The organism is Patescibacteria group bacterium (genome assembly GCA_041667185.1).
Lineage (GTDB): Bacteria > Patescibacteriota > Patescibacteriia > SG8-24 > SG8-24 > JBAYFM01.
In genome coordinates this window covers 1-55,355 of sequence record JBAYFM010000005.1, presented here as the reverse complement: position 1 = coordinate 55,355, position 55,355 = coordinate 1, and the positions used below count along the sequence as shown (strand labels likewise).

Genomic DNA, 55,355 nt, shown 5'->3' with positions numbered 1-55,355 from the left:
TCGTCGACCCCGACATCAATGAGCGTAATTTTTCGCTCTCCGATCCGGTTGCGGACATATCGGACATCGTAGTCTTGAACATTCGCGACCACGATGACCTTCGATATACGTCCACCGCCGATCTGCGTCGCATCATCGACCAGAATGGTTATCGCAGTGCGACCCTTGTCGAGTTGCTCGCTTATGCCAGGATAAAATGGAATGGTGAAGGTCACATCTTCGCCCTCGGCTCCTCGTGGGTGGATCCGTGCGGTCATTGTCATGTCCCGTATCTGTGGTCGAACCACTGCTGTCGCCAGCTGAAACTCAGTTCCGAGCAACGTTGGAAATGTTTTGATGACAGTTTCGGTCGGTTTCTCGTCGTTCGCAAGTCCGGCGTTTAATCGCCTGGACCCTCGGGCCGTGTGAGATCTAATCTCATGCGGCCCATTTATTTTTGGGTGATATCCGTTTGGAAATGGTCATCGTGACGTCCCTTCGGACGTCGGCAGCGCGCCTTGAGTTTAAAAATAACGGCCCTAGCCGTCCGTTCGTATCATTGGCCGCAAGAAAAACCCCGGCCGCATGGACCGAGGTCTTGAGATGTCGTTGCGTCAGGGGTCGAAAGTGCGGTCTTGGGTCGCCGCCATCTTGATGTCCGGATCGATCCAGAGCTGGCGATAGACCAGGCGGAAAAAGTTGACGTAGCCGATCGTTTCGCGGAACAGCCCGCGACCCGATTTTTCCCAGGACTCCGGGTAGCGGCGGTGGGCCCGCGCGGCCCGATGTTCACCGCCGTTGTAGGCCGCGGCGATGTAGGCGCCGAGATCTTCCTCGAAGAGCGGGATCCGCAGCTTGGCGAGACTTTCTGACGAAAGCTCCGTGAGCGTCCAGTCCGCCAGGCAGAATTGCGCCTTGACCGCGTTCAGGTGATCATCCGTTCCGGAGCGGAAGTCGGCGATCAGCTGGGCGTTCTTGTAGCGCGTCCGGGTGAGCTGGTAGCTGCTGCTGATGAATTGGGCGATGCCGCGGGCGTTGGCTCGCGAGATCGTGCCGGCGAAAGCGTTTTCGCCGTTCGCGGCCAGGAACACCAGAAATTCCTCGACCACGTGCCTGATGCCGAGTTCCTCGACCTGGTCGGAACGTCCGTGCTCGACGATCGGGATCGCGGCCAGGATACGCTCAAGCGCCAGGTCCGTGACGCGGGAGCCGGGCACGGCCAGCGAAGGCGTTTCCAGCTTGTCGAGTTCGGCCTTGGCGCTGAGGACGAGGCTGTCCAGATATCTCCGGCCGACCGCGACCATCCCGGGCGTATGGATCATCGCGGCGTAGGGCGTCTGGGTCGCGGTCTGGGTCCGGCGGCAGCGATGATCGATGCAGGTGCGCGTCTTGGCGGCGAGCACTAGCGTGTTCGCGGGCGCGGTGACGACGTACTCGACGCTCGATCTGGTGTAGCGTCGGCATTCGACGGCGAGATCGGACGCGCTGGTCCGGCAAGAGCGGAGTTCGACGACCCTGATTGGGTCTTCGGACGCGCCGCTCCAGACGGCGATGACGGCATTGGTCCCGTCATGGCTGATGCGGACGTTGTGCACGGCGACCAGAGCCCTGGCCGCGGCCATCTTTTCGATCAGGGCGGCGGTCGACGGCATTGATTCCGTCGCGCTCGGCGCCTCGGTGGCGGTTGCCGCCACAGCGATACCAAAGATCAGTGGCATGAAAAGAACTGAGCGTGCGTTCATGATCGTCTCCTATGGATTCGACCGGTACGCGGTCAAAATATTCATGAGATGCGTGCGCAGCGCCATCTTTTCATCTTTTGCGTCTGGAGGCAAGCGGGTTCTTGATTGGGCCAGGCCGTGATAAACTTAAGGAGGAGCAGAACGACTGCCGCAGCCTATGGATCAAGCTTTTAACGGGAAAAAACTCAGGATCGTCATGATCGGCCTTAAAGGGCTGCCGGTTCGGGCTGATTCCGGCGGCATCGAGCGCCACGTGGAAGAGTTGGGCGTCCGCCTGGCCGCCATGGGCCATGACGTGAGCGCTTATGTCCGGCCGCGGTTCGTTGGCACCAAGGAAGCGTCCTGGAACGGCATTCGGCTGCTGCGCCTGCCGTCCATCCCCACCAAAAGCCTGGATACGCTGACCCACACTTTTCTTGCCTCGATCGCGGTCTTGTTCCGGCCGGCCGACATCGTCCATTATCATGGCGTCGGTCCGGCGACCCTGGCCTGGATACCGAAATTGTTCAAGCCGCGAGCCCGGGTCGTGATCACGTTTCACAGCATCGACCGGCTGCATCCGAAGTGGGGGAGCCTGGCTCAGGCGTACCTGTATTTCGGCGAATGGTGCGCGGTCCGGTTCGCGCACGCCACCATCGCGGTCTCGAAGACCATCCAGCGCTATTGCCGCGAGCAGTTCCGCGCGGAAACGGTCTACATCCCCAACGGTTCGCGTTTCGAAGGATATCCCGGTTCCGACCGTCTGAAGACCTGGGGCCTGGAACCCGATGGTTATATCCTGACCGTCGCCCGGCTGGTCCGGCAGAAGGGCATCCATCATCTGATCGAGGCTTTCGGCGATCTCGCGACCGGCAAGAAACTGGTCATCGCCGGCGCGCCGGGTTTCGGCGGCGAGTACGCCGACTACATCCGCAACCTCAGCGCCGGGAATTCTGCCATCGTGTTCACCGGTTTCCAGAGCGGCGACGCGCTGCGGCAGCTGTTCGCGAACGCCTACCTTTACGTCCACCCGTCGGAAGCCGAGGGGCTGTCGGTCTCGATCATCGAAGCCATGTCGGCCGGGCGCTGCGTGCTGGTCTCCGACATTCCAGAGAATCTCGAACCCGTCGGCGACACCGGCATCACTTTCGTCAAAGCCGACGTCGCCGATCTGCGCGAGAAGCTGGAAGCGCTTTTCAATCATCCCGAGGTCGTGGCCGAACGCGGCGCGCGCTCGCGCGCCTGGGCGGCCAGGGAATACGACTGGGACCGGATCGCCGCCGCCACGGCGGAACTGTACGCGAAACTGAGCCGTTGAGTTCCCCGGTTCCTGGCAACCCCGTCACGTCGTTCGCGAGCGACGTGACTCCGTCTCTCCAGCATCTCAGTACTCCAGTACTCCGTATCTCCGCATCTCTCTGATCCACTGAACGGGAGAGTGCGGGAGTGGAGGAGTGGGGGAGTTTTGATACTCCGTCTCTCCAGAACTCCAGTACTCCAGCACTCCGCCACGTCGTTCGCGAGCGACGTGACTCCGTCTCTCCAGCACTTCAGTACTCCAGCACTCCGTATCTCCGTCTCTCCGCATCTCTCTGATCCAATGAATGGGAGAGTGCGGGAGTGGAGGAGTGGGGGAGTTTTGATAACTCCATTTCTCCCGCACTCCAGCACTCCCTGACTCCGTCTCTTCCCAACTCCGTCTCTCCCGCACTCCCCTCATTGACAAACGGCCTATTTTGTGCTTAAATAGTATGTTGCGGTAAGGGGTAAATCGGCCCTTTTCCGCCTAAAAGTTCCTTAAAAATCCAAAAACAAGGAGGCTTTCATGGAGACATCGGAAGTAGTGGTTGCCAACAACCAGCCTTCCGGTGACACCGGAAAGGCCGCAGTCGATGAGGTGATTTATGTGGTCAGCGACCTGCACATGTCCGAGGGTCTGGCGGCGCGCGTGCGCTCCCGACCGTCGCTCCTGCGCCGGGTCTGGCGCTGGTGCGCAAGTCTGTTCGAGTACGACGTCCCGACCAAGATCAGTCCGCTGAATCCGCTCGAGGATTTCCCGGATGATCGCGTGTTCGTGCGGTTCCTGGACAAGGCGGTCTCGCTTCATGGTTCCGCCCCGCTGCTGCGCTTGCGGCTTCTGGGCGACATGTTCGATCCGCTCGCGGTCTCGATCAACGGACATTTCTCCGTTCCGCCGTACGAAGAGACCGGCGTCCTGCAGATGAGCAAGATCATCGATGGTCACGCGGATTTCTTCGACGCGCTGTTCCGGTTCGTGCGCCGGCCCAATTGTCGCCTGGACATTTTCGCCGGCAACCACGACCTGATCCTGGTCTGGAAAAAGGTCCAGGAACTGGTCCGGGCGCGCATCGCCGGAACCGACGCCGAAGCCGCGAGCCGCATCCGCTTCATCGATCACAGTTCAGAGTTCATGGATCTGCATCGCGGCGTGCTTTATTACCACGGCATGAACGCCGAGGCTCAGAATCGGGTCGATCCGGAAGCGGTGATCCTGACGAAGCGTTTCGGCGTGCCGATCGAGCGTCCGATCCTGAACCAGCCTTACGGTTCTTATCTGGCGTGCGGTCCCATGATCAGCCTGAAGCAGAAGAATCCGCTGATCGGTCGGCTCCTGAACTATCGCGGCTTGTGGAAGAACGCGGCTCTGCATCGCTGGGGTTGGACGTTCTACGCGGGCGCGGTGCTCATGTGGAGCTTCGTGTTCAACGCATTGTTCGCCTTTTGGGACATCCGGCGCAAGTCCAGCATCCGCAATACTTTGCGCATCGTGCTGGAGACCTTCACGGCTTGTCGCATCGACGAGTACGCGAAACGTCTGCGTCAGGAGCGGGGAGCGAAAGCCATCATCATGGGTCATACTCATGAGTGGCGCCGCACCTCCGATCCGGACGGCACTTACGTGAACACTGGCTCCTGGACGCTCATGTACCGATTGGTCGAGCCGCTGATCGAACTCAAGTGGCGGCGGTTGCGCTGTTTCGAATTGCCGGTGCGTGTGCTCCTGCATTTCGTCCAGACCGGCGAATTGCGGCTCGCCCGACAGATCACCAAGATGTCCGGTTGGGCGGCGCTCGTCGGAGCCATGACCGTTTTCCTGTTCACTAGCTTTCCGAAAGAGGGCTGGCGCATCTGGGAGTACGGTTTGGCCGATCTGAAGACGCCGATCGCCATCATGCTGGTCTTCGCCCTGATCTCCGGATTCATCCGGATCTTCGCGGTGAGGCTCAGCGTCGAGTCCATCCAGCGGCTGACCTACGGACTCGTCAAACATCGTGGTGAAGAGTTCTCTATAGATCTGATGGAATATCTGCCCGAAGAAGACGCGTTCCGTGAATGCGTCTGACCTACCTTGAGCTCGCTCCGTCCGGAGCGAGCTTTTTCAATTCCGCAGAATTCCATGACTCCGTCACGTCGTTCGCGAACGACGTGACTCCGTCTCTCCCGCACTCCAGCACTCTCCCAAATTATGTTAAGCTGAAACCAGGATCTTTTATGTTCAAGCTCAAACCAATTGACGTCCTGCTTGCGCTCCTGGTCGCGGTCTTGTTTGCCGCAGCCGCCGGGTTGTTCGTTTTTTCGTCGCGGCCGACGGTCATCGCTCCGGCCGCACCCCAGAAAGAGGTCGCCGGACCGCCGCCTGCTGCCGAACCCGCCACTGCACCGGCGGCCGAAACCGCCGCTCCCGAAACGCCGCCGATCACGATCGAGGAGGCCGTGCCGCCGACGCCGGAACCGCCGCCCTTGCCGCGCGCCACGATCGGGCAGATCAATTCCCAGGGCCTCCGGCCGATTACCGTCGCGCCAGCGATCGGCGACGTGGGCCGCATTTATTTTCACGCCCCGAGCCGCTCGCTGCTCATGGCCGTCGTCGAATTCGACGGTTGGCGTTCCATCTATAAGATGTCCGTCGATGACGGGACGGTCCGGCGCGTCCTGAACGAGAATCAGCGCCCCGGCGACATCTTCCTCGATGGCGACAGTCGCGGCAATCTCTACGCGCATTTCGACCTGCCGGGCGATCTCTACCGCTCGGCCGACGTCGGCGAGAATTGGGATCTGGTCTCGAAAGAGATCGGCGGCACTTTCTGGACGATCGCCGACGACCGGAACGGTACGATCTACGGAACGCAGCACGCCTACAATCAGGCGGTCCTGTACCGCAGCACCGACGACGGCCTGACTTGGTCGCCCTGGATCGATTTTCAGCAGCTCTATCCCAAGGACGCGGTCACTTACGCCGCGGGCGACGACCGGTTCCGGCTGCGCCACCTGCACGCTGTGTTTTGGCATGACGGCGATCTCTACGTCGGCACGGGCGACGTGGCCCGCTACACGCTCGTCTCGAAAGACGCCGGCAAGACCTGGCGCCAGATCTGGGACGAGGGCTTCACGGCGGCGACCATCATGAAAGATAATGCCGGGATCCTGTTCGGACCTGATCGCTTGCAGGCTCACGGGATCGCGATGTATGACGTGGCTGCCGACAAGCTGCGGGAGGTCTGGAGTCCAGTCACGTACGGTTATGCCGGCTACACTTACAGCCTGTTGACCTGGAACGGCGTCTATTACGCCGCGTTCCACACCGAAGCCAACGAGGTCGCGTCTTTCGCCGGCAAGTTCGGGATCATCGTTTCGCTGAACGGCCGCGACTGGTACAAGTTCCTCGAGTTCGGGCCGCTGACGCACTGGGCGCGGTCGGATATCTTCCTGACGCCGGGCCGCGACGGCGTCTACATCAGTTTGAACGGCTCGCTTTATCTCACCGACGCGCTCGACAAACAATGGTTCGAATTCCGCAAACCGTTCGGCCAGTGAGCCGCGACGGCATCGCGCGGCTTGATTAATAGCTCCCGGAGCCATATTCTTTAGTTCAGGTTCAGTCACGGTTTTATCGTCACATTTATGTTGGATCGGGAATATCTTTCCGAAGTGCGCTCGCAGGTCGCTGTTTACGAAGCGTCCCGGCGCGAGGTCATCAAATCGTCCGGCGACGCCCTGTCGGCGTCGAAGCGCGCCATCTTCGCGTTGCATCGCGACGATGCGGCGGCCGCGGCCAAACTGCTCGAAGAGGCCGGTTCCGGCCTGGCTGCGATCGTGAAAGCGGTCGGTTCGCAACTCGACGTCTCGGCCGAGGGATCGTTCCGGGCGGCGCTCGAAGAGTTCGTCGAGGCCGAATTGTATCGCCGCTATCTCGCCACGGGCGATGTCGGCCGCGTCGAGATCGAGAACGTCGATTACGAGATCTATCTTTCCGGATTGTCGGATCTCACCGGCGAACTGCAGCGCCGCCAGGTGCGGCTCGCGACCGAGGGCAAGCTCGACGAGGTCAAACGCATCAAAGAACTCATGGAGGCGATCGTGGCGGAACTTTTGGACATGGACCTCGGCGGTTATCTCCGCAACAAGTTCGATCAGGCCAAGAATAACCTGCGCCGCGCCGAAGAGGTGCTTTACGAATTGTCGCTGCGTTCGAAATAGCTATGACCGGAGGACCGAAGACCGCGGCCGTGGTGCCGGCGTTCAATGAAGCGGGCCGGATCGGCCAGGTCGTCCGGACCGCGGCCGCTTCCGGCCGGTTCGACGAGATCATCGTCGTCTCCGACGGCTCTACCGACGCGACGGCCGAAGAAGCGCGCGCCGCCGGCGCCACGCTGGTCCATGAATTGCCGTTCAAGTATGGCAAGGGCTCAGCCCTCGCTCACGGCGTCATGCACACCGACGCCGCGATCGTCTGTTTTTTCGACGCCGATCTCCAGGGACTCACGACGGAACACGTCCGGCTGCTTCTCGAGCCCGTGGTCGCGGGCGTCCGCCAGATGAATGTCGGCCTGCGGGATCGCGGCCCGGTCTGGACCGCGATCGCGAAATTATTGCCGCTCGTGAGCGGCGAACGGGCGTTGCGGCGCGAGATCTTCGACCTGTTGCCTGAAAGTTATCTGCGCGGTTTCAAGACCGAGACGGCGCTCAATTATTTTTGCCGCGCCAATCGTTTGGCTTATGGCTTCGTGGTCTTGTCTGGACTCAGTATCACGCGCAAGATGGCCAAGGTCGGTTTTTGGCGCGGACTCGCCGGTTATCTTTCCATGTGGTTCGAGGTCGCGGCCGCGATGGCTGCCGTGCGGCTCGCGCGGGCGCAATTCCGGGAAAAGGGCGCGCACATGAACCACAAGCATCGGCCCGGTCATCCGCCCGCAGAGGTCGTCCCGCGCACTTGAGAACGCCATCATTTATGTACGGTCTGGAGTGGTTCCGAAATAAAAAGATCACCGTCATGGGGCTGGGCCTCCATGGCGGCGGCGTCGGCATCGCCAAGTGGCTGATGCGCCACGGCGCGGTCGTCACGGTGACCGATCTCAAGGATCCCGCCCAGCTCGCCGCTTCCGTGGCGGAATTGGAAAAAACTTATCAGGAAGCCGTGTTCTGTTTCGGCGAGTCCGACGTCCATCGCTTCATCTACGTCCTGGGTCGTCACGAGGAAAAAGACTTCACGGAGGCCAACATGGTCATCCAGAATCCGGCCGTGCCCCGCGACAACCCGTTCCTGTCCCGGGCGCGCAGTCGCCAGGTGCCGGTGGAATCCGATATCAGCCTGTTTTTTTTGCTCTGTCCGTATCCCATCACGGCCGTCACTGGCACCAAGGGCAAGACGACCACGACGACGCTGCTCGCGGACATCTGCGAGGCTCACGACCGCCGCACGGTGGTCGGCGGCAACATCCGCATTTCGCCCATGGACGCTCTCGACGGGCTCCTGGAGATGAAGGCGCGGAAGAAACCGGTCGCCCCGCCGCCGATCGTGCTGGAACTTTCGTCCTGGCAGCTCGAAGGCCTGGAGAAACATCGGCTGAGTCCGCGCGTCGCCGTGATCACGAACATCATGGAGGATCACTTGAACCGTTATAATAACAGCATGGATGATTACGCCCGCGCCAAGGAACTGAACGTGATGTTCCAGGGAGCGGGGGACACGGCTATTCTGAACGCCGGCGACGGACGGCTAGCAGCTATCGGCCATAAGCTATTGGCTAGCGGCCAGCCGCGAGTGTGGTGGTTCGCGGAGAAGCCGGTCAAGAAAGCCGAGGGTTGTTTCGTGCGAACCGGCAAGATCGTGCTGGCCGCGGGCGGCAAAGAAACGACACTGCTGCCGCTCCGCTCGCTCAAGATCCTCGGCAGCCACAACGTCGGCAACGTGCTCGCGGCTTGCGCGGCCGCCGCGGTCATGGGTATTCCGGTTCAGACCATCGCCAAGGTCGTCCGCGAGTTTCACGGCGTGCCCGGTCGGCTCGAAGAGATCGCGGCCAAGCGCGGGATCAGGTTCGTGAACGACACGACGGCGACCACGCCGGACGCCGCGATCGCAGCTTTGCGCGCTTTGTCCGCTGGTCAGACCAAGAAGATCATTCTGCTTGCCGGTGGCGCGGACAAAGCTTTGCGGTTCGAGGACTGGGCCAAACAGGTCCGCCGCCACGTGAAATATCTCGTCCTGTTCGAGGGCGCGGCGACCGTGAAGATGGAAGCGGCGCTCGCCGCGGCCGGCAACAAGGTCCTGCGGGGAATGGCCAAGACCATGCCCGAGGCCGTGAAGCTGGCTCTGATGCAAGCCGAGCGTGGCGACGTTATCTTGTTATCGCCCGGCTGCGCCAGCTTCGGCCTCTTCATCAACGAATTCGACCGCGGCGACCAGTTCGTCGCGGAGGTGAAGAAATTGCGCTGACTATGGCTGGCAAGACGTACAGACTGCGGTTCCGGGAGATCGACAGGGATATTTTTGATTCCGTCAGGTCTGGTGAAAAGACCGTCGAGACGCGGGCGGCCACCGAGAGATACCGCGATATCGCGGGCGGCGATCAGATATTGTTCGTCTGCGGCCGCGATAGTTTCGCGAAAATAGTGAAAAGCGCGCGTATTTTCCGGTCGTTGCCGGCGCTCCTTAGGCGCTATCGCGTCAGGGACATCAATCCGGACGTCCGGACGGCCGCGGCGCTCAAGGCGATGTACGAGAGTTTCCCCGGCTACAGGGAGAAGATCAAGAAGTTCGGACTAATCGCGCTGGAATTGGAAGGTCTTGAGCGTTGAATGAATTCGATTGCGGCGATTAGTCCGTCGTGGAGGTGAGGAAAATAAAATGAAAGAAGTCCGTTGCCTGGCATTCAGACGCCGGGCATTTTAAAAATGTGCGCAGCACACCTTGCGGAAGACTCGTCTACTTATCGTGAGGCCAGGCGGCAATGCCTTGCCGCCTCCGCAGGCCGAGCGCTTGTCAACGAAGCAATTTTTGAGTGAGTTAGACGTCGGCGAGACCACCGCCGCAAGGACACCATAATACGGAGGTGTCCGGCGGCGGTCTCGCCATCGCCGTGTCAGGACATACCGAACGAAAAACCGGCGGAGTTCCCACGCAACTCCGTCGGTTTTCGTCTTGTCTCGTTTTCGGGTCGTGTCAAAGAGCGCGCTCTCTCCGAACCAGCGACTCTCAAGCTATCCATCATCTGTCAGCCGCTGGTTGGCCGCCGATATCCGACGTTCACTGTTCTGAAAGTTGATGTTTATTTCGTCGCTCGGCGACCTGGTCTTTTTCGTTTTCGCCTGATAGTTCCGCGCTGGGTCAGCGCAGCGTGTCGGTGAAGCTCGCCAGCCGCCCGTCGGCCCTGATGGCCACCTGGAGGAACGGCGGCAGCTCGGATTCACCGACCGGCGCCGAGAAATCGTCCCAGCGGAAGAAATAGATCCGCCGCTCCCGGTTATCTTCGAGCGGATGCAGCGTGCTCAGGCGTTCCGCAAAACCGGGACGCGCCGCTTCCGCGTATTGCAGCGCGAGAGTCCTCAGCGCCGCGACCGGAAGTCGGTCCTCCGGTCGAGCCGCGTATGCCGGCGTATCGGCACCCGCTGCCGGACCCATTTGGACCAAAGCGTCAGTTGCCCGATCGACCCAATACTCGTTGCCCTCATCATCGACATAGGTTTCGATGAGCGACGCGTCGTCGCGATAAGGATTAGACGATGTCGCCTGGTAGTCCAGGCGCAGCTCGTCGCGTCCGCGGAAACGGCGGACATTCTTTAAGGCTGCGGCTCGCAGTTCGGCCGGTCGGGCTTGAAGCCCGTTCTCGGCGTCTTTCGGCGTGGCTGGCATAGGTTTGGAGGCCAGCGCGGTCAGAGCGAAAGTCGAGGTCCCGACGGCCGCGACGACGCCCAAAGCGAAGTAGTACTTCGTGTACCGCATAGCGGGGTTAGGTGAATTAAATGACCCATGGGTACTCGGACAGTAGGGGATATAAAAAATAGTGTCAAGAGGCTGACACTTTTTAGGAGTGGGGGAGTCAGGGAGAAACGGAGTCAGGGAGAGACGAAGTTCTCAAATCTCCCCAACTCCGTCTCTCCTGCACTCCCGCACTCTCTCTTTAAATTGAAAAGACCCCCATTCCAGAACGGAACAGGGGTCTCTTAGAGGCGGGAACCATGAGACTTCGGTCGTGCTCACCGGTGGCGATCGAACTGCCTGAGGATGCGCAGATTCTTCCAGCTGCGGAGTTCCGCGGCGCGGCATCCGTCCTGACGATCCTCGATGAGGTTGGGGTTCGTGTACTCGGCCAGACGCTGGCTGCCGATGCGGCGGGGCAGATCATCGATCCGGCGGCCGACGAATCGCGGGACGACGGTGACATCTGGCGCGTAGGACGGCGACATGATGTCGCGAAAGCCGTTGCGTTCGCCGAGATCATCGTTTGCGAGTTCGTCGAGCCATTGCAAGTAGAGATATTCGTAGACATGATCGAACACATCGTCCGGAGCGGACTTGGCCGAGCAGAACGTCGGTTCGACGAGATCGTCGTCGATCGAAGCGATCAGATCGTTCTCAGCGCTGCGGAAGTCGATCAGGGCTTCCGGGTTTTCGCCGCGGGCGATGAGGATCTCGTCGTTCGTCCGACCCTCGTACCTCAGGGGATCACGCTCGATCAGGTTGGTGTCCTTGATCGTGCCGCGTCTGCGCATCGAGAAGCGCAGATAGTACTTCGGCTCGCTGTTGTCATGAAACACCATGGTCTGTCTCCGATCGAGCTTTTTAGGCTCATGGTTGGTTGTAAGGTACGACTCTAGATAATGACTATCGTGCGAGTAATATAGCACGGATTTGGTATTTTGTCAAGGGTGGCTGACAAAGTTATCGACAATGATTTAGGCTTATTTAGGCTGAATATCCAAAATTTGGCTGAGAACAAATAAAAAAACCTGGCAAAGCTGATGCCAGGTTTTTCTGTCGAGCGGGTCGTTCCGGCTAGAAGAACCAGAGCGGCAAACGTCCGAGGACATACATTTCTCGCATGTCGACGCACTGGGAGTTGTGACTGAGCCGGTTCCATCTCGAGTCCTCAACCTTTCTTGATCGGTTCCTTGTAGAACCAGTTCTTGTTTGGTTCCTTGTAGAACCAGAGCGGCAAGCGCTTGATGATGAGCTTGGCTCGCGCGTCGACACACCGGGAGTTGTGGCTGAGCCGGTTCCATCTTGAGTCCGCAATCTCCTTGAGCAGGTCGTCTGGCGAAAGGGTCTTTTCAGGCTTGTTCTCCGCGCCAACGCTGCTGCTTGTGAAGACCTGTCTGGTGTTCGCGTTCATGTGTTCCTCCTGGTTTGGGAAAGGGCGACTTGGTCACGGCTAGTGACAGGGCAACTTAGCAGAAATATCGCTGCTTGTCAATCGTGGCTGGTGATGCGACAAGAGCTTGAATTTCGCGAAGTTGCGAAGTCGGGGAGACCCGACAAAAACTCCAGCACTCCAGCACTCCCTGACTCCGTCTCTTCCTGACTCCGTCTCTCCTAATAGCCATTAGCCAAAGGCCAGTGCTATACTGCGGAGAGCCAAGATATGAAATCTGCCGTTTCCGGACCGCAATCTTCAACCGTCATCGGCCACGAGCAGAACCTGGAGCTTCTCAGCCGGGCTTTTTCGCGCGGTCGGCTGGCGCACGCCTATCTTTTCGCCGGTCCGGCGCAGATCGGCAAGATGGCCGCGGCCCGGCGCGCGGCCGAATTGGTCCTGGGCGCGGAAACACCGCTCGACCGCCATCCGGATTTCCGCGTCGTCGAGCGCGGGCGCGATCCCAAGACCGACAAGCTGCGCGCGGATATCGTTCTCGATCAGGTCCATGCGCTGCGCGGCTGGCTGGCGCTCGGCGCCATGGCCGGCGTCTGGAAGGTCGTGATTCTCGACGGAGCCGAGCTGTTGAATAAAGAAGCCGGGAACGCGCTGCTCAAGAGCCTCGAAGAACCGAAAGACAAGACCCTGATCATCCTGCTCGCCGAGTCCGCCGCCGCGGTCTCGCCGACGGTCAGGTCGCGCTGCCAGGTGCTGACTTTCGGCCGCGTGGCCGCCGCGGCGATCGCCGAACATCTGCGCAGCCTCGGCTGCGAGATCGGCCGATCTGAATTATTGGCGCGTCTCGCCGCCGGCTGCCCGGGCAAGGCTATCGAACTCTGGCGCGAACCGGCGGCGCTCGAAGCGCTGCTCGAACGCCGCAACCAGCTGCTGCAGCTCGCTGCCGCCGGTCCGACCGAGCGCTGGCGCCTGCTCGAGAGTTTGGTGCCGGAAAAACTTCCGTTCAACGAGGCGGCGGTCGAGGGGCACAGGATCCTTGATCTGCTCATCGAACTGCTGCGCGATGTCCTGCTCGTGGCCGCTGGCGCGGGCGAGAAGATCGTGCACGTTGATGCGCTGCCGGCGCTCACGGCCTGGTCGGATGCGCTCCAGACCGCCGGCGCGGTCCGCGTCCTCGAGGCAGCCATCGCCGCGCGCAAACTCATCGATGAGAATATCGGACTACGCGGCGTCTGGGGCTCGCTGGCTTTGGCCTTTGATTTAGCCTGAGGCCGTGCTAAAATTGTCCTTACTTTAGAGTCCCGCCAGGCATCCGGCCTGAACGGACGCTGACGCGCTCAAAAATCCGAAGAAACCCCTAACCAGAGCAACATGCGCAAGTCCTTAACCCTGTTCGGAATGGCCGCGGCCGTCTTGATCTTCGCCGGCGCCGGCTGCATCTCCATCGGTTCCACCACGTCCAGCCTGGGCGACGGCGGCATCTATAAATCGACCAACAAGGGCGACGCTTGGGCGCAGAAGAACGCCATGCCGACGATCACCGGCGAGCGGCGCAATTTCAACGGCGCCTCCGTGGCGACCATCGTTCAGGATCCGCAGGATCCGAATGCGCTCTATATCGGCACCACCGAACAGGGTCTGTATTTCACCTACGACGGCGGCGAATCCTGGTATCAGCCTGGCGCCGTCAGCCGCGGCCGGGTCTCCTCGATCGCCGTGCACCCCAAGGACAAATGCATCATCTACGCCACTTCCGAGAATAAACTGCTCCGGACCGACGATTGCTCCCGGACCTTTACCGTGCCGTTCACGGATACGCGGACGGACAAGCGGATCAAGGCTGTGGCCATCGACCATTACGATCCGAACGTCGTCTGGATCGCGACGAGCGCCGGTGATCTGCTGAAGAGCGTTGACGGCGGGAATTACTGGGACAACATCAAGATCTTCAACAACGACGACATCATGCGGATCTATGTGAGCGGCGCCGATTCGCGCCGCGTCTACGTGGCGACGAAATCGAACGGCATCTGGCGCACCACGGACGGTGGCGCCAAGTGGGATGATCTGAGCCAGAAATACAAGGATTTCTCCGGCGCCCGCGAGTTCAGCGACCTGGCGTTCGGCGTCTCCGACCCCAAGATCATGATCCTGGCTTCGAAGTATGGCTTGATCCGTTCGGCTGATGGTGGCGACACCTGGCAGAAGATCGATCTCCTGACCGCCCCGGGTTCGGTCAGCATCTATTCGCTGGCCATCGATCCCAAGGATCCCAACGTTATTTATTACGGCACCGCGACCAATTTCTACAAGACCGCGAACGGCGGAGCCAACTGGAATACCAAGCGCTTGCCTACGAGCCGGGCGGCCACGGTGCTCCACATCGACGAGCGTAATTCCGCGGTGCTGTACCTGGGCGTGACCAAGTTCAAGCAATAAATCCATTCCTGAATATGTCCGACATCCTTACTTCGCTCGTCGACGATTTCGAAGAGGTCATCGAGTTCCTGCATCTTGAACTCAAGACGCTCCGCACCGGCCGCGCTACGCCCGCGCTCGTCGAGAACATTCAGGTCGAAGCCTACGGCGCGCGGACGCCGATCGTGGGGCTGGCTTCGATCTCGACGCCCGACGCCCGTACCATCGTCATCGATCCCTGGGACAAGAACCTGCTCAAAGATATCGAACGCGGCATCCAGGAGGCCAAGACCGGACTGAATCCGGTCATCCAGGGCAAGATCATCCGCATCTCCATGCCCGCGCTGACCGAGGAGAGTCGCCGGGAGCTCGCCAAGATCATGAGCGATAAACTGGAGCAGGCTCGGATCGGCATCCGCGGCGTGCGCGAGAACGCCAAGGCGGAAATCATCCGCAAGGAGAAAGACAAGGAGATTCCGGAGGACGACAAATACCGGATGCTCGAACAGCTGGAGAAGATGGTGGCGGGCTTCAACGACAAGATCAAGTCTGCCGGGGAGGAGAAGGAGAAAGATATCATGACCATCTAGGCAGCGTTGCGGATAGTCAAAGAAACCAAGCGGTCGGTCTGGGGCCGGCCGTTTTGTTATAGATTGTTAACTTGCCGACTAGGGCCTATCAAGGGCTACTTTAAGGCTAAATAAGGCGCGGTTGAGTCTGCCCGCAGCAATAATTGTCATCAACCCTTGACAATCTTGAAAGGATGTGCTACATTACTATGTTCATTGAAATTGATCCCGGAAAACGAAATGGAGGGGGTACCTAGACCGCCGGGCTTCGGCTCTAAGGTCTAGGTGGCGCAGAAGTCGGTAGCAGCCGGTTTCGACTGGCAGTAACCAATGGAAGCGCCGTCGCTTGGGAGTCCGCTTGCGGAATAACCCAAGTTCCATCTCCAGCTCGTTTTCCGGGATTTTTTTGTTGCCAAGACCCCGCCACACTCGTGACGGAGTCTTTTTTTTGGGGACTGTCCCCAAAAATATTTCGGCTAAACCCAGCGAAGGCCCGGAGAGCCTGGGACACTCTTCAGCTTATCCGTGGTGCTAGCGGCAGCGGCGGCTGGGAAGACGGCGCTATCGATCCGGCCAAGCCGATCTCATTGTAACTCAGCGGCCGTTATGCTATTTTTATCCAGCACGACCCTGTTAAAAGCAGTTTTTATTATTATGAAAGAGAAGCAAATGGAGAAGATCGTTGCCCTGGCCAAGCGCCGCGGCTTCATTTTTCCCGGCTCCGAGATCTATGGCGGCCTGGGTTCGGCTTACGACTACGGTCCGTTAGGCGTCCTGCTCAAGAATAACGTCCGGCAAGCCTGGTGGCGCGCCGTGGTCCAGGAGCGCGACGACGTCGTCGGGCTGGATTCGGCTATCCTCATGGCGCCGAAAGTCTGGGAGGCTTCCGGCCACCTGCAGAGCTTCACTGACCCGCTCGTGGATTGCAAAGGCTGCAAGAAGCGCTTCCGCGCCGATCATCTGCTCGAGGCTCGTTCGCGCGAAATGAAAGGCCTCCGCGAGAAACCGCTGACGATCAAGGACATCAGGTGCCCAGAGTGCGACAGCGAGCTCACGGACATCCGCCAGTTCAACATGATGTTCAAGACGTTCATGGGCCCGCTCGAGGACGCGGCCGCGGTCGTCTACCTGCGCCCCGAGACCGCGCAGGGCATCTTCGTCAATTTCCTGAACGCCCAGCAGACCTCCCGAAAACGCATCCCGTTCGGCATCGCCCAGACCGGCAAGGCGTTCCGGAACGAGATCACGCCCGGCAATTTCACTTTCCGCACCCGCGAGTTCGAACAGATGGAGTTGGAATTTTTCGTGAAGCCCGGCACTGACGAAGAATGGTTCGAGACCTGGAAGGCTTTCATGATGGATTGGTTCGTGAGACTCGGCGGCAAGAGCGAGAAGTTCCGCTATTACGAACATCCCAAGGAAGACCTGTCGCATTATTCCAAGCGCACGGTGGATCTCGAATACGAGTTCCCGTGGGGCTGGGCGGAACTCTGGGGCTGCGCCAATCGGACGGATTTCGATCTCAAGCAGCATTCGCAGGCGAGCGGCCAGGATCTGAGCTATCGCGACGATGTCACGAACGAGCGCTATCTGCCATACGTCATCGAACCGTCGCTCGGACTCGACCGCGCCGTGCTCGCGCTGCTCATCGACGCTTACGACGAGGTTGAAGGCGGCCGCACGACGACCACCGAAGCTGACAAGGAGGTCGAGGTCGTGCTGCGGTTGCATCCGACGCTCGCGCCGGTCAAGGCCGCGATCCTGCCGCTGTCGAAGAAAGAACCGCTCGCCGAGATCAGCAAGAAGCTTCGCGCGCAGCTCGCCAAACGCTGGTCCGTCCAGTACGACGAGTCCGGTTCCATCGGCCGCCGCTACCGCCGCCAGGACGAGATCGGCACGCCGTTCTGTCTCACGGTGGATTTCGAGACCCCGAACGACCAGAAAGTGACCGTCCGCGATCGCGACACCATGGCTCAGGAGCGCGTCGCTATCGCCGAGGTCGAGGCTTATCTCGCTTCCAAGCTCGGTTGCTGACGCCGTTTATGAGCGCTTACAAGAAGATCGAGCTTCCGAACGGCACCCGCGTCATCCTGGTGCCCCACAAGGACGTGTCTTCGGTCACGGTCCTCACTCTTTATGAGGTCGGTTCGCGTTATGAGACCGAGGCCTTGTCCGGCGCCTCGCACTACATCGAGCACATGATGTTCAAGGGTACGGAACGCCGCCCCAACACCATGTCCATTTCGCGCGATCTCGATGCGGTCGGCGCGGAATACAACGCTTTCACCAGCAAGGATTACACCGGCTATTACATCAAGCTTCAGGCCGACAAACTCGAGCTGGCGGCCGACATGCTCGAGGACATGGTTTATCATTCGCTGTATCGTCCTCAGGACCTGGATTCCGAACGCAAGGTCATCATCGAGGAGATCCGCATGTACGAGGATAATCCGCTGATGCTCGTCGAGGAACTGATGGAGCAGGAGGTTTTCTGCGGCACGCCGCTCGGCCGCCGCATCACCGGAACCGTCGAGACCATGATGGGCATCGGTCGCGAGGAGCTCGTGAAATATCGCGACGCCTACTACGCGCCGGAACGCACGGTCGTGGCGATCGCCGGCAAGTTCGACGAGGAGGAGGCGCTGGCGCTCATCAGACAGAAATGGGGGAGCCGCAAGCCGGGCAAGGCCGCGAAGCCGTATCTGCCTTTCGCTGCCGGCCGGACCTGCTACAACAAACCGCGCGTTCGACTGCTCACCAAGGAGACCGAACAGGTCCAGCTGGCGCTGGGTTTCCCGGCCTATCCGTACGGCCACCCGCGCCTCGCGGCTCTGAACGTGATGAGTAATATCCTCGGCGGCACCATGAGCTCGCGCCTGTTCCTGACCGTCCGCGAAAAAGAGGGGCTGGCTTATTTCATCCGCTCCGCGTCCAATCCGTATCAGGATGTCGGCACGCTCGCCATCCAGGCCGGTCTCGCCAAGGATCGCCTCGAGCAGGCGCTCAATATCATCGTCAAGGAACTCCACAAGATTGCCAGCTCCGACGTCACGGCTGAAGAGCTGTCCCGCGCCAAGGAGAACATCAAGGGCCGCACGGTGCTGGGGCTTGAGGATTCGAGCCAGCTCGCCGACTGGTACGCCAAGCAGGAGCTCCTGGTCCGGCGCACCGATACGCCCGAGGACAAGCTCAAGAAGATCGCCGCGGTCACGAAAGACGAAGTCCGGCGCGTCGCCGCCGACATCTTCCGCGCCAAGCGCATGACCACCGCCATCATCGGTCCTTACGAGGACGGAACGGCTTTCACGAAACACGCCGAGCTCTTATGAAGCGCTACCTGATCGCCAACTGGAAAATGCAGCTGAACGCCGCCGCGAGCGTCGAATTGGCGCGCGAGGTCGTGAAGCTGTGGGGCGCCCAGGGCGCGGGCCAGCCCGACACGGTCGTGGTGGTCTGTCCGTCGCACGTGTCTTTGGATGCGGTCCACAAGATCGTGAACGGCACTTCGGTCGCCATGGGCGCGCAGGACGTCTTCTGGGAGGATAAGGGTGCGTTCACCGGCGAGATCGCCGCCGCGACGCTCAAGGAGCTGGGCTGCGAGTTCTGCATCGTCGGCCATTCGGAGCGCCGCGGTTTCCTCGGCGAAACCGACGCGATGGTCCAGAAGAAGGTCGCGGCTCTCTTGCGGCACAGCATCACTCCGGTCATTTGCGTCGGCGAGACGCTCGAAGAACGCCGCGCCGGCAAGCGCGACTCCGTGGTCATCGGCCAGGTCAGGGCCGCACTGCAGGACAATCGTCCGGTGGGCACGCAGCGGATCATCATCGCCTATGAGCCGCGCTGGGTCATCGGCACTGGCCAGGCCGTGGCGCCGGACGACGCCGCGTCGATGCACCGGCTCATCAAGGAAACTCTTTACGACCTCCTGCCGAACGACATCGTCGAGCAGTATTTTTCCATCATCTACGGCGGTTCGGCCGACACCCAGAATCTGGCCGCTTTCCTGGCCGTCGATCTCATCCAGGGTGCGCTCGTCGGCGGCGCCTCGCTTCGGGCCGCGGAGTTCGTGAAGATGGCGGAGCTCGCCGCTGACGCCGGTTGATCAATCTTATGACTTTCTATCTCGTGGCTTTCAGCATCGTCATCGGCAGCTTGCTTGGCGTTGCCGTGATCCTGGCCCGCAAGTTCCCGCAGCTGACGCTCATCGACACAGCGACGCTGCCCAAGGAGCGCGAGAATAAAAAGAAGAAAGAGATCATCCATGAACGGGTCGGCCGCATGTCGATCGACTCCTGGCGCCGGTTCTGCGATCGTGTGGGACCGTTCTTCGGCCGGATCCGCGCCGGTTTCCGGGCGCAATATCGCCGGCTGCTGCAGCTCGAGAAGAAATTCCAGGAACCGGCTACAGTGCCGCCGACTCCGACCGTGGCCGAAGTCCGCGAGTCCGCCGCCCAACTGATCGCCGAGGCGTCCGAACTCCTGGTGCTCGGCAAGACGCCGGAGGCTGAGAAGAAATATCTGGAGGCTATCAAGCTCGACCAGCGCAACGCCGAAGCCTACCGCGGGCTCGGACAGATCTATCTGGAGGCCAAGAATTATTCCCAGGCCAAGGAGACGTTCGAATTTCTGGTGCGGCTCAGCGTGAAGGATCAATCCGCCCACGGACACGCCGCCGATCATCATCGCCGGACCGTTCCGTGTTCGGCGCCGCCGGCCGTCCAGGCCGAGATCGCCAAAAGTTATTTCGACCTGAGCAACGCCTGCCGGGCGATGGGGGATGTGGCCGGGGCCAGGGAGGCGCTTGAGGGCGCGGTGGCCCATGAGCCGGCGAACCCCAAACATCTTGATTTGTTAATAGAGGCGTGTATACTGGTAGGCGATAAAGGCAGGGCGATGGAGGTGTTCGGTCAGCTTAAGGCGGCGAACCCCGACAACCAGAAGCTCCAGTCTTTATACGACAGGATAGCGGCGATGCCGGTTGGCACCGTCTTAAAAATTCCCAAAAAAGGAAAATAGGTATAATATTTCTCGGTCGTCAAAAAGTTGTACACAACCCCAGGAAGTTCATCAAAAAATAATACGCGATACGCCGACGTAGCTCAGCTGGTATGCCGCCCTGGGCTGCGCCCAGGGACCAGGCGGCATACGGCGAGAAGTGGCGCCCACCGGCGCTTTAGTCTATAATGTCAGTCCGCTGCCGCGGACCGACCTGCGCCGTAGAGCATCTCTAATAAGGTGTGCTCAGGAAGTTCATCAAAAAATCATACGCGATACGCCGACGTAGCTCAGCTGGTAGAGCATCTCCATGGTAAGGAGAAGGTCACCGGTTCAATCCCGGTCGTCGGCTCCACCCTTCGCTTCCTGATCCATAAGAATGAGAGAGCGAAGGGTGGTCCCCCGAAGTTTCAGCGAAGGGGGACATGCTGCTCGGAGCGGAAGCTTCGGGTGGTAAACCAATACCCGCCGCGAGGCGGGAGCTCCTGTCCAAGGATTTGGGCGGCGGGCTGCAAGGGCAGGTACCGAAGCGGTCAAACGGGGCAGACTGTAAATCTGCTGGCTATGCCTTCCTAGGTTCGAATCCTAGCCTGCCCACCACCCTCCGCTTCCTGACACCGAGAAGTGAGAAGGCGAAGGGTGTCACCTGATTTGTTCTCCATGGCTTTAGCGGAGGAGGAAGCTTCAGCGAAGGGGGACTACTGCTGTCTGGAGCGGAAGCTTCGGGTGGCAAGCTGCGCCACCTTAGCTCAGCCGGTAGAGCAACAGTTTTGTAAACTGTAGGTCCCCGGTTCGATCCCGGGAGGTGGCTCCACTCAATACTGGACACATTTGGAAAAGGGGGGTAAGCTCCCGGAACACTATCCATTAGATCATATGTCTCAGGAATCACTCATCAAACTGGAATGCACCGCCTGCAAGCGCGTCAATTACCAGTCCAAGAAGAACAAGAAGAAGCTCAAGGAGCGCCTGGAGCTCGCCAAGTTCTGCAAATGGTGCAAGAAGCACGCGCCTCACAAGGAGACCAAGTAATTGGAAGCCGTCGGCCCAAAACCGGCGGCTTTTGGCAAGCGAGTTTCAGGAATACTAAAAGCAGCATTCTGGATCGGAATGCTGCTTTTAGATGGCGGGGGAGGTAGGAATCGAACCCACGATAGCGGTTTTGGAGACCGCAGTTATACCATTTAACTACTCCCCCGGATCGGTTTTTATCTGGCGGCGAGCGGTTGGATACTTGCCGAGCGCGCGCATAATTATTACCAGACGTTCGGGTCGGCTGTAAAGAGCTCGCGGCTGCGCTGGAATAATATACTCCCGTTTTTCGCCGAAAACAAGCGGGCGCGATCCCGCCGCGATGATTTTCTGTAAAAATAAAAAGCCCGGGTAGCGGGCTTTGGGAAAGCTTTGTTCGCGGTCAGTGTTCCCGGTGGCGGAGCTGCAGCGCGTCCAGCACCTGCTGGAGGACGAGATCGGGCGGCAGCGCGGCGACGTTGAGGACCAGATCGGCATAAGTTTTCGTCGGCATCACGTAGCGCGCCTCCATGGGCTGGAAGACCTCTTCGAGATAGCGTCGGTTTTGGACCGGCAGCCGCCGTTTGAGCCTCAGGTCGACAGGAGCGTCGAGGAAGACCGAGAAATCAAATAGCGATCGCGCGGCCGGCGGCCAGAGCGCCAGGAAACCGTCAACGACGATGATGGGTGCCGCCGGAATGCGCTTGGTTCCGCCTTCCGCCACCTGTTCGATCCGGGCCATTCGCGGATCCTGGATGTTCACTTCGACAGGCTGGCCCTGGCGCAGTATCCGCAGATCCAGCACGAAACGACGGATATCCAGGGCTGATGGATGGTCGTAATTGAGCGAGCCGTCCGCGGCGAGCGGTATGCGGTTTTCGGGCCGGAAATAATAATCGAGTCGCAAGACGGAAACGCGGCCAGCCAACGCCGAGTGCGCGAGGTTGTCGGTGAGCGTGGATTTTCCGGATCCGGATCCTCCGGCGATCGCGATGATGAACGATTCTGCCATGATGATCTCCCATGTAAAGAACCTGCGGCTATGTTATCCGAGGCGGCGGTAAAGTCAAATCAACCAAAAATAAACTCCTCCCAGTCGGGAGGAGTTGTGAACCGAAGAGCTGATGAACTAGGGCGTCGTATCCGGCGCGGGTGTAAGCTCGGCCGGATATTCTCTTAAGAACCATCCCGCCCATTGCTGGCGGTCGATGCCTTTTTGGGTGGCATGGATCCAGTAGCCGGACGCATCTTCCGTGAAGAGCGGATATTGGCGCAGACTGATCGTACCCGACCAGAGTACTCTGGAAGGGTCGGTCTTATCGAAGATGACCAGTTTGTCGCCGTCCTTCAGGACGTGCAGGCCTTCGTAGGACCAGTCTTCCGCGCAGGTCAGCTGGAAGTCGTGCGCGCCGGGCGCGCAGTACGAATCGCCGAACAGAGTCCGGTGGCCGCTGGCTGGATCGTCCACGGGCGGGACGGCGGGGTGGCTGGTCTTGTCCCAGCAGGCGCCGCACTTGCGGCAGGAGAAGCGCGTGGTGTTCGGCGTGATGAAGCGCTCGTCCTGGAAAGACCAGTAGCCGCCTTCGGTGCCGGTTTCGGTCCAAAGATGGAGAACTCCGCGAAGCGTCGTTGGCGAACTGATCATGGGTAACCTCCTGGAAAGAACAACGCGGTCAGTTTGCGGCATCCGCCGTTCTCAGTCAATTCTGCCTCGAAGTTATCCCCAAAAGGTACCTGACACCTTTTGGGGATAAGTCAGTCGGTTGGAGCGGCTGCGCGTATACTTTGGGCTGGAATTGAACTATAATTAAAGCGAAATTCAGCCCCCGCCGGGCATTTTTCTCCGCTAAGCGGGCCGTACCTAAAACGAGGCCGATATGAGAATAAGAATTGATAAGAGATCGACACGGATCACGGCAGCGGTCGTCATCATCCTGGGCCTGCCGGCGCTGTTCTTTTTGTGGAATAAATTACATGATTCGTCGCTGGTCGCTGATCAGAAGTCGCAGACTATTGAGCAGCCCGCCGATGGCAGTATTGCCATCAAGTTCGACAAGTACGGGGTCTATCCGTTCGATGTTATTTCCATCAGAGGCGCGGGTCTTGATGCAGCGGCTGCGACTTCGGTGATCTACACTACGCACATTGGCGAGATTCTGACGATTCCGGCGCTACGCGTCACACCGACCGAGGTCATCGCCGCGGTTCCGCCGATCGCGTACGACAAAGCCAAAGGAGCGTTCGCTCCCGATCAGGTTTCTTTTCGGGTGGTTCAGGTCAAAAATGACGGTAATCAGTTGGAAGTCCGGACATCGAACGAGATCAGGAACATCTTTATCTATGCGCCGGCGATCCCGAGTTTTTTGAAAGGTACTGATGCCGGTAAGATCAGAAAAGGAGAGATTGCCCGGGCGTTTTTGGCCATGAGTGCGAGCATCCTCAAGAAAGCGGCTGACGGTCTGCCGGCCGATCTGTCGGAGCTCAAGCCGTCGTTCGTGAAGTCGGAGCGGTCGTTGCGAGAGCTGTTCGCGGCGGTGACGACGATCGTCGATGATTCCAAGGCCAGGGTCGCCGTGCCGATTGCCGGCGGAGCGAAGGTAATCCTCAGCGTCGATGATCTCGCTTGGCTCGACGCTTTCTATGCCGGCTTCCTCGGTCTGCTTGAGGAGCGGGGGATGCTGGCTCTCAACGAGACGTCATTCGAGATCATACCCGCCGCCAGGGCCGACGCTTTAGCCGATTGTTCGGCGATGGTGATCGGCGATACGGATAGCCAGATGCAGAGCGGTCTCATGCTTAATGACATCGTCTGTCAAAAGATCGTGAATACGAACGGCTGGCTCAATACGATCGGCGGCGCGCTGGACGAGACGGCTGGTTTTTATATGAACGTCGCCATGTTGCCGGTCTATCTTGCGGCGGGCGGCCTGGTGGCGACGGCTGGCTTGCCGGTCGCGGCCGGGGTCGCGATCGCGGTCGGCATGCCCATTCTGGTCGACGTGATGGTCCGTGGTGACCTGGACGCGGTCAAAGGCTGGAAAGTCCCGTGGGCGGTCGGCGTAGCCGTCGCGGACGATAAGACCGGGATCAAGATCATGGAGAATACGCTCGACGACGCCAAGGCAGGCTGGCTCAGTCCTTTGAATGACGTGCTGGGGCTGCTCTTGGCGATCGATAAAACCCGTCCGGACCAGCCGCTGCGCGCGGATATACAGGCTGTCATCGACGGTCCTCTCAAAAAGATGACGTATTTAGGCGGCGGCGTTCTGGACGGCATTTTCGGTTCGCTCCTGATCCCGGAGATGCCCAAGAAACTTCTCGTCGATCCGGAGCCTTTCGATGATCCGGAACCGGACTCTGATCCCGTACCGCCGGCGCCCGTGCCCGCGCCGAAACCTCGACCTCAGCCCGTGCCGATGCCCGATCTTGATATCGTGCCGACTCCCGCGCCGGTACCGTCGCCTTCTCCTTCTCCTGTGCCGCCAGCTCCGAACTGTGAAGAGGCTAAACAAGACGCCTATGATCAGTGTATAGCTGGCTGTGAAGCCATTGATAATAGTATGGGGCCCTATGACGCCTGTTTGGCCGGCTGCGATCCCATTAACGACCTGATCGAAAAGTCTAATTGTTCCAACGTCTGCATTTCCTCCTGGTTGAAAGCTGGATCCGATCGAAGCAAGTGTTTTACCGGCTGTATGAACGCCAGTTACGCCACTAAGTGTCCTTGACGCCGCGGCATCATGAGCGCGTCGGTTATAAAATAAGGACTTCACCTATGACTACTTACGACTGGTATCAACAACTCCTGAAACCCTCCTGGGCGCCGCCGGCTTACCTCTTCGGGCCGGTCTGGACGGTCTTGTATATCGCGATCGCCGTCTCGTTCGGCCGCGTTTTCCTGCTGGCCGCGCAGAAAAAGATCGCTTTCATCGTCGTTTTGCCGTTCATCCTCAACCTGATCTTTAATTTCGCGTTCACGCCCATCCAGTTCGGACTCAAGAATAATTTTCTGGCGGCCGCTGATATCCTGCTGGTCCTGGGCACGCTCGTCTGGGCGATGGTCGCGATCTTTCCGCAGGCGCGCTGGATCGCTTACGCCCAGATCCCGTATCTGCTTTGGGTTTCTTTTGCGACGGTGCTGCAGCTGACCGTGACGTGGCTCAATAAGTAGTCCCGGCGCAGCGGATCAGGCAATAAAAAAGGGGCGGCCAGAGAGGCTGCCCGTTTTTGGATCATTGCTGAGGCTCGCCAAGGAGTTTCGGAAGCACGTCGTTGGCGATCGCGCTCAGGTAGGCGATCGTGCCGGCCGTGGCGCGGACCACGCCCTGCTTGTCCAGCACCAGGACATTGGGAGCCGTGAGCTCGTGGAACAGCCTGGGGCCGTAATTGTACACCAGCGTCATGTGCGGATGCAGCGGGATATATTTTTGGCATTCTGCCAACCGACACGGTGAATTCTGGATGAGGGAGACGATCTCAAGACCCTGTGCGCCGTAGCGGTCATGCCAGCTCTTGAGAGCGGCGAGGAACTCGGTGTTCTCGGTGGATTGGTCGCACGGCGCCCAGGACAGCAGGATCGTGGCCTTGCCCGCGGCCAGAGCGAACTGCTTGCTCTGATGGTCCAATTTTGGGCAGGTCTGTCCGTCTCGCGGGACGCACTTCGAGGCTGGCACGATGCCGCCTTGTCCGTCCAGTACGAAGACCTCGACATCGTCTGATGGCAACGGAGCCAGAGGCCGGCCGACGTAGATGCGATCGAGCAGCGCCGTGGGCAGCGGTTTAGTTTCCGGGGCCAGCACGACGGTCATTTCCCGGTTATCGCGTAGCACGGTTATTTCGATCGCTTGGCCGGCTGGCGATTTCTGGATAGTCTCGGTGACCCGATCAGAGTCGGTTGCCGGTTCGGCGCCGACTTTCAGCAAGATGTCGTTTTGCTTCAGGACACCGTCGGCCGGGGTTGTCGGGACGACATCCACGATCATGACGGCGGTCGTATTTGCCGCGATCGTGATCCCTGCTTCCGCCAGTTCCTGGGCGGTCACTGTGCCGAGTTGGACTCCGATCCAGGAAGCTCGGGGTTTTTCGGCCGGGACGTTCTCGGTGGGACGCTTGTTGCAGGCGCTGAACGACAGGACGACCAAGATGGCGTAGAACGCGCGTTTCGCGGTGATCATTCGGTACTCCTTGGCTGTTTGGGAAAGAGCGCGGCTGAAAATTAGCTTGAATTGCGTGAAAAGTCAATAGTGCCAGGTTTCGGACACGATGAACAAAACCGGCCTGTGCGAGGCCGATTTTTAGCGTAGTTTTTGGTCGGCGGCGGGAGCTGGTCAGGTTTTGGGCGCGACGGCCGGATCATCGGCGGCCGGTGTCGGCGCGACGGCCGGCAGGGCGACGAAGAACGTCGTGTCGAATCCTTCCTCGGATTCGAACCAGACTCGGCCGCCGTGTTTTTCGACGATCGCTCTCACGATGTAGAGGCCTAGTCCGGTGCCCTCGATGTCTGCCTCCACGTTTGAGGCGCGGAAAAACCGCTGGAAGACCTTGGCTTGCTGCGTTTTCGGAATGCCGATGCCGCCATCTTTCACGTAGATGGTCGGGCCGCGCTGGTCCGTCGCGCTGACCCCGATCTCCACGCGCCCAGCTTCGGACGAATATTTCACCGCGTTGCCGATGATGTTCGCGAAGACCTCATGGATCTTGGCCTCGTCTACATCGCAGATCAGGTCGTCGGGCAGTTTCGACGCGTCGATGACCACCTGTCGTTTGGCTGCCACAACAGAGGCTTCGGCGGCGGCTTTTCTGATCACGGCCGCGATATCCGTCGGTTTTTTGACGATGTTGAATTTTCGGCCCGTCTCGATGCGCGAGACATTCAGAAGGTCGGAAACGAGGCGGTTCAGGCGTTCGGCGGTAGTGTCCATGTCCGCGAGCATCTGCTTTTGGTTCGCGGTCATAGTGTCGGCTCCGTCCAGGAGCGACTCGACGGTCCATTTGATCGCCGTAAGCGGCGTCTTGAGCTGGTGGCTGGCGAGCGAGACGAATTCGGATTTTATTTGATCGATCTCGTGTTCCTTGGTCATGTCCTCGTATACAGCCACGACCGCCGTCACTTTGCCCTTAGCGTCGATGATCGGGGCGGCAGATACGCGAATGACCGTCACTGAGCCGTCGGGGCGGGTGACGAACAGTCCTGTGCGAATGACCGGTTTGCCGGTCGTAAGCGCCGCGAGCGTCGGCATTTCATCCGTGGTGAGCGGTTGGCCGTTCTCTTTGCTTATGTGGTAGGCTTCCGCGAAATCTTTGGCTTTGATGGTCGGGAGGATCGGCCGGCCGAAAATTATCTTAACGCTGTCGTTGGCGGCTAAGGGCGTGCCGTCTGCGGCAACCATGATGACGCCGACCGGCAGATCGGCGAGGAGCGTGCGCAGACGTTCGCGCTGCGCTTCGATGGTGCGGCGCGATTTTTCCCAGCCGCTTTCCGCGATGTAACCGAGAATATTCAACATGAGCATGGTCACCCAGGATTGCTGCAGCTGATTGAAAGTGTAGTATGACTCCACCATGCCGGCTTGCACGGCTAACGCGAAAGCGATATGCGAGGCGAAGAAGATGATGTTGTGGATCAGGCCCACGCGGATGCCCTGAAGCAGGAAGATCAGGGATGGAAAAGTATTCGCCCAATAGATGGCGGTGCCATTGGTGCCGCCGCTCACCAGGATCACGATGCTCACGATCAGGGTGACAAGGGAAATTGCCGGTTTCGCGTAGGTCAGGTTGCGATGCTTCAGGAAGAGAAGGTAGTTCACCGCGAGTCCCGTGCCTAATACGATTTCGGCTGATCCGGATGCCCAGAGGCCGTTCAATAGTCTGAACACGCCATACGTTAAGATCAGGGTCATCAGAACCGCCGAATAGATCGTCAGCATGCGGCTCTGACGCTTGAATTCGTCCGTTTCGGCAGTGATCCCTTCGAAATAGATGCTTTTTTGCGCCATAAGGTCAGTGTTTTGGTCGTGCTGATTCCGGTGCGCTATTTTCTGGAACGCAATTGATCGTAGCTTATATTATAGCAAAAAAATTTGCTCAGCGGGAGAGGTTGGCGTCTTGTCATGGTGGCGGTATTTTTTGCCGTCCGGATCATTATCAGGTCGCAGTCGATGTGGTGGCTAAGAGTGGTATAATTAAAATATATGCCATTCCGAGGCGAGGGTTGGCCGCCGGTGTTCGAGGAGCAGGCGGTCGGCCGGGAAAATCAGGAGCAGGGGACGCCGGACGTGCCGGAGCGCGAGATCAACATTGATTTCGTGCGGTCTTCCGGTCCGGGCGGCCAGAACGTGAACAAGACCTCGACCAAGGCGCAGCTGCGATGGAACGTCGGCGCGTCGGCTGTTTTCAGCGAGGAGCAGAAAGCGCTGATCCGCGCGGCGGCGGGCCATCGTCTGAATAGCGAGGATGAGATCGTCCTGGCCGCGCAGAACGAACGCTCGCAATCCCAGAATCGCGACGAGGCCGTGCGGCGGCTGCGGGAACTCGTGGCCGAGGCGCTCGCTCCGAAGAAAGAGCGCATCGAAACTCGGGTCAGCCGAGGCCAGAAGCGGCAGCGGCTTGATGAGAAGCGCCTCCACAGCGAGCGCAAGCAGCAGCGCCGTCCGCCGCGCGGCGGCTATTAGCCATTGGCCGTTGGCCGTTGGCTGGCGTGCCGTCCTGCGGGGTGGTTTTTTGATCGGCTAGTATCCAAGGAGCGTCGCTTTGGGGACAGGTACCCGCGGTCAATTTAAGCTCAATTTTTACAAAGGTGTCAGGCACCGGATTTGCGAGCGATTTTTTATCGGGTAGAATTATCCGGTTCAGAGGAAGCGCTGGATTCCCGCCTTCGCGGGAATGACAATAATAGGAATATGCCCAGGATTCGGGTCATCGGTACGGCGATCGGTTTGGTCTTGTTCGCGCTATCTTCGCTGTATTCGTATCCACGCCTCTGCTGCATGTTCGGATCGAATCGTTATTTCGGCTGGCCGTTCCCGTATTTGAATTTGCACAAAGAGGTCGAAACTTATACCGAGGCTGATTTGGTCCGGACTCTGTCGGTGCCGGAATTATTGCGCCGCGGCTGGCAGTTCGATTTCGGTTTTGATATTGAAGCTCCGGGACTCGTCGGCGGGCCGGCCATGAACTTGGCTGCTGATTTGGCTCTGGCCCTGGCAGTCGGTTTTCTGGTCGCGCGTGGTTTTAGCCGACTGGCGGCGAGTTCGAAAAAACGGCCGCAATCATGATCGCGGCCGTTTTAAAATTACCCGAACGCCTATGGCGCGCGCCGCAGGAGTTTTTTGGCGAGCTCCAGGACCGGTAGGACCGTGGCAGCACCGACGATAGCGACTAGCCAGTCGCCACCAGCCAAAGCGATGGTATTGAGCGGCGCATGTAAGAAAGGCAGGTAGATGACGAGCCCCAGCAGGAGCAGGCCGGCGGCGATCGACCAGTTCAGAGCGTGATTAGCGAACGGCCGCGACCAGAGTGAATGGCGGATTGAACGGAAACTGTAAGCTTTGAAGAATTGGATCAGGACGAGCGAGACGAATACCATGGTCATGGTTTCGGCGGTGCTGTGGCCGGAGTCGCGATACCAAACGAACAGGCCCAGGTTTACGAGTGTGGACCAGAGGCCGCCGGTCGTCATGAGCACGATCAGCCGACGGCTGAAGATGTTATCGTTCGGCCGGCGCGGCGGCCGGCGCATGGTGTCATTTTCCGACGGATCGAATGCTAGGGCGAGAGCGGGGAGTCCGTCGGTCGCGAGATTCACGTAGAGGATCTGGGTGGCGGCGAGCGGCAGCGGTAAACCCAGGAGCGAGGCGCCAGTCACGAGTCCGATTTCGCCGATGTTCGACGAGAGCAGATAACTTAGATATTTTTTGATGTTGTCGTAGATGATCCGGCCTTCCTCAACGGCGGCGACGATGGAAGCAAAATTATCGTCGGTGAGCGTCATGTCGGCGGCTTCCCGAGAGACATCGGTGCCCGTGATGCCCATGGCGATGCCGATGTCGGCTTTTTTGAGCGCTGGCGCGTCATTCACGCCGTCGCCGGTCATGGCCACGACGTGACCGAGACGCTGCAATGCCGCGACGATCCGCAGCTTGTGTGCGGGCGAGACGCGGGCGCAGACAGCCGTATCCTGGAGGCGTTCCTCGAGTTCGGTTTCGCTCAGCGCGGCGATCTCTTTGCCGGTCAGCGTCTTCGCGCCTGGCGGCAGAAGTCCGAGTTCCTGCGCCACAGCTTTGGCTGTCGTTGGGTGATCGCCAGTGATCATCATTACGCGGATGCCGGCTTCATGGCAGCGGGCGATCGCTGGTCCGGCCTCTGGCCGCGGCGGATCCATCATCCCAAGTAGTCCCAGAAACACCATGTCCGTTTCTGCGAGCGCAATGTCTGGCGTCGCGGCGTAGGCGACTCCGACCACGCGCAGGGCTTGGGCCGCGAATATCTCGGCCGTCTCAAGAATGGCGGCGCGCGTTTCGTCCGTGAGCGGCCGCACTTCGTCGCCGACCTGATAGCGGTTCGAGGACGCCAGGATCACTTCGGCGGCGCCTTTGCCATAAGCCATGGTTCCGGCCGCGGTCTCATGAAGCGTGGTCATTCGTTTGCTGTCGGAGTTGAAGGGGATCTCGGCTACGCGCCGGTGCCGCTCGTCGAGAAAAACTTTTTTGAGTCCGGCTTTCTCGGCGGCTACGACAAGAGCGCCTTCGGTCGAGTCGCCTTTGACGTCCCAGACTCCGTCGGTTTCCTCGAGATGGGCATCTGAACAGAGCGCGGATGCCTGGAGCAGGAGCCGCAGGCTGGCAGTCACGGGATAAGGTTCGCCTTTGGATAGGAATTCGCCGACCGGTTGATAGCCGCTGCCGGTGACATCGATCACGGTTTCACTATCGATCAGGATCTTTCGTACCGTCATCTCGTCCTTGGTCAGCGTACCGGTCTTGTCCGAGCAGATGATGCTGGTGCTGCCGAGCGTTTCGGCGGCTGGCAGATGCCGCACCAGGGCGTGTCGTCGGGCCATGTGTTGGACGCCGATGGCGAGCGAAATCGTGACCACGGCCGGCAGAGCTTCCGGAACTACCGCCACCGCGAGCGCGATGCCAAAGATGATCATTTCGAGAACGGGTTGAGACTGGAGGGCGCCCAGGAGGACGATACCGATGACGAGCGCCAGAGCGGCTTTGGTCAGGATCTGTCCGATGTGAGCGAGGTTTTTCTGGAGCGGAGTTGACGTCCGTTCGACTGAGCGCAGCAGTCCGGCGATGAGTCCGAATTCGGTCTGCATGCCGGTCGCGACGACGACGGCGCGGCCGCGGCCGTAGACCGCGCTGGTGCCGGCGAAAACCATATTTCGTCGGTCGCCCACGACGGCGTCGTCAGCGATGACTATGCGACTGTCTTTTTCAGCAGGGACGGATTCGCCAGTGAGAACCGCTTCGTCGATCTTAAGGGTTATCTCTTCGAGCAATCTGGCGTCGGCTGGAATGCGGTCGCCAGCGTTGAGGAGGATGATATCGCCAGGAACGAGTTCCTGGGCTGGAATTTTGCGCTCGTCGCCGCCGCGCAGCGTCAGGGCCAGCGGCGCGGCCAGTTCTTGCAGGGCCTCGATGGCCCGCTCAGCGCGGTATTCCTGGTAGAAACCAAGGAGCACGGCGAACAGGATGATCGCTCCGATCGCGGTGGCTTCAACAGTTTGGCCGAGAATTATCGAGAGTGCGGTAGCGACGAGCAGGATGGCGATGAGATGATTTTTGAATTGGTTGGCCAGGACGCCGATGATTGACAGCGGCGCGGCGCTGGTAAGCTGGTTGTAACCGTATTGGCTGAGCCGAGCCCGCGTTTCAGTTTCGGTGAGGCCGGTGCGAGCGTCGGTTCCCAGGGCCGCAACGGCTTCTTCGGCGGTCAGAGCGTGCCAGGGTTTGGCCGCGGTGAGCGGGTTCAGTGTCGTCATGAGGTTTTAGTTTAAGAGGAATCGCGGCGCGTGTTTTAAGCGCCGCCTCGATTGAGTCGAATATTTATTCAGGCTTTAATTTTACGCTAAAAATCGCCTGCCGGAAAGCGGCTGGCGGGTTTGAAAATCGGGGTTCATTCGGCCAAACGGAACCATTCCTGTTCCAATTGCCCCAGCTGTTCTTCGAGTTCCGCCAGGCGGCGCGATTTTTCCGGCGAGTAGTCGGTCGGATTCTCGAAAAAGAATTTCAGGATCTCGCCTTTCTCTTTTTCCAACACCTTCATTTTTTCCTCGAGCTTCTGGCGAGAGCGGCGGCGGTCGCGTTCCTGGGCCGCGCGTTCGCGCCGGGCCGCGGCGTCGGGCGCGGCGACCGGGTCGTTCATGAGCGCGGTATCTTCGGCCTCGGCCTGGCTCGCGAGGTCGGCTACATAGTCTTCGTAGGTGCCGAGGTAAGGGCGCAAAGTCCCATTCCGCACTTCGTAGACGCGCTCCGCGAGAGCGTTCATGAAGGTCCGCGCGTGCGACACGACGACGACCGTGCCCGGATATTCCCGGAGCGCGCGGGCGAGGATATCGACGGTCTCGGCGTCGAGGTGGTTGGTCGGTTCGTCGAGCAGTAGGACGTTGTGTTCCTGGAGCACTAGCCGCGCCAGGCGGACCCGCGCGCGTTCGCCGCCTGAGAGCACACCGCAGGTCTTTTCGAGGTCATCCTCGCGGAACAGGAATGCGCCGGCGGTGGCGAGAATGCGCTCGCCGGAAGTTTCGGGTTTGGCGGCGCGCGTCAGCGCCTGTAAGACCGTTTCCTGCGGCAGGAGCGCTTCTTCGGCGTGCTGCGCGAAATAACCAATGTCGGCGCGATGCCACCATTTATAGGTTCCCGCGAGCGGCGGCAGGACGTCCGCGAGCGTCTTGAGCAGGGTTGATTTGCCGCGGCCGTTCTCGCCGACGATGGCGGCTTTGGTTCCGCGTACGATCTCGAAAGAGATGTTCCGGGCGATGGTCGCGTGGCCGTAGCCCACGGCGAGCTCTTCGCAGCGGACGGCCGTGCCGGGGACGACGGCTGGGCAGGGGATGCGGAACGCCGCAGTGGCGAGTTTCGGGTCGAGGTCGCGCAGTTGCGTGCGCAGCTTGGCGATGTGTTTCAGTTTGCTCTGCGCCCGCGAAGCCTGGCTGGCTTTGAAGCGGAAGCGGTCGGCGAACGCCTGATTGGCCGCGATTTCGCGGCGCAGTTTTTTATTGGTGCGGCGGGTGTACTCGGCCTGCTCTTCCTTCCAGTCCAGGTAGGTCTCGACGTCGCCCGTGAAGATCTGCAGTTTGCCGCGCTCGATCTCCCAGGTGGTCGTGCAGAGGTTCTGCAGTACTTCGCGGTCGTGCGACGTGATGACGAGTGCGCCGGAAAAGCGCCGCAGGAAAGATTCGAGCAGCAGCAGCGTCGGCAGGTCGAGATAGTTCACCGGTTCGTCGAGCAGGAGCAGGTTCGGGTCGGCGAGCAGCATGCGGACGAGTTTGAGGCGCATCTGGTAGCCGCCGGAGAGTGCGGCCGGCGGGAGAGCGAGTTCCGCGGTCTTGAGTCCGAAGCGCGCGGCCAGCCGTTCGCATTCCCAGGTCGGTTTGCCGCTGGCGTCGGCGAGGAAGCCGAGAGCGTCGCCGTCGGCTGGCAGGACCTCGTTCTGGTTCAGGACGCCGAGGTGCGTGCCGGCCATGAGCGCGACTTCGCCGCTGTCGGGTTTTTCCGCGCCGGCGAGCAGTCGGAACAACGTCGTCTTGCCGGAGCCGTTGCGGCCGATGAGGCCGATACGCGCCCGGTCAGGGATATTCAAAGACAGGCCGTCAAGGACGGTCTGTCGGCCATAGGTCTTGTTGAGTCCGGAGGCGACGAGCAGAGTGCGCATACTTTTGGCCGGCGGCGCGTTCCGGCTATCTGTGGCGCGCCCGGATCGCCAGGAACAGCGGGAATTCTTCGCGGGCGCGGTTCTCGGCCTTGGCGCGCGGCCCGGAGTCGCTGACGCGATTCGAGATCCATTCTTCGAGCGCGTCGACAACGAAACCGGCGGCGGCGAGCGTGGCGATGTAGGCCGAGATCGGCCGGTGGTAAGTCGTGGTCGTGACCGGACGGCCCTGGCCGCGGCCCGGGTTCATGATGATCGGCACGTCGAGCGGCGTGAGATAACGGTCGACGCGGCGGAATTGCGTCTTGTTGGCGTCATCGAAACCCCAGGAGCTCTGGCGGGGGATGCGGAAGCAGGGATGGTTGGTGACCAGCACCAGCGGCGCGCCGGGTTTCAGGATCGCGGCGGCTTCCTTCAGGACCGCGGCGGCGTCGGGGATGTTCTGGATGGCCAGGATGCAGGTCGCGGCGTCGAAATCACGGCCGCGGAGAGCGGCCGGAAAGTGCTGCGCGTCGCCGACCAGGAACTCGCCCTGCGGCACGTGCCGCTTGGCCCGCTCGACGAGCGCCGGCGCGGCGTCGAAGCCGGTGACGCGGACGCGGCTGGCCGCCAGTTTGGCGGCGAACGAGCCTTCGCCGCAGGCGATGTCGAGACAGCTCACGCCCGGTTTGAGTCCGAGCAATTTGAGGACGCCCGGGAAGACGACAGTTTCCTGGTAAGTGTCCGCGCCTTCGAGATAATTCGAATACCAGCCGGCGACATTTTGCCAGCCCTGGCGCTGGTCATTCGGGCGCGGACCGGCCGGTTTATCTCGGCGGTTCTCAAAGCGGTTGAATTTTCGCGGCTTGCGGAAGTGGTTCATAGGCTTGCTGGAGGCATGATACCTCATCTGCCGGCAAAATCCATCCTTCGCGGGACTGGGCGTTTGACCGCCGCATGCGCTATAATGAGCCAGCCTTTATGTCTGGTTGGTCGGTTTATCTGGCGCGCTGCGCCGACGGCAGTTTGTATACCGGCATCGCTCGCGATCCGGTGAAACGTCTGGCCGAGCATAATGCCGGACGCGGTTCGAAGTACGTGCGCTCCCGCCGGCCGGCTCGGCTGGTCTGCGTCCAGGCGTATGCTTCGCGATCGGCCGCGCTGCGCCGGGAAGCGGCGATCAAGAGGATGACGCGCGGCGAGAAGATCGAGCTGATCCGTATTTTTGCGAAATGATCGATGTATGAAAAATATTTTTCTTGGAATCTGGCGGTCAGTGCCGGGCAAGATCCGGCCGTGGCTCGTGAGTTTGCTGTGCGGTTCCACACTGCTGTCTTTTTGGGCTTACCTGGATCAGGCGGCCAGGGCGCAATTCGCTGCGCCGCTGCCAGCCAAGACGGTTGCCGCTTCCGGTCAGGTTGCGCGGCCTGTCGTGCCGGCCGGATATTTCGATGACGATGATGGCGAAAGGGAGGATGAATGGAATGATGACGATGATGACCGAGCGCGGACCTTGAGACCAGTTCAAGATTTTCAGTCTCAGTTACCAGCGGATACTGCGGCGCCCGTGCCGACAGCGCCGACCGCGACCTCCGGCAATTATCGTGACGGCGCTTATACCGCCAGCTCCGGATCTCCCTGGGGGCTGATGACCATCGAGGTTACGGTCGCCGGCGGCAAGTGGACCGACATCAAGAATCTCGCAATCCCGGATTCGCCGCCGTCGTATTACGCCGTGACCTATCTGGTGCAGCAGGCCTTGGCGGCCCAGGGCGCCCAGATCGACGGCGTCTCTGGCGCGACCTATACGAGCGACGCGTTCCGCGACGACCTCGCGCAGATCGTCGCCTTGTCGCAAAAATAGATGCCTGCCGCGCCGCTGGTATTCGAGGAAACGCACATGCACACCCGGGTGACCGTGACGGTCCATCCCGGTTCGGCATTGCGGGACTGGACCGCGTCGGCCGCCGCGGCTTTCGCGGAATTCGAAAAGCTGGAGAAGGTCTTTTCCCTGTTTCGGCCGGATTCGGAAATCGTGACCATTAACGCCTGTGCCGGACTCGCGACCGCCGTTTCGCCAGAATTCATGTCGGCTCTCAAAAGCGCTTTGGCTGTTGCTGCCGAGACCGGCGGCCGCTTCGATCCGCTCGTCGGTCGTTTCACGGCTCCGGGGTTCGTCGGCCGCGATCTGCCAGCCGCGACTTTCGATCAGATCGTCATTGATGACGCCAGCGGCCGCGTGACCTTGCCGCCGCGTTCCGTGCTCGACTTGAATGCGATCGTCAAAGGCTTAGCGCTTGATCGGGCGCTGGCGGCCTTCGCCGACGACGCGGCGGTGATCATCGAAGCCGGCGGCGATCTCGCGGTCAAAAGATTGCCGCCCGGTCAGGACGCCTGGGACATCGGCATCCGCGATCCGCGGCATCCGGAACTGATCGCCGCGGTCATTAAAACAGCGAGCGGCGCGGTCTGTACGTCGGGTAATTATTTTCGCGCGGCCGCGGCGCGCGCTGTCGGCCGGGAACACCTGGTTGACGCCCGCGACGGACGTAATGGCGACCGCGCCGGCAGCCTCACGGTCTTCGCGCCTAGCGCCGCCGCCGCCGACATCCTGAGCACGGCCGCCTTCCTGCTGCCGCCCGGAGAGGTTCCGGAGTTCGTCGAGAGCCACGCCGGGGCCGCCTGTCTGGCGATCGCCGCGGACGGCGAGGTCCAGGCCAGTCCCAGACTTGCCGCCGCGCTTATCAATCATCGCGCTTATGCCTAAATTGAACGTCAAACAACTCACTATCCTGCTGATACTGCTGCTTGCCGTCTCGAGCGTCTGGCGGCTCGGAACGGAAGCGATTCTGTGGCAGCTACTGCTCGCCGCCAGCACGGCCGCGGTCCTGGAGGCTGCCGTCGGTTATCGCCGCACGCGCCGTCTGGCGCTGTCCGAATCAGGACTCATCACCGGGCTCATCATCGCTGGCGTTGCGGCGCCCGGCAGTTCCATGTTCGCGGTCGTCCTAATGACGGCGATCGCGATCGTCTCCAAACATCTCCTGAAGATCCAGCGACGGAACATTTTCAACCCGGCGGCTTTCGGATTGCTGTGCGGCGTCCTGTTCCTGGGCGTCAGGCTCTCCTGGTGGATCGACGCGTCGCATCTGCTGACGATCGTCGCTGGTTCGGTCTTGCTGGCTTTCTTCACCGGACGCTGGCGCCAGATCCTGGCGTTTCTCGCGGTCTTCATCGGCTTGCTCGGCGCCAGATCCTGGTTCAGCGGCCAGCCGTTCACGATGGAATTGTATCTGTATGTCAGCATTTCATCGTTCTTCGTCTTCTTCATGCTGACCGACCCGCGGACTTCGCCGCTCGCGCCGCGCGGCCAGCTCCTGTTCGCCGCCGTCGCAGCGATCGGTTCGTTCCTGTCCATCCTGTTCCAGCCAGCGACGATCTTCATCGGCGGATTGCTCGCCGCCAATCTCTTGGCCGCCGGGCTGAACTGGCGCGCGCTGCGGCCAGCTCCGGTTCCGGCAGCCGCAACGCCAAAACCGGCTCCGGAGCCGCAGCTGTCGTCGCCCAGTCTCCAGGCTTAACGTCCGAAGCGCCGTTCACGTTCGCTGAAATCCTCGATCGCGTCCTCTAGGTCGGCGATGGAAAAATCCGGCCAGTTTTTGTCTACGAAAAGCAGTTCGCTGTAGACGCCGGACCAGGTCAGGAAACCGGACAAGCGCTGTTCGCCCGAGGTGCGGATGATGAGATCTGGTTCCGGGATGCCGGCCGACCAGGTCCGGGACGCGATCGCGGCCTCATCGACGGCTTCGGGCGCGATCCCGTCGGCGATGAGTTTTTTCACGGCTTCGACGATCTCGAGCCGGCCGCCATAGTTCAGACAGAGGTTGAGCTGGCCGCGTTGTCCGGCGGCGGTTGTTTTTTCCGCGGCGGCGATCGCCTCGATCATTTTCGCTGACAGGCGGTCGCGGGAGCCGATGATCCGCAAACGCACCCCGTGCTCGACGAAAAATCCGACCTCGCTCGTGAGTGCCCGGAGCAGCAGGTCCATGAGATAGCCGACCTCTTCGGCGGAACGCTGCCAGTTCTCCGTCGAAAAGACGAAGACTGAGAAATGCTCGATGCCGCGGTCGAGGGCCGCCAGACCGATGGTCTTCAGGTTCTCGTAGCCGCGGCGGTGGCCTTCAAGCGTCGGCAGTCCTTGGGCTTTCGCCCAGCGGCGATTACCGTCGAGGATGATCCCTAAATGTCTGATCGGCATGGTGTTCAGGTGACGGATCGGAACAGGTCGAGTCATTATAGCCGCCCGGCGCCGGATGTCCAAGGCGGATATTTTTGTGGTATGATCATCTTGAAATAATACTTAATCGTTAGGCGTTTATGAGGAATAAACTGCTAATTACGGCGACTCTGGCCGGACTCATCGCGGTGGGAGCCGGTTGCGAATCAAAGACGACTCCGCCGGAATCGACCACGACGCTGCCGGCGATCCAACAGGAGGCGAAGATCGATCCGGTGGACAGCAATGTCGATGCCATCCTCAACGACGCCGACGGCGAGGCCGGAGTCCTGGAGGGCGAGGCGGGCGAGATGAATCAATTAAATGCCGCGGACGGCGAGGTCCAGGCTTTCAGCGAATCCGTCTATGAGGTCAAATAAATTTTTGATCGCGGCCGGTTTGACTATCGGCGTGATTCTGCCGCTCGCGGTCCTGGCGCAGCAGCCGGCACCCACAGCGTCCGGACAGCGTAATTTTTGTACGGCTTTGAATTCCCGCTTGGCCAGTGAACGGTTCGCGGCCAAGATTGCCGAACGTGCCTTGCGTCTCGGCGCCAAACGCGCCGAGGTCGACAAGCAAATGACCACGCGCCGCGGCGAACGCGATGCACAGCTCATGGAATTGCGCGCGGGACAGGATGCCAAGAGCGTCGAGGTCGCGGCGCGGCTGCAGGTTAAGTTCGTCGGCGACGCCCAAAAGACGGCGATCATGGCGTTTCAGTCGGCGATCCGGACCGCCGGCGAAGTTAGGCGCGCCGCCGTCGATGCCGCCAATACGGCTTTTCGCCAGGGGATCGACGCGGCCAAGGCCGCTCGCAAGACCGCTATTGACGCCGCGGTCAAAAAATTCCAGAGCGATATGAAGGCTGCCGAGGACGCGGCCAAGGCGAGTTGTGGCTCGACCTCGGCCGACCAGACGCTGGTCCGCGAGACGTTGCGCGCCGCGGTCGAGCAGGCTCGCGCCGACATGCGGATGGCTGTTCAGGCTGCCGCTAAGGTCGGACCGGACGTCGTCAAGCTGAACGAGACCCGCCGCGCCGCGGTCGAGAAGGCTATGACCGATTGGAAGACTGCTGTGGAGAAAGCGCGTGCCGATCTCAAGGCTGTACTCGGAACCGCCGCGGAGCCGCAGCCGGTGACGCCGTAGAGGCCGTGGTTTCAGCGAGTAAATAAAAAAGCCGGTCCCCGAGCAGGGGCCGGCTTTAGTTATGAGACGTTTTGGTCATTCGGTTTCCCAGATATAGAAAGCGCGATGTCCGTCAGTGAAAGTGTAGCCACGAGCCTGTTCGCCGCGCTCCATGTGGCGCGTGACCGGGTACAGTTCGCAGGGCGCGTCCGGCGGACAGATCCAGCTCACGCTGACCAGACGTTGTTCTATGGGCAATCGGTGGACGCCTATATTCTCGGTGCGCCAGTAACCGGAGTCGCGATTCTCGGAGATGAAGTACTTGACTCCGAGGTCCGGCGACCAGACCAGGTAATTTTTGGCCACGGCGTTGAGTTGCATGGTGCGAAGCAGGAACCAGGGCTCGCAAGGTTTCTGGTCTTCGCAGAGCCAGACGACGTTCATGAGCCGCTGGTCGACCGGCAGCACGATATGATTCGAGCTGGAACCGGTGATCTCGGCTGGGGACAAGCCCTCGATCAGATCGAGCTGATTGCGGTTCAGGGTGAAGCCGTTCAGGCTGTCGAGATCGCTCATGCCGGCGGAGATCGAACTATCGAGCAGGTCGATCTGCTTACTGATGGCATCCAGATTTTTTTCGAGCTGTTTCATCTGCAGGCCGACGACTGCCAATATTCCGTAGAAGCAGAGGAATGCCGCGGCTATCAGAAACAGGAACCAACGTTTGAACGTCATCAGGTTTCTCCTTTGGGAAAGGGCTCAGAAATGAACTGGTCCCAGCCTGCCATGGCCGGGGCGATAAATCAAGGCTGTCCGCGGTCCGGGTTGCGTCAGGCCGGGAGAACCGACATAATGAAGATAAGTTAATCTAAGACCAGCGACTTATGGCTAAAAAGACCATCGTTAAGCCGAAAAAAGCCTCCGGCCAGCGCAAAGTGGCGATCTTCGACATCGACGGTACGATCTTCAGATCGAGCCTGCTCATCGAGATCACCGAGGCTTTGATCCACGCCGGCATCTTCAAGAAGAAGCTGCGCAAGATGTATGAAAAGCCCTACCAGCGCTGGCTCGACCGCACCGGGCACTACGATGATTACATCGGCGGGGTCATCAAGGCTTTCGAGGGTCATATCAAAGGCGTGGACAGCGATGTGTTCATGCGCGTCGCCGAGCGCGTGGTTGATTTCCACAAGGACCGCGTCTACCGCTATACCCGCGACCTCGTGCGCGACCTGAAGAAGAAAGGCTATTTCCTGCTGGCCATCTCCAATTCGCCGCGCGAGGTGCTGAAACCGTTCTGCGCCAAGCTCGGCTTCGACAAGGTCTATGGCCGCATCTACGAAGTGGATAAGAACAACCGGTTCACCGGCACGACGCTGTTCCTGGACATGATCTCGGACAAGGCGGTCATCCTGCGCCGCGCCATCGCCCGGAACGATCTGACGCTCAAGGGATCGATCGGGGTGGGCGACACGCAATCCGACATCCGGTTCCTGCAGCTCGTGGAGCAGCCGATCTGTTTCAATCCGAACATGGTGCTCTACCGCCACGCGCGGCGGCGGGGCTGGGAGATCGTCGTCGAACGCAAGGATGTCGTTCATCATTTCGGGCCGCTGACGAGGGTGGCGTAGGTGAGGGGGTGAGGGAGTGTGGGAGAGACGGAGTCAGGGAGAGACGGAGTCAGAGTGCTTATCTGACTCCGCCTCTTCGTCTCTCCCCGATTCAACGAACGGGAGAGTGCAGGAGTGGGGGAGTGCGGGAGACCCGATAAAAACTCCAGCACTCCCGCACTTCAGCACTCTCCACCTCTCCCTAACTCCACCCGTCCACAGATGATATAATATACATATGAAACTGAAGGTGCCGTATCATCGCCAAAGCACGGACTTCACCTGCGGCCCCGCGGCTGCGAGGATGATTTTGAGTTTCTGGGGCCAGCGAGTTTCCGAGCGGCGGCTTCGCGTCCTGTTGAATACGAATTCCCGGTCAGGCACGCGGCGTCCGGATCTGGCACGCGGACTCCGAAGTTTCGGACTTCGGGTTCGGACCGCCTGCAATGCCAATGTTTCTGATCTGCGCCGCTCTCTGGCCGCCGGCCGACCGGCAATCGTCAATTATCGCGAGCCGGAAGAGGGGATCAGTCACTACGCGGTGGTGATCGGCTTGGAGAATGGCAAACTGATCCTGAATGATCCGGATCTCGGCTCCGGTTACCGTCTCGGAATGAAAGATTTCACCAGCCGCTGGTATGGTCGGCATCGCCGCCGGAATGTTCGCTGGCTGCTCGTCGCCGCACCGGAGGATAAATAGTCGAGCAGCCGTCAACACTGAATTATGCCCACGCCCATCACCGTCTTCACCGGCTACCTAGGAAGCGGCAAGACGACCATCATCCTGAATCTGATCAAGCAGCTGCCGGCGTCCTATCGTTGCGTCTGGCTGAAGAACGAGTTCGGCGACCTGGACGTCGATTCCCAGCTCGCCAAGGAAAGCAATATCGAGGTCCAGCAGATCCTGAACGGCTGTTTGTGCTGTGTGCTCGTCGGCCGGCTCGGCGAGGCGCTCGAGGAGATCGTCGCCAAATACGATCCGGACCGGATCATCGTCGAGACCTCCGGCTCGGCTTATCCGGCGCCGATCGCCGTCGAGATCCATCGTCATCCGCAGACCTTGAAACTCGATGGCATCGTGACCGTGATCGACGTGCTGAATTTCACCGGCTACCGCGATAAGAGTTTCACTGCGAAGATCCAGGCCCAGTATACGGACCTGATCCTCGTGAACAAGCACGAACTTCTGACCGAGCGCCAGCTCGAGACCGCGCTCGACGACGTTTACGAGCTGAATCTGACCACGCCGAAGATCAAGACCAACCACGGGCGGGTGAGTCCAGACGTCATCTTCGGCATCGATTCGCGGCTGTTCGCCAAAGCCGAAGAGGTCGCGCTCGCCGAGCGGGGGCGCGATCCGGAACACCACGAACGCGAGGTCGAAGTTTTTCAGATCGTGACCGATCGGAGTTATGAACGCGCGGCTGTCGAAGCGTTGTTCAAGGGCCTGCCGCCGGAATATTTTTATCGCATCAAAGGCCTGGTGCGCACGCCGGCGGGGATCGAACTCGCGAATTGCGTCTTCGGCCGCTGCGATTTCGCGCAGCTGGAAAGATATTCCGGCCCGACGAAACTGGTCTTTATGGGCAGAGGCCTCGCGGAGCATATTCCGCAGATCGCGCAGGCGTTGTCTTTGCAGCCGGACGAGTATCGGATCATCCAGTGAGCAAAAAAGTAATTTTGGCGGCTGATTTTGCTTATTCTAGATAAAATATCGTCATAAACAAGCACCTGCCTTGACCTTATATTCGCCGGGGTCTATGGTGTCCTGTTGTTCTTTTCATTGGAAATAAAAGGCAGGCCAGTTTGTCACCGGAGGTGGCGCTATGAGATCTTTGCTCCCCCTGTCCGTTGTTTCAGTCGTGGTCTGTTCGGCTTGCGCCGCTTCCAGAATGGAGCTCATGCGGCCGATCCCGGCCATGGCTTCCAGTCTGGAAAGACCGTTGTTCAGGACTCTGACATTCAACGCCGGCCTGGCGCCGGGGATCGTGCCGTTCGCCACGCAACGCATCGCGCTTGTGGCCGAAGCCGTGGCGTACTCGGATTTCGACCTCGTCTGCCTGCAAGAGGTCTGGACCAAAGAGGCCCGGGACGCGATCGTCGCCGCGCTTGCTTTGCCGCCGGAGAATGTCTATTACGTCGAGACCGAGGGCGAAGGCGAGACCGGCAAGGATCGCTGCGCGGACGGCGAGATCGACGATATATTGGCTTGCGCCCAGAAGAATTGCGGCAGCGAACCAGCGGAAGAGTTCACGGCCTGCGCCGCCAGAAAATGTCTGGCGAGCGGCATCCAGCTCTACCTGCACTCGCGGTCTTGCCTGAATTGTCTCACGGCCTGCGCCGGCAAAAGCGCTTCCGAGGTCGTCGAGACTTGCACTGGCGCGGGCGCCGGCGCTTCCAGGACCTACGGCGGGCGCAATGGCATCATTTTGGCCTCGCGTTGGCCGCTCATCGATAAGGGCGTCGAACATCTGCCATCGAGCGGCGCCAATCGCGTCGCTCTCATGGCCAGGGTCGAAGTTCCCGGCCATGGCTCCGTCGAAGTGGCCTGCACGCATCTGTCGTCCAGGAATGACGTCTCGCCGACCCATCCGGCCTTCAGCGATTGGAGCGACGAGCAGCGCGCGCAGATCGAGCTGATCTCCGAGAAGCTGAAGTTCCGTTCAGAGGGGCGCCCAGAGCTCCTCATCGGCGACATGAATTTCGGCCAGCGCAATGATCCGGTCAATGCCGCGCTCATGTGGTCGTCATGGAAACTGACCGCAGATCTCGGTTTCGTCAGTCCGGTGGAATACGCCGAACCGGCGTTCTGCAGCTGCTGCGACAGCAATTATCTGAACGTCTCCAAAAGCAACATCCTGATCGATCACGCGCTGGTTCGCAATCCGCCGAAAGGAGGCGGCCTCGAACCGCTGCAGGCTTTCCGTGTCTTTGATCAGACGGTCAGTATCCTGGATTGGACGAGCCAACAGGTTCAGACTAACATGTCCGATCATTACGGCGTCGTCGTGGATTTCGACCTTCACTGACCGTCCTCCCCCAGCCGCCAAGCTGAGCTTGGCGGTTTTTTTATCTTTCATTCCGGATCGCGGTTGGAAGCGGCGATGTTTTTTGAGATACGGTATGATATACTTGCGCGGTAAGTATTCATCAATCTCATATGAGTTACATCGGAAATATCATCAATCTGACGAAAGCGAACGACCTGTTCCGTCAGGTCTTGTTCACCGGCCAGAAGAGTCAGCTTGTGGTCATGGCTATTCCGCCAGGCGGCGAGATCGGCAAGGAAACGCATCCGAACGTCGAGCAGACACTGTTCTTCCTGTCAGGTCATGGCGAAACAATCCTGAACGGCCAGCGGTCGCCGATCGCTCCTGGCGATGTCGTCATCGTGACTCCCGGCACGGAGCATAATTTCGTGAACACCGGCACGGAGCCGCTCAAGGTCTATACGCTTTACGCTCCGCCGAATCATATTGACGGCCGCACCCATAAGACCAAGGCCGATGCTGACGCTGATGAAGAAGACGAGGAGTTCGGCCACGGGGTGAAATAGGACGGCGTCGGCCGGGAATGGCGGCGTATGTCCAGATATTTCAGATCCAGCAGAAAAGCTTTCACTCTCATTGAACTTTTGGTGGTCATCAGCATCATCGGTGTTTTGTCGACTCTGGCTGTCATAAGTACGGTCCGGGCGCGCGCTTTGGCACAGCACAACAAGGCGCTGGGGGATCTGAAACAGATCCGGACGGCGATCACGCTGCTCGAATCCGATACCGGCAAATGGCCCAACGGTTGTCGGCCGAATCAGGTCGCTAATCCCGAAGTTCTGATCACCGGCGTCCAAGCCGGTCTTCTCGCGAGTCCGGTGGTCGGCGATCAGGGCAATGGTTGTTTTTGGAGCGCCAAGGATGTCCAAAATTGGACGGGTCCGTATTTGAACATCGCGCAGGATCCCTGGAGCCACGATTATTGGTTCGATCCGGATTACGTGCCTTATGATAATTGTGCGACCAAGACCGTCCAGCCGCAGACAGTCGCAGTGTTGTCATTCGGGCCGAATGGTGGCGCTTTGAACGGTTACGATTGCGACGATATTTTTCTGCCGATCAGGTGAACGCGATCCTGATGAATGATGGCGCCGGTCCCGCGCGGGACCGGTTTTTTGATCGTCGGCGCGGGCGTTTGGTCGGGATAAAAAAATCCCCTCGCTGGTGCGCGAGGGGCGGCTGTGGCGGGGCGGCTTGGTAGCTGGCTCCGATCAGGGTTGGGAAGATTCATCGAGTTCGTCGTTGCCGATGGTGTAGATGATACCGTCGACATGGATGCGTTTCCAGAGCTTGTCGACCTTCGACTTCGAAGTTCCGGCGGCTGCGGCGGCATCGTCCTGCTTATACCACTTGTAGGTACCAGCTTGGACTTCGGTCCAGAACTTTTTGAACTTGCTTACCGGGATGGACACGATGTTAGGCGAGTTGCTGACAGCGATCACGCCGACGAGGAAGGCAACGATGCCTTTTTGGTGGCGGCTGACGATGGACGATCCCGAGGAACCGGGTCCGGAGCTCATCTGCAGGAGCGTTGCGCCTTTCCAGTTGATGTCGCCGTCGATGATCGGGCGATCGAGCGCTTCCATGCTGATGTGACCGCGGAACAGCTGCTTGCCTAGACCGAGCGGCGAGGCGAAGTTACTGACGTCCTCGCCCAGGACCGGATCATGTTCGGCGAGTCCGATGACCGGGATCACATCGTCGAGGGTTACCTCGAAGACCGAGAAGTCATCGCCGCGATGCTGAAAGCCTACGCCGACGACCTTGGCCGGGAAGAAGTTCTTCCGTTCGGGTTCGTCGAAGGTGATGTACCAGTTCGTCTTTTCGACATCCACGCGGTCGTGGAGAGTGTCGTCGGACGAGACGCAATGCGCCGCCGTTACGAAGTGATAGACTTTGCCTTTACGTTCGAAGGCTGTGGCCGTGCAAAGCATCCTCAGTCCGCCGTCTTCGGTCTGGCCGTAGAGCAGGGCGGTGGCCTGGCGGTAGTTCTCTTCCATGGGGTCGAGACCAGCCGAGACCAGGGAGGCGGGCGCCGGAGTCGGCGCAGCGTGCTTCTTCGCTGCCGCAGCCTCGCTCGACTGCGGGATGAGGGAGATAAGACACGCGACGGCGGCGCTTCGCGCCAGACAGAGGGGTAGCTTCGGAACCATTAGGGCCTCCTGGCGTCAGCCGGTTTCCTGAGCCGGACAGACGCATGTTATAGCCGTGATAAAAAGGACCTTGAGCACTATATCAACCGGCTTTGAACCGTCAAATCCAACCGCTTGAAGCGGCGGTATTTTGCCTGAATGGTTTGAACGGTTTTAAATCAGAGCCGCAGTCAGATTGGTCTGGGACGATGTCGAAGAGCTCGCGTAATCGTGCTATAATTAATTCAATCTTTCTTTTGCCGCTGGCCAGCGGCGCGAATTTATCAAGGAACGCCATTACGGCGGCCTCAAGGACATATGACCGGACAAAAGCCATCGTCATCCTGGTTTCATCTCGGAGCTCGCGATCTGCCGTTTCTGGCCGCGCTCGCGAGCATTCTGGCGCTCGTGCCGCTCATTTATTTCGGCGCGCAGGCGCAGACTGCCGCCCTGGCCATCACGTCCGGTCCGTCCGTGCCCGAGGTAGCTCTGACTGAGAATGGTGCGACCATTGTCTGGGATACCAACATCGAAGCGACCACGGTCGTGCTGTTCGGGACCGGTCCGGAGTTGGGCCAGACGCTGAAGAAGATCGAGCCCATGCCCGGCGAGCCGGAGGTCTCGGAAACGCGGCACACGTACTCTTTCCTGGAACTTGCGAGCGGCACGACTTATTACTATAAAGTACGGAGCGTCTCGGCTGATGGGGCGATGGTCGAATCCAGCGTCAGGAGTTTCGTCACGAAAGCGTCCGCGGCGCTGCTGAAGCCGCTGGCGCCGGCTCTGGAGAAAGTGTCGATCAAATCGCCGGCTTCCGGTTTCACGGTCCAGCCGCCGGTCAGGTTTGAAGCCGCGACCGATGCGCCGGCCGATGTTTTGGAATTTCGCCTGACCAATCCGCTCGGGACGGTCATACTTTACGCCGGCAGTTTCGCGGCTGGCGTTTGGTCCGCGTCGCTCCCGGATCCGTTGCCTGGAACTTATACTTTGCGCGCGGTCGCCACCGGACCGGACGGCGTCGGCGGCAAGATCAGCGTCGGTTCCGAGGCGGTATCTTTCATCGTGAAAGCGCCGGCGATCGAGAAGCCCGCGGAAGAACCGTTGAAACAGCTGGTCTCCGTTTGCGGCAACGCCAAGTGCGAACCCGGCGAGGGGCCGGATGTCTGCGCTAAGGATTGTCCGCCGACCAAGCCGCTGCCGCCAGCCGAACTGCAGCCGTTAGCGCCGCCTGATCCGGCCAAGGAACTGCCCGTCAAACCGTTGCCGCCATTGCCGCCGGCCGAGCCGGAGCCAGGCGAGGAAACGCCGCCGCTGCCTCCGTTGCCGCCACGACCGCCGCTCGAAGTGCCTGATGCCGGATCGTCGCCGGAAACGACGGATTTGCCGCCCGCGCCGCCATTGCCGCTCTTATCGCCGCTGCCGCTGCAGCCGCCGATGTCCGTCGATCTTCAGGCAGCCGTGGAGTCGGTGAATCTTGATCTGGCCGGGCCCACACCCACGCCCGCGCCGCCCGTATCCGGCGGGTCGTCTGCCGGCAGTGCGCCGGAACCGCAACTCACTCCTGACCAGCTGCTGTGCCGCCAGGCCGGCGTCCCGCCGCTGAAGTGCGAGCTCTGGATCCAGGCCACGTACGCGGACAAGACCTGCGCCGAAGCCGGTATCGCCACGCAAGAGTCCTGCATCGAATTCCTGAGCAAAAAGAACGACGGCCAATTCCCCGGCTGCGAAGACCGGTCCGCGAGCGAATGCGACGAGATCAAATCGCGCTCGATTGCCGGTTACATGCCGACGGAGACGAGGGAAAAAGTTGACGAGGTCATCGCCAAAGCGACTGAAGAGAAAGTCATTCCGAATCTGCCTGGCGTGATCGGCATCTCGCAGACGGCGGCCAAAGACGCCGAATGGCGGGCGTCGGCTCCGTCCGCAACAGGCGTCGAGACCTCCGCTGTCGTCATCATTATCGATGCCGACAAGGATGGCTTGCCCGATGATCTGGAAAAGATCCTCGGTACTGATCCGAACGACGCGGATACCGACGGCGACGGCGTCAATGATGGCGACGAGGTGGACCGGGGGACTGATTCGAAGAGCCGCTCCGAGAAAACAGAACAGGAAACGGATCAGACGGTCCGGGCTTTGGCGACGCGTCAGCCGCTGGAGCAGCCGCGCGGCGCCGGCCAGGTCAGCCCGTCTTTCAGTGTCCAGGTCGCGCCGGCTACCGGCAGTGGCGCTCCCGAAGATCGGACGCCGGGCGCTGGGAACGCGAATCTGAATCTTAACGGCGAGGTGGCTGGCGGTGTCGGCGGTCGGTCGGCGAGCGCCGGACTCAGATTGCAGGGCACCTCGCTGCCGGGCATGACCTGTCTGCTTTATGTGTACTCCTACGTTCCGGTGGTCCTGACCACGACCGCTGATGCGAACGGCAACTGGACCTATGATCTGGGCTCCAGTCTGAACGATGGCGAGCACACGGTCTACGTGGCCGTGACCGACGATACCGGCAAGATCACTGAAAAGAGCAATCCGTTGTCGTTCATCGTGGCTGAAGCCCGCGCCGTGACGGTCGATGAACTCCTGGCCACTCCGGCCGCCGCCGCAGTCGTGGCGAGCCCTGAAGCCGACCTGCGCCGCTGGTACATCCTGGGCGTCATCGTCCTGATCCTCTTCGCCGCCGCGGTCGTGACGGTCCTGGTCCGCCGTTCGGGCCGGTCCGAGATCAAGTAATTCCGCCGCGATCTGACATCCGCGCCGCTAGATCGGTGCGGATGTTTTGATTTGGCCTCGCGGTTTTCTGGCGGCTGAAAAGGCCTGCGGCGGCGTGCGCTGACGTCTTGACTTCAGTCGTCCGAGCTGGCAGGATCGGCGGCAAGGAGGGCAGTCAGGATGGCTAACCGCGAAATCGAAGTCTCGTGCGTCGTGGATTCTATGAAGATTTCGTCGAGACAGGCCAAGGGGAAGTTCTTTAAGGGCGAGAGGTTCTTCAAGATCGAGGAACGCGAGTTGATCATCGATTTATGCTATCGCTTCAGCGTCACGCCGGGCGAGGCACTGGAAGCCATCGCTCGGGCCAAGAAAGCCAACGCGTTGTGGGTGGTCTACTGCGGCAACAAACGTTATTACGTCCTGGTCTCTTAAGCGGCGCGAGGCGGCTCCTCGAGCCGTTTTTTTTAGCCACTTTAATCCGATCCCGAGCGTCAGCTCGGGATATTCAGATCAGCGAATATCCCGCACTGCCTAGTGCGGGGGTAGGGGGACCCTCCTTCGTCCCATAGACTTCGGAGGGTATTGCGGTCAGACATATCAGCGGCTCCAGATATCTGCCCAGCTATCGCCAACCGCAGCTTTAGCGCAGGTTGGTGGGCTGCGGCGAATGAAAGCGGTTGGATATCAAAAACCCCGGGTTTTCAGACCACGGGGTCCGTAATTTCCAGGTTCGATCCGACGGCGCGTTTTCAGATGACGCTGATGACCTCGGCGCAAGCGGCGATGATCTTGCGGACGCGATCGGTCGGTAGCTTGACCAGTTTGGCGAGTTTTTCCGGTTCGCGGCCGGCGACTTCGTGGCACAGGATCAGGTTCGCGGCCGTGAAGTTGTCGAGTTCCCACTGGCGCAGATCGTCGATCACGGTGATAGGGTAGAGTTCGGCGTGGTCCACGAGGCGCGCGAGCGAATGTTCCTCGCCGCCCCAGCCGACGAGGTGCATGCCGCGGCAGACGCCGAACATCAGGGCTCGTTCGGAGAACCGGCCGTTGGTCACGATCCAGCATTCGTCGAATTTGACGCATTTGCCCGAACGCGCACCGTCGGTCATGTCGACGAAGGCGGCCCAGGTCGCCATCGTGTCTTTGAGGCTGACGGTCTCGTCGAAGCGGTTGCGGAATTTGGCTTCGATCATGGCGGTCCGCCCGTCTTTCTTGGCGATGACGTCGATCTCGTGGTTGACGCAGAGTCCGGACAATTCCTCGACCGGGGTTTCGACCTCGTACTGGTAGGCTGCGAGGATGGCGGCGACGTATTGTTCGAATTTGAAACCGGCCGGGCCGAGGCGAAGCAGGGCGTTGCGCAGGTTGTAGCGCGTGGCGACGCGGCGGTCGAGATGGCGCAGTTCGCGCCGGACGATGGCGTAGAGTTCGCGCGTGGTCATGCCGTCGCGCATCTGCCGGTTGACGTTCTCCAGCACCTGGCGGATCAGGTTCGATTTGGCACCGGCCCGCTTGAGCGTCCGGCGGATCTTTTCCTGATTGTAGACGACTTGCTTGCCGTCGGATTTGGTGACGCGCATAGGGTCTGGTCAGCGGGCCAGGCGGCGGGCGATCGCGGCCAGGAAGAAGAGCGTTGTGCCGATGAGGACGATCGTCGCGCCGCTCGGCAGATCGTAGCGGAAGGAGAACAGCAGGCCGCCGATGATCATGACTTCGGCGAGGATCAGCGAACCGATCGTGTAACTGCGGAACGAACGCGTTAGGAGGCGGCTCGTTGCGGCTGGCAGGATGAGCAGCGCCGAGACCAGCACGACGCCGAGGATCTTGACTCCGAGCACAGTCGCAAGCGCGAGCGCGGCGTAGAGCGCGGCGGTGTGCAGGCGGATGTTGACTCCGGCCACCGCGGCGTTATCTTCGGCGAGCGACATGTAGGTCAGGCTGCGGAAAGACAATCCCAGCCAGGCTACGATGGCGCCGCCGACCAGGGCCGTGATGATGAGGTCGGTGTTTTGAATGGCCAGGATGCTGCCGAACAGGAACGAGACGAGCTCCGGCTGATAACCGGAGGAGAAACTCATGAGCAGGACGCCGAGCGCCATGCTGGCCGTGAAGAAGATGCCGATGAGCGTGTCGGTCGGGAGTCGGGTCGAGCGTTCGAGCCAGAAGATCAGGAGCGCGATCGAGAGCGCCAGAGCGAGCGCGACCGGCAGCGGCGCCCAGCCGGCGAGTACGGCCACGGCGATGCCGGCGAGCGAAGAGTGGGCGATGCCGTCGCCGAAGAAGGCCATCTTGCGCAGGGTCACGAAGATGCCGAGGTAGGCGAGCAGGACGCCCAGGAGTACGCCGGAGATCAGTGCGCGCTGCATGAACGGGTAGGAGATCATCTCTAGGAGCGGCATAGGCGTCATTTGGCCGGCTTCCGGTCGTGGTCAGCGCCATGGCCGGGGTGGTTGTAGGGGTGCTGATGAGCGCCGAAGAGCTCCTCGATCTTGTTCTTGGTCAGCGCTTCGGCTGGCGAGCCGAAACAGAGCAGTTTGTGGTTCACACAGACCACCGTGTCGACGATGTGGGAGATCATGGTGATGTCATGCGAGACCATGATGATCGTGGTGTCGTGTTCGGTCTTGAGGTGTTTCAGGATCTCGAAGAACGCCGCTTCGCCCATGATGTCGATGCCGGCCGACGGTTCGTCGAGGAAGAGGATCGAGGGATCGTTAATGAGCGCTTGAGCAATAAGCACGCGCTGCAGCTGGCCGCCCGAAAGTTCGCCGAGATGCTTGTACAGCGTCTCTTTGGGCAGGCCGACCTCGCGCAGTTTGTGTTCGACGCGCGACGCCGGGAAATGTTTTTGGCAATGGATGCGGCGCGCGAGATCCAGGAATTCGCCGACGGTCATGGGAAAATAACGGTCGAAGTCGAAGCGCTGGGGAACGTAGCCGATCATTTGGCGGACGCTGTGCAGGTGCTTGCCGAGGATGCGGATGTCGCCGCTTTTCATCGGCACGAGGTCGATGATCGCTTTGATCAGGGTCGTCTTGCCCGAACCATTCGGTCCGATGACCGCGGCGATGCTGCCTTGATTGATATCCAAAGAGATGCCGTCAATGACGATATTGTCGCCGTAAGCGACCACGCAATCCCGGATCGAGATTGCCGGGATGCCGCGGCTGGTGTTATTGGTTTTGGCTGATGGTGCGCGCATTGTAGATCATCATGTTTATATAGCTGTCGCGCCCCGGAACGCCGCCGCTCGGATCGAGGATCGCGAGGGTGAGGCCGTTGTCGGCGAGGAAAGAAGCGATGCTCTGCGAGGCGAGCTGAGGCTCGGAATACAGGACTTTGACTCCCGTGGATCTGATGCCGTCGGTCAGTTCTTTCAGATATTGTGGCGTCGGTTCGCGGCCGGCCGTCGGTTCGAAAGTGCCGGCGACCCGGAGGTCATAGGCTCTGGCGAAATAATACCACGCATCGTGCAGCGTGACGATGTTGCGATTGGTCGTGCCGCTGAGCAGTCGCCGCATCTCGCGGTCGGCCGCGGCCAGCTCCTCGAAGTAGCGCATCTGGCGCTGGTCGATGGCTGCGGCCGCGTTCGGCAGCCGCCGTTTGAGATCTTCGGCGATGGTGTGGGCGATCCGGGCTCCGTTCGCCATGGTCAGCCAGTAGTGCGGATCGAGTCCGTCGTGGCCCGGTCCGGCGGCCTGGCCGTCCTCGTCCTCGGAGTTCTCGCGCAGGTCGCTCAGATTCACGCTGTCATCAACTAGGACTCTTTCCACGCCGGTCGCGGCGGTGAGTTTTTCGGTCCAGTCGTCGAGCCCGTGCCCCACGGCGTAGATGGCCACGGCGCCGCGCAATTCCCGGATATTCGACGGCAGCGGCTCGAAAGTGTGTGGGCTCGCTCCCGGCGGCACCACGAGCACGACCTCGGCGTTATCGCCGGCGATATTCCTGGCGATGTCGTAGAGCGGAAAGATGGTCGCGGCGATCCTCGGTTTGTTCGGCGCTGGCGCCTGGCTGCCGCGATCCGACGGTTTCTGCAGCAAGATGATCGCGGCCAGGATGATCGCGGCCAACAGCGTGAAAACGGCGATCGGGGACAGGCGGAAACGTTTCTTGGTCATGGTCGTTTTTTGTTACAAGCCGAACAGAGTCCGGTCAGCGATAATTGGTGTTGGGCGGCGAGATTGACCGGGCAGGGGACGCATTCCGTCCGCGAGCAGCGCGGACAGAGCAGGTGAGCGTGGTGGCTGCGTCCGGCGAGTTCATAGCGCGTTTCGGTTCCCGCGACGCCAGCTTCGCTGATGACGTCCTTTTTGAGCAGTTCGTGCAGGTTGCGATAGATGGTCGAGAGGTCGATCCGTCCCAGTCGGGAGCGGAGTTCCGTGGCCGTCCAGGCCCGCTCCTCGTCGAACAGCCGGAGCAGGCGATGCCGCCCTCCGGTCCGGCGCAAACCTTTCGCGCGCAGCGTTAGTTCGTAGCCGCAGACATGGGTCATGGCTTAATTATGCAAATTCATTTGCGTTTTGTCAATCGCGCCCCGGACGGTTGAGTCAACCGCCGGGCTTTGCTATGCTCTACACGTTATGGAAGCAGAGCACCGCGAAAAATTCGCTCCAGAACTGGAATTCGCCCGTCGCCTGGAGTCGGAGCCTGATCTGGCGTTCCTGCCCGAACTTTACGGCCGGTTCCCGAAAGCCGAGTTCTATCTGGTCGGCGGAGCCGTGCGCGATCAGCTGCTCGGACGCCAAGGTTTCAAGGATTACGATCTCGTGGTGCGCAACGTGACCCTCGAGGAATTGTCGGGATCACTGGCCGAGGCCGGTTCGGTCGATCTGGTCGGCCGTAATTTCGGCGTCCTCAAGTTCTGGCCGAAGCGCGGCGAAGCCGAACCGGCGCGTGAAGCGGTGGATATCGCCTGGCCCCGGACCGAGACGGCCGGCGGCAGCGGCGGCTATCGCGATTTTGATGTTCAGGCCGATCCGGCTCTGCCGATCGAGCGCGATCTCGCGCGCCGCGACCTCACGGTCAACGCTATCGCCTGGGATATGCGGCTGCAGCGCTTCATCGATCCCTACGGCGGCCGGGAGGATATCCGTTCGAAGACGCTCAGGGCCGTCGGCGAACCGGCTGCGCGTTTCCAGGAGGATTACTCGCGGATGCTGCGCGTCGCGCGTCTGGCCTGCCAGCTCGGCTTCACGATTGAGGAGCGGACCTGGGACGCGGTCCGGGCGCTCATGCCCCGGATCAACGATGAGCGCGCCGTCCTGGCCGACGGCCGCGAGATCAGCGAGCGGGTCGTCCCTTACGAGACCATCGCCAAAGAGCTCTTCAAGGCGTTTGACGCTGATCCGGTCCGGGCGCTCGATCTTTTCGAGCAGTGCGGCGCCTTGTTTCAGTTGATGCCCGAGCTCAGGCTGCTCTCGACCTGCGAACAGTCGCCTGATCACCATCGCGAAGGCAACGTCTGGACGCACACCAAGCTAGCCATGGCCAAGCTTGTGAGTCCGGAATTCGCCGCCAGATTTCCCGGTGAACGCGCCGGCGCCGAGACTGCTCTGGCCGTCCTGCTGCATGATATCGGCAAACCGGCGACCGCCAAGCGTGCCGCCGGCGGCTTCACGTTCTACAACCACGAAGAGGTCGGTTCGGGCCTGGCGCGCCAGATCGCCGACCGGCTGAAGCTCGCGTCCGCCCCCGGCAGGAAGATCTCGTCCGAGCGTTTGGCCGGACTCGTCAAGAATCATCTGTTCCCCAACATGGTCCGCGTGGACGAGGTGCGCAAGACCACCCTCGCGAAATACTTTTTGGCCGATCGCGACGCCGGCCGCGAACTCCTGCATCTGGCTTTCGCCGACGCCTCGGCCAGCCTGCCTGGCGACGGGGAGCCCGACCTCTCCAACCTGGATCGTCTGCTCACGGAACTCTCGGTCCTGGAAAAACGCTCCGACTGCGGATCCGGCAGCCGGTCAGCTCAGCTTCTCACTGGCCGCGAGGTCATGGAGACACTGCATCTCGCGCCCGGACCTGAGATCGGCCGCGTTCTCGAAGAGGTCAAGGAAGCCCAGCTCAAAGGCCAGATCGCCACCCCCGACGCGGCTAAAAGTTTCATCGCCGGCAGATACGGCGCGAAGTGATGATTTACGTTAATAACTCGTCTGTTGTTGGCCATGATTATTCAGTCTGTTGATAATCTCGATTGACGCCCAAGCTTAATGAGCCTAAAATTTGACGTAGCCGACGCGATAATTTCAATCAAATATTTTTAACTATCCTGGTCTTGTCCGGAAGCTCTCGCCTATGGGAT

General features: G+C 60.4%; 55 protein-coding genes and 4 tRNA genes (1 of these 59 running past the window's edge). 38 read left to right on the top strand and 21 right to left on the bottom strand.

Going from position 1 to position 55,355, the window contains the following annotated elements:
• A protein-coding gene (locus WCT10_02665) for a hypothetical protein (GenBank protein ID MFA6603721.1) crosses the window boundary here: on the top strand, window positions 1-383 show its 3' portion. The gene continues 238 nt to the left of window position 1, outside the view; 383 of the gene's 621 nt are visible here — the last part of the coding sequence; the start codon falls outside the window, past its left edge; it ends in the stop codon at window positions 381-383.
• A gap of 210 nt (window positions 384-593) precedes the next feature.
• Here the strand turns inward: WCT10_02665 and WCT10_02660 are convergent, their stop codons facing one another.
• Entirely contained in the window at window positions 594-1,721 is a 1,128-nt protein-coding gene (locus WCT10_02660) for a hypothetical protein (GenBank protein MFA6603720.1), read from the bottom strand.
• A gap of 157 nt (window positions 1,722-1,878) precedes the next feature.
• On the opposite strand from WCT10_02660, the gene WCT10_02655 reads away from it, so the two are divergent.
• The 7 genes from WCT10_02655 to WCT10_02625 all read left to right on the top strand — a co-directional run bounded on the left by WCT10_02655 (window position 1,879) and on the right by WCT10_02625 (window position 9,797).
• Window positions 1,879-3,018, top strand: coding sequence for a glycosyltransferase family 4 protein (locus tag WCT10_02655; GenBank protein MFA6603719.1), 1,140 nt, complete (start codon window positions 1,879-1,881; stop codon window positions 3,016-3,018).
• Window positions 3,019-3,525: 507 nt separating this feature from the next.
• Window positions 3,526-5,064, top strand: coding sequence for a hypothetical protein (locus WCT10_02650; protein MFA6603718.1), 1,539 nt, complete (start codon window positions 3,526-3,528; stop codon window positions 5,062-5,064).
• Window positions 5,065-5,213: 149 nt separating this feature from the next.
• Window positions 5,214-6,536, top strand: a complete 1,323-nt coding sequence (locus WCT10_02645) for a sialidase family protein (protein ID MFA6603717.1) — start codon at window positions 5,214-5,216, stop codon at window positions 6,534-6,536.
• Window positions 6,537-6,623: 87 nt separating this feature from the next.
• The gene (locus WCT10_02640) at window positions 6,624-7,199 is read left to right on the top strand and encodes a hypothetical protein (GenBank protein ID MFA6603716.1); all 576 of its coding nucleotides are present in this window, start codon (window positions 6,624-6,626) and stop codon (window positions 7,197-7,199) included.
• Between the two features lie 2 nt (window positions 7,200-7,201).
• On the top strand, window positions 7,202-7,936 hold the full coding sequence (locus tag WCT10_02635) for a glycosyltransferase family 2 protein (GenBank protein MFA6603715.1): 735 nt from the start codon (window positions 7,202-7,204) through the stop codon (window positions 7,934-7,936).
• A 14-nt stretch (window positions 7,937-7,950) separates the two neighbouring features.
• A complete protein-coding gene (gene murD / locus WCT10_02630) occupies window positions 7,951-9,435 on the top strand; it encodes a UDP-N-acetylmuramoyl-L-alanine--D-glutamate ligase (protein MFA6603714.1) in 1,485 nt (494 codons plus the stop codon).
• A gap of 2 nt (window positions 9,436-9,437) precedes the next feature.
• The gene (locus WCT10_02625; GenBank protein ID MFA6603713.1) at window positions 9,438-9,797 is read left to right on the top strand and encodes an ASCH domain-containing protein; all 360 of its coding nucleotides are present in this window, start codon (window positions 9,438-9,440) and stop codon (window positions 9,795-9,797) included.
• Between the two features lie 529 nt (window positions 9,798-10,326).
• Here WCT10_02625 and WCT10_02620 read toward each other — a convergent pair.
• From WCT10_02620 to WCT10_02610, 3 genes are all read right to left on the bottom strand, one after another.
• Window positions 10,327-10,941: a hypothetical protein gene (locus tag WCT10_02620; protein ID MFA6603712.1), complete on the bottom strand. Its 615-nt coding sequence runs from the start codon at window positions 10,939-10,941 to the stop codon at window positions 10,327-10,329.
• Window positions 10,942-11,195: 254 nt separating this feature from the next.
• Entirely contained in the window at window positions 11,196-11,759 is a 564-nt protein-coding gene (locus WCT10_02615) for a hypothetical protein (protein ID MFA6603711.1), read from the bottom strand.
• 329 nt (window positions 11,760-12,088) lie between these two features.
• Entirely contained in the window at window positions 12,089-12,331 is a 243-nt protein-coding gene (locus WCT10_02610; protein ID MFA6603710.1) for a hypothetical protein, read from the bottom strand.
• A 249-nt stretch (window positions 12,332-12,580) separates the two neighbouring features.
• Here WCT10_02610 and WCT10_02605 point away from each other — a divergent pair, with 249 nt between their 5' ends.
• The 11 genes from WCT10_02605 to rpmG all read left to right on the top strand — a co-directional run bounded on the left by WCT10_02605 (window position 12,581) and on the right by rpmG (window position 21,324).
• Window positions 12,581-13,579: a hypothetical protein gene (locus WCT10_02605; protein ID MFA6603709.1), complete on the top strand. Its 999-nt coding sequence runs from the start codon at window positions 12,581-12,583 to the stop codon at window positions 13,577-13,579.
• Between the two features lie 102 nt (window positions 13,580-13,681).
• Window positions 13,682-14,749 (top strand): YCF48-related protein, encoded by a 1,068-nt coding sequence (locus WCT10_02600; GenBank protein ID MFA6603708.1) that lies wholly within the window; start codon window positions 13,682-13,684, stop codon window positions 14,747-14,749.
• Between the two features lie 14 nt (window positions 14,750-14,763).
• Entirely contained in the window at window positions 14,764-15,318 is a 555-nt protein-coding gene (frr, locus tag WCT10_02595) for a ribosome recycling factor (GenBank protein MFA6603707.1), read from the top strand.
• 633 nt (window positions 15,319-15,951) lie between these two features.
• Complete coding sequence (locus WCT10_02590; protein MFA6603706.1) at window positions 15,952-17,331, top strand: glycine--tRNA ligase; 1,380 nt, start codon at window positions 15,952-15,954, stop codon at window positions 17,329-17,331.
• An 8-nt stretch (window positions 17,332-17,339) separates the two neighbouring features.
• Complete coding sequence (locus tag WCT10_02585) at window positions 17,340-18,626, top strand: pitrilysin family protein (GenBank protein MFA6603705.1); 1,287 nt, start codon at window positions 17,340-17,342, stop codon at window positions 18,624-18,626.
• Complete coding sequence (tpiA, locus tag WCT10_02580) at window positions 18,623-19,399, top strand: triose-phosphate isomerase (GenBank protein MFA6603704.1); 777 nt, start codon at window positions 18,623-18,625, stop codon at window positions 19,397-19,399. Before WCT10_02585 ends, tpiA begins: the two co-directional genes overlap by 4 nt.
• Window positions 19,400-19,407: 8 nt before the next feature.
• Window positions 19,408-20,313, top strand: a complete 906-nt coding sequence (locus WCT10_02575; GenBank protein ID MFA6603703.1) for a tetratricopeptide repeat protein — start codon at window positions 19,408-19,410, stop codon at window positions 20,311-20,313.
• Between the two features lie 258 nt (window positions 20,314-20,571).
• Window positions 20,572-20,647 (top strand) — tRNA-Thr (locus tag WCT10_02570).
• 160 nt (window positions 20,648-20,807) lie between these two features.
• Window positions 20,808-20,892: transfer RNA gene (locus tag WCT10_02565), tRNA-Tyr, on the top strand.
• A 138-nt stretch (window positions 20,893-21,030) separates the two neighbouring features.
• Window positions 21,031-21,106: transfer RNA gene (locus WCT10_02560), tRNA-Thr, on the top strand.
• A gap of 62 nt (window positions 21,107-21,168) precedes the next feature.
• Window positions 21,169-21,324, top strand: a complete 156-nt coding sequence (gene rpmG / locus WCT10_02555; protein ID MFA6603702.1) for a 50S ribosomal protein L33 — start codon at window positions 21,169-21,171, stop codon at window positions 21,322-21,324.
• Between the two features lie 92 nt (window positions 21,325-21,416).
• On the opposite strand, the gene WCT10_02550 is transcribed toward rpmG, so the two are convergent.
• The 3 genes from WCT10_02550 to WCT10_02540 all read right to left on the bottom strand — a co-directional run bounded on the left by WCT10_02550 (window position 21,417) and on the right by WCT10_02540 (window position 22,948).
• Window positions 21,417-21,490: transfer RNA gene (locus tag WCT10_02550), tRNA-Trp, on the bottom strand.
• A 216-nt stretch (window positions 21,491-21,706) separates the two neighbouring features.
• Window positions 21,707-22,315 (bottom strand): uridine kinase, encoded by a 609-nt coding sequence (locus WCT10_02545; protein MFA6603701.1) that lies wholly within the window; start codon window positions 22,313-22,315, stop codon window positions 21,707-21,709.
• 117 nt (window positions 22,316-22,432) lie between these two features.
• The gene (locus tag WCT10_02540; GenBank protein ID MFA6603700.1) at window positions 22,433-22,948 is read right to left on the bottom strand and encodes a hypothetical protein; all 516 of its coding nucleotides are present in this window, start codon (window positions 22,946-22,948) and stop codon (window positions 22,433-22,435) included.
• Between the two features lie 232 nt (window positions 22,949-23,180).
• Between WCT10_02540 and WCT10_02535 the strand changes: the two genes are divergently transcribed.
• Window positions 23,181-25,031, top strand: coding sequence for a hypothetical protein (locus tag WCT10_02535; GenBank protein ID MFA6603699.1), 1,851 nt, complete (start codon window positions 23,181-23,183; stop codon window positions 25,029-25,031).
• A gap of 47 nt (window positions 25,032-25,078) precedes the next feature.
• Window positions 25,079-25,474, top strand: a complete 396-nt coding sequence (locus tag WCT10_02530) for a TspO/MBR family protein (GenBank protein ID MFA6603698.1) — start codon at window positions 25,079-25,081, stop codon at window positions 25,472-25,474.
• A 61-nt stretch (window positions 25,475-25,535) separates the two neighbouring features.
• Here the strand turns inward: WCT10_02530 and WCT10_02525 are convergent, their stop codons facing one another.
• Both WCT10_02525 and WCT10_02520 read right to left on the bottom strand, forming a co-directional pair.
• Window positions 25,536-26,477, bottom strand: coding sequence for a PDZ domain-containing protein (locus WCT10_02525; protein ID MFA6603697.1), 942 nt, complete (start codon window positions 26,475-26,477; stop codon window positions 25,536-25,538).
• Between the two features lie 153 nt (window positions 26,478-26,630).
• On the bottom strand, window positions 26,631-28,298 hold the full coding sequence (locus tag WCT10_02520) for an ATP-binding protein (protein MFA6603696.1): 1,668 nt from the start codon (window positions 28,296-28,298) through the stop codon (window positions 26,631-26,633).
• 195 nt (window positions 28,299-28,493) lie between these two features.
• Between WCT10_02520 and arfB the strand changes: the two genes are divergently transcribed.
• Window positions 28,494-28,973, top strand: a complete 480-nt coding sequence (gene arfB / locus WCT10_02515; GenBank protein ID MFA6603695.1) for an alternative ribosome rescue aminoacyl-tRNA hydrolase ArfB — start codon at window positions 28,494-28,496, stop codon at window positions 28,971-28,973.
• A 228-nt stretch (window positions 28,974-29,201) separates the two neighbouring features.
• Entirely contained in the window at window positions 29,202-29,576 is a 375-nt protein-coding gene (locus tag WCT10_02510; GenBank protein MFA6603694.1) for a hypothetical protein, read from the top strand.
• Window positions 29,577-29,605: 29 nt separating this feature from the next.
• On the opposite strand, the gene WCT10_02505 is transcribed toward WCT10_02510, so the two are convergent.
• From WCT10_02505 to WCT10_02495, 3 genes are all read right to left on the bottom strand, one after another.
• Window positions 29,606-32,290, bottom strand: a complete 2,685-nt coding sequence (locus WCT10_02505) for a cation-translocating P-type ATPase (protein MFA6603693.1) — start codon at window positions 32,288-32,290, stop codon at window positions 29,606-29,608.
• A 134-nt stretch (window positions 32,291-32,424) separates the two neighbouring features.
• Window positions 32,425-34,182 carry an ABC-F family ATP-binding cassette domain-containing protein gene (locus tag WCT10_02500; protein MFA6603692.1) on the bottom strand — a complete coding sequence of 586 codons (1,758 nt, stop codon included), beginning with the start codon at window positions 34,180-34,182 and terminating at the stop codon, window positions 32,425-32,427.
• A 25-nt stretch (window positions 34,183-34,207) separates the two neighbouring features.
• Window positions 34,208-35,068, bottom strand: a complete 861-nt coding sequence (locus tag WCT10_02495; GenBank protein ID MFA6603691.1) for a class I SAM-dependent methyltransferase — start codon at window positions 35,066-35,068, stop codon at window positions 34,208-34,210.
• A gap of 71 nt (window positions 35,069-35,139) precedes the next feature.
• Here WCT10_02495 and WCT10_02490 point away from each other — a divergent pair, with 71 nt between their 5' ends.
• Genes WCT10_02490 through WCT10_02475 form a run of 4 tightly spaced genes read left to right on the top strand, consistent with a single transcriptional unit; the run spans window position 35,140 to window position 37,739 of the window.
• Window positions 35,140-35,394, top strand: coding sequence for a GIY-YIG nuclease family protein (locus WCT10_02490; GenBank protein ID MFA6603690.1), 255 nt, complete (start codon window positions 35,140-35,142; stop codon window positions 35,392-35,394).
• A gap of 7 nt (window positions 35,395-35,401) precedes the next feature.
• Window positions 35,402-36,022, top strand: coding sequence for an FMN-binding protein (locus WCT10_02485; GenBank protein MFA6603689.1), 621 nt, complete (start codon window positions 35,402-35,404; stop codon window positions 36,020-36,022).
• The gene (locus WCT10_02480; protein ID MFA6603688.1) at window positions 36,023-36,925 is read left to right on the top strand and encodes an FAD:protein FMN transferase; all 903 of its coding nucleotides are present in this window, start codon (window positions 36,023-36,025) and stop codon (window positions 36,923-36,925) included.
• A complete protein-coding gene (locus tag WCT10_02475) occupies window positions 36,918-37,739 on the top strand; it encodes an RnfABCDGE type electron transport complex subunit D (GenBank protein MFA6603687.1) in 822 nt (273 codons plus the stop codon). The genes WCT10_02480 and WCT10_02475 overlap by 8 nt, the downstream gene beginning before the upstream one ends.
• On the opposite strand, the gene uppS is transcribed toward WCT10_02475, so the two are convergent.
• On the bottom strand, window positions 37,736-38,416 hold the full coding sequence (gene uppS / locus WCT10_02470) for a polyprenyl diphosphate synthase (GenBank protein ID MFA6603686.1): 681 nt from the start codon (window positions 38,414-38,416) through the stop codon (window positions 37,736-37,738). The genes WCT10_02475 and uppS overlap by 4 nt on opposite strands.
• Before the next feature lie 119 nt (window positions 38,417-38,535).
• On the opposite strand from uppS, the gene WCT10_02465 reads away from it, so the two are divergent.
• Complete coding sequence (locus WCT10_02465; GenBank protein ID MFA6603685.1) at window positions 38,536-38,814, top strand: hypothetical protein; 279 nt, start codon at window positions 38,536-38,538, stop codon at window positions 38,812-38,814.
• Complete coding sequence (locus WCT10_02460) at window positions 38,801-39,580, top strand: hypothetical protein (GenBank protein MFA6603684.1); 780 nt, start codon at window positions 38,801-38,803, stop codon at window positions 39,578-39,580. Before WCT10_02465 ends, WCT10_02460 begins: the two co-directional genes overlap by 14 nt.
• A gap of 75 nt (window positions 39,581-39,655) precedes the next feature.
• On the opposite strand, the gene WCT10_02455 is transcribed toward WCT10_02460, so the two are convergent.
• Entirely contained in the window at window positions 39,656-40,294 is a 639-nt protein-coding gene (locus tag WCT10_02455) for a hypothetical protein (GenBank protein MFA6603683.1), read from the bottom strand.
• A gap of 149 nt (window positions 40,295-40,443) precedes the next feature.
• Between WCT10_02455 and WCT10_02450 the strand changes: the two genes are divergently transcribed.
• From WCT10_02450 to WCT10_02425, 6 genes are all read left to right on the top strand, one after another.
• Window positions 40,444-41,190 (top strand): HAD-IB family hydrolase, encoded by a 747-nt coding sequence (locus WCT10_02450; GenBank protein MFA6603682.1) that lies wholly within the window; start codon window positions 40,444-40,446, stop codon window positions 41,188-41,190.
• Window positions 41,191-41,407: 217 nt separating this feature from the next.
• Window positions 41,408-41,869: a papain-like cysteine protease family protein gene (locus WCT10_02445; GenBank protein ID MFA6603681.1), complete on the top strand. Its 462-nt coding sequence runs from the start codon at window positions 41,408-41,410 to the stop codon at window positions 41,867-41,869.
• A gap of 24 nt (window positions 41,870-41,893) precedes the next feature.
• Window positions 41,894-42,835 (top strand): GTP-binding protein, encoded by a 942-nt coding sequence (locus WCT10_02440; protein MFA6603680.1) that lies wholly within the window; start codon window positions 41,894-41,896, stop codon window positions 42,833-42,835.
• Between the two features lie 160 nt (window positions 42,836-42,995).
• Window positions 42,996-44,198 (top strand): endonuclease/exonuclease/phosphatase family protein, encoded by a 1,203-nt coding sequence (locus WCT10_02435; protein MFA6603679.1) that lies wholly within the window; start codon window positions 42,996-42,998, stop codon window positions 44,196-44,198.
• Between the two features lie 131 nt (window positions 44,199-44,329).
• A complete protein-coding gene (locus tag WCT10_02430) occupies window positions 44,330-44,725 on the top strand; it encodes a cupin domain-containing protein (GenBank protein MFA6603678.1) in 396 nt (131 codons plus the stop codon).
• Window positions 44,726-44,752: 27 nt separating this feature from the next.
• Window positions 44,753-45,286 carry a prepilin-type N-terminal cleavage/methylation domain-containing protein gene (locus tag WCT10_02425; GenBank protein ID MFA6603677.1) on the top strand — a complete coding sequence of 178 codons (534 nt, stop codon included), beginning with the start codon at window positions 44,753-44,755 and terminating at the stop codon, window positions 45,284-45,286.
• A gap of 144 nt (window positions 45,287-45,430) precedes the next feature.
• On the opposite strand, the gene WCT10_02420 is transcribed toward WCT10_02425, so the two are convergent.
• Together WCT10_02420 and WCT10_02415 are read right to left on the bottom strand one after the other, a co-directional pair.
• Window positions 45,431-46,372, bottom strand: coding sequence for a trypsin-like peptidase domain-containing protein (locus WCT10_02420; protein MFA6603676.1), 942 nt, complete (start codon window positions 46,370-46,372; stop codon window positions 45,431-45,433).
• A 100-nt stretch (window positions 46,373-46,472) separates the two neighbouring features.
• Window positions 46,473-46,688, bottom strand: coding sequence for a hypothetical protein (locus WCT10_02415; protein MFA6603675.1), 216 nt, complete (start codon window positions 46,686-46,688; stop codon window positions 46,473-46,475).
• Between WCT10_02415 and WCT10_02410 the strand changes: the two genes are divergently transcribed.
• On the top strand, window positions 46,670-49,075 hold the full coding sequence (locus WCT10_02410) for an Ig-like domain-containing protein (protein ID MFA6603674.1): 2,406 nt from the start codon (window positions 46,670-46,672) through the stop codon (window positions 49,073-49,075). The two genes, WCT10_02415 and WCT10_02410, sit on opposite strands and share 19 nt — an antisense overlap.
• A gap of 159 nt (window positions 49,076-49,234) precedes the next feature.
• On the top strand, window positions 49,235-49,486 hold the full coding sequence (locus WCT10_02405; GenBank protein ID MFA6603673.1) for a hypothetical protein: 252 nt from the start codon (window positions 49,235-49,237) through the stop codon (window positions 49,484-49,486).
• Between the two features lie 317 nt (window positions 49,487-49,803).
• Here the strand turns inward: WCT10_02405 and WCT10_02400 are convergent, their stop codons facing one another.
• Genes WCT10_02400 through WCT10_02380 form a run of 5 tightly spaced genes read right to left on the bottom strand, consistent with a single transcriptional unit; the run spans window position 49,804 to window position 53,546 of the window.
• Window positions 49,804-50,634: an ATP cone domain-containing protein gene (locus tag WCT10_02400; GenBank protein ID MFA6603672.1), complete on the bottom strand. Its 831-nt coding sequence runs from the start codon at window positions 50,632-50,634 to the stop codon at window positions 49,804-49,806.
• A gap of 9 nt (window positions 50,635-50,643) precedes the next feature.
• Window positions 50,644-51,453: a metal ABC transporter permease gene (locus WCT10_02395; GenBank protein ID MFA6603671.1), complete on the bottom strand. Its 810-nt coding sequence runs from the start codon at window positions 51,451-51,453 to the stop codon at window positions 50,644-50,646.
• Between the two features lie 5 nt (window positions 51,454-51,458).
• The gene (locus tag WCT10_02390) at window positions 51,459-52,256 is read right to left on the bottom strand and encodes a metal ABC transporter ATP-binding protein (protein MFA6603670.1); all 798 of its coding nucleotides are present in this window, start codon (window positions 52,254-52,256) and stop codon (window positions 51,459-51,461) included.
• The gene (locus WCT10_02385; GenBank protein MFA6603669.1) at window positions 52,228-53,172 is read right to left on the bottom strand and encodes a metal ABC transporter substrate-binding protein; all 945 of its coding nucleotides are present in this window, start codon (window positions 53,170-53,172) and stop codon (window positions 52,228-52,230) included. The genes WCT10_02390 and WCT10_02385 overlap by 29 nt, the downstream gene beginning before the upstream one ends.
• Window positions 53,169-53,546 carry a transcriptional repressor gene (locus WCT10_02380; GenBank protein MFA6603668.1) on the bottom strand — a complete coding sequence of 126 codons (378 nt, stop codon included), beginning with the start codon at window positions 53,544-53,546 and terminating at the stop codon, window positions 53,169-53,171. The genes WCT10_02385 and WCT10_02380 overlap by 4 nt, the downstream gene beginning before the upstream one ends.
• Before the next feature lie 88 nt (window positions 53,547-53,634).
• Here WCT10_02380 and WCT10_02375 point away from each other — a divergent pair, with 88 nt between their 5' ends.
• Window positions 53,635-55,185, top strand: a complete 1,551-nt coding sequence (locus tag WCT10_02375) for an HD domain-containing protein (GenBank protein MFA6603667.1) — start codon at window positions 53,635-53,637, stop codon at window positions 55,183-55,185.
• The last annotated feature ends 170 nt before the right edge of the window (window positions 55,186-55,355 follow it).

Bases quoted from the DNA above. Each gene is read 5' to 3' on its own strand.
- WCT10_02660 (MFA6603720.1), bottom strand. From the start codon at position 1,721: ATGAACGCACGCTCAGTTCTTTTCATGCCACTGATCTTTGGTATCGCT.
- WCT10_02655 (MFA6603719.1), top strand. From the start codon at position 1,879: ATGGATCAAGCTTTTAACGGGAAAAAACTCAGGATCGTCATGATCGGC.
- WCT10_02650 (MFA6603718.1), top strand. From the start codon at position 3,526: ATGGAGACATCGGAAGTAGTGGTTGCCAACAACCAGCCTTCCGGTGAC.
- WCT10_02645 (MFA6603717.1), top strand. From the start codon at position 5,214: ATGTTCAAGCTCAAACCAATTGACGTCCTGCTTGCGCTCCTGGTCGCG.
- WCT10_02640 (MFA6603716.1), top strand. From the start codon at position 6,624: ATGTTGGATCGGGAATATCTTTCCGAAGTGCGCTCGCAGGTCGCTGTT.
- WCT10_02635 (MFA6603715.1), top strand. From the start codon at position 7,202: ATGACCGGAGGACCGAAGACCGCGGCCGTGGTGCCGGCGTTCAATGAA.
- murD (MFA6603714.1), top strand. From the start codon at position 7,951: ATGTACGGTCTGGAGTGGTTCCGAAATAAAAAGATCACCGTCATGGGG.
- WCT10_02625 (MFA6603713.1), top strand. From the start codon at position 9,438: ATGGCTGGCAAGACGTACAGACTGCGGTTCCGGGAGATCGACAGGGAT.
- WCT10_02620 (MFA6603712.1), bottom strand. From the start codon at position 10,941: ATGCGGTACACGAAGTACTACTTCGCTTTGGGCGTCGTCGCGGCCGTC.
- WCT10_02615 (MFA6603711.1), bottom strand. From the start codon at position 11,759: ATGGTGTTTCATGACAACAGCGAGCCGAAGTACTATCTGCGCTTCTCG.
- WCT10_02610 (MFA6603710.1), bottom strand. From the start codon at position 12,331: ATGAACGCGAACACCAGACAGGTCTTCACAAGCAGCAGCGTTGGCGCG.
- WCT10_02605 (MFA6603709.1), top strand. From the start codon at position 12,581: ATGAAATCTGCCGTTTCCGGACCGCAATCTTCAACCGTCATCGGCCAC.
- WCT10_02600 (MFA6603708.1), top strand. From the start codon at position 13,682: ATGCGCAAGTCCTTAACCCTGTTCGGAATGGCCGCGGCCGTCTTGATC.
- frr (MFA6603707.1), top strand. From the start codon at position 14,764: ATGTCCGACATCCTTACTTCGCTCGTCGACGATTTCGAAGAGGTCATC.
- WCT10_02590 (MFA6603706.1), top strand. From the start codon at position 15,952: ATGAAAGAGAAGCAAATGGAGAAGATCGTTGCCCTGGCCAAGCGCCGC.
- WCT10_02585 (MFA6603705.1), top strand. From the start codon at position 17,340: ATGAGCGCTTACAAGAAGATCGAGCTTCCGAACGGCACCCGCGTCATC.
- tpiA (MFA6603704.1), top strand. From the start codon at position 18,623: ATGAAGCGCTACCTGATCGCCAACTGGAAAATGCAGCTGAACGCCGCC.
- WCT10_02575 (MFA6603703.1), top strand. From the start codon at position 19,408: ATGACTTTCTATCTCGTGGCTTTCAGCATCGTCATCGGCAGCTTGCTT.
- rpmG (MFA6603702.1), top strand. From the start codon at position 21,169: ATGTCTCAGGAATCACTCATCAAACTGGAATGCACCGCCTGCAAGCGC.
- WCT10_02545 (MFA6603701.1), bottom strand. From the start codon at position 22,315: ATGGCAGAATCGTTCATCATCGCGATCGCCGGAGGATCCGGATCCGGA.
- WCT10_02540 (MFA6603700.1), bottom strand. From the start codon at position 22,948: ATGATCAGTTCGCCAACGACGCTTCGCGGAGTTCTCCATCTTTGGACC.
- WCT10_02535 (MFA6603699.1), top strand. From the start codon at position 23,181: ATGAGAATAAGAATTGATAAGAGATCGACACGGATCACGGCAGCGGTC.
- WCT10_02530 (MFA6603698.1), top strand. From the start codon at position 25,079: ATGACTACTTACGACTGGTATCAACAACTCCTGAAACCCTCCTGGGCG.
- WCT10_02525 (MFA6603697.1), bottom strand. From the start codon at position 26,477: ATGATCACCGCGAAACGCGCGTTCTACGCCATCTTGGTCGTCCTGTCG.
- WCT10_02520 (MFA6603696.1), bottom strand. From the start codon at position 28,298: ATGGCGCAAAAAAGCATCTATTTCGAAGGGATCACTGCCGAAACGGAC.
- arfB (MFA6603695.1), top strand. From the start codon at position 28,494: ATGCCATTCCGAGGCGAGGGTTGGCCGCCGGTGTTCGAGGAGCAGGCG.
- WCT10_02510 (MFA6603694.1), top strand. From the start codon at position 29,202: ATGCCCAGGATTCGGGTCATCGGTACGGCGATCGGTTTGGTCTTGTTC.
- WCT10_02505 (MFA6603693.1), bottom strand. From the start codon at position 32,290: ATGACGACACTGAACCCGCTCACCGCGGCCAAACCCTGGCACGCTCTG.
- WCT10_02500 (MFA6603692.1), bottom strand. From the start codon at position 34,182: ATGCGCACTCTGCTCGTCGCCTCCGGACTCAACAAGACCTATGGCCGA.
- WCT10_02495 (MFA6603691.1), bottom strand. From the start codon at position 35,068: ATGAGGTATCATGCCTCCAGCAAGCCTATGAACCACTTCCGCAAGCCG.
- WCT10_02490 (MFA6603690.1), top strand. From the start codon at position 35,140: ATGTCTGGTTGGTCGGTTTATCTGGCGCGCTGCGCCGACGGCAGTTTG.
- WCT10_02485 (MFA6603689.1), top strand. From the start codon at position 35,402: ATGAAAAATATTTTTCTTGGAATCTGGCGGTCAGTGCCGGGCAAGATC.
- WCT10_02480 (MFA6603688.1), top strand. From the start codon at position 36,023: ATGCCTGCCGCGCCGCTGGTATTCGAGGAAACGCACATGCACACCCGG.
- WCT10_02475 (MFA6603687.1), top strand. From the start codon at position 36,918: ATGCCTAAATTGAACGTCAAACAACTCACTATCCTGCTGATACTGCTG.
- uppS (MFA6603686.1), bottom strand. From the start codon at position 38,416: ATGCCGATCAGACATTTAGGGATCATCCTCGACGGTAATCGCCGCTGG.
- WCT10_02465 (MFA6603685.1), top strand. From the start codon at position 38,536: ATGAGGAATAAACTGCTAATTACGGCGACTCTGGCCGGACTCATCGCG.
- WCT10_02460 (MFA6603684.1), top strand. From the start codon at position 38,801: ATGAGGTCAAATAAATTTTTGATCGCGGCCGGTTTGACTATCGGCGTG.
- WCT10_02455 (MFA6603683.1), bottom strand. From the start codon at position 40,294: ATGACGTTCAAACGTTGGTTCCTGTTTCTGATAGCCGCGGCATTCCTC.
- WCT10_02450 (MFA6603682.1), top strand. From the start codon at position 40,444: ATGGCTAAAAAGACCATCGTTAAGCCGAAAAAAGCCTCCGGCCAGCGC.
- WCT10_02445 (MFA6603681.1), top strand. From the start codon at position 41,408: ATGAAACTGAAGGTGCCGTATCATCGCCAAAGCACGGACTTCACCTGC.
- WCT10_02440 (MFA6603680.1), top strand. From the start codon at position 41,894: ATGCCCACGCCCATCACCGTCTTCACCGGCTACCTAGGAAGCGGCAAG.
- WCT10_02435 (MFA6603679.1), top strand. From the start codon at position 42,996: ATGAGATCTTTGCTCCCCCTGTCCGTTGTTTCAGTCGTGGTCTGTTCG.
- WCT10_02430 (MFA6603678.1), top strand. From the start codon at position 44,330: ATGAGTTACATCGGAAATATCATCAATCTGACGAAAGCGAACGACCTG.
- WCT10_02425 (MFA6603677.1), top strand. From the start codon at position 44,753: ATGTCCAGATATTTCAGATCCAGCAGAAAAGCTTTCACTCTCATTGAA.
- WCT10_02420 (MFA6603676.1), bottom strand. From the start codon at position 46,372: ATGGTTCCGAAGCTACCCCTCTGTCTGGCGCGAAGCGCCGCCGTCGCG.
- WCT10_02410 (MFA6603674.1), top strand. From the start codon at position 46,670: ATGACCGGACAAAAGCCATCGTCATCCTGGTTTCATCTCGGAGCTCGC.
- WCT10_02415 (MFA6603675.1), bottom strand. From the start codon at position 46,688: ATGGCTTTTGTCCGGTCATATGTCCTTGAGGCCGCCGTAATGGCGTTC.
- WCT10_02405 (MFA6603673.1), top strand. From the start codon at position 49,235: ATGGCTAACCGCGAAATCGAAGTCTCGTGCGTCGTGGATTCTATGAAG.
- WCT10_02400 (MFA6603672.1), bottom strand. From the start codon at position 50,634: ATGCGCGTCACCAAATCCGACGGCAAGCAAGTCGTCTACAATCAGGAA.
- WCT10_02395 (MFA6603671.1), bottom strand. From the start codon at position 51,453: ATGCCGCTCCTAGAGATGATCTCCTACCCGTTCATGCAGCGCGCACTG.
- WCT10_02390 (MFA6603670.1), bottom strand. From the start codon at position 52,256: ATGCGCGCACCATCAGCCAAAACCAATAACACCAGCCGCGGCATCCCG.
- WCT10_02385 (MFA6603669.1), bottom strand. From the start codon at position 53,172: ATGACCAAGAAACGTTTCCGCCTGTCCCCGATCGCCGTTTTCACGCTG.
- WCT10_02380 (MFA6603668.1), bottom strand. From the start codon at position 53,546: ATGACCCATGTCTGCGGCTACGAACTAACGCTGCGCGCGAAAGGTTTG.
- WCT10_02375 (MFA6603667.1), top strand. From the start codon at position 53,635: ATGGAAGCAGAGCACCGCGAAAAATTCGCTCCAGAACTGGAATTCGCC.